At 72.5% G+C, this 55,426-nt stretch carries 53 protein-coding genes and 1 pseudogene (1 of these 54 cut by a window edge); 25 read left to right on the forward strand and 29 right to left on the reverse strand.

The features are described 5' to 3' along the window. Positions 1-163: 163 nt before the first annotated feature. The 7 genes from ACFVWY_RS20820 to ACFVWY_RS20850 all read right to left on the reverse strand — a co-directional run bounded on the left by ACFVWY_RS20820 (position 164) and on the right by ACFVWY_RS20850 (position 7,693). Positions 164-286, reverse strand: a complete 123-nt coding sequence (locus ACFVWY_RS20820) for a hypothetical protein (RefSeq protein WP_389874401.1) — start codon at positions 284-286, stop codon at positions 164-166. A gap of 272 nt (positions 287-558) precedes the next feature. Beyond that, positions 559-702, reverse strand: a complete 144-nt coding sequence (locus tag ACFVWY_RS20825) for a hypothetical protein (RefSeq protein ID WP_389874403.1) — start codon at positions 700-702, stop codon at positions 559-561. 23 nt (positions 703-725) lie between these two features. After that, positions 726-857, reverse strand: coding sequence for a hypothetical protein (locus ACFVWY_RS20830; RefSeq protein ID WP_389874406.1), 132 nt, complete (start codon positions 855-857; stop codon positions 726-728). Then, a complete protein-coding gene (gene lanKC, locus ACFVWY_RS20835) occupies positions 854-3,589 on the reverse strand; it encodes a class III lanthionine synthetase LanKC (protein WP_389874409.1) in 2,736 nt (911 codons plus the stop codon). The genes ACFVWY_RS20830 and lanKC overlap by 4 nt, the downstream gene beginning before the upstream one ends. A gap of 429 nt (positions 3,590-4,018) precedes the next feature. Beyond that, the gene (locus ACFVWY_RS20840; protein ID WP_389874412.1) at positions 4,019-4,159 is read right to left on the reverse strand and encodes a hypothetical protein; all 141 of its coding nucleotides are present in this window, start codon (positions 4,157-4,159) and stop codon (positions 4,019-4,021) included. Positions 4,160-4,468: 309 nt separating this feature from the next. Next, a complete protein-coding gene (locus ACFVWY_RS20845) occupies positions 4,469-4,687 on the reverse strand; it encodes a hypothetical protein (RefSeq protein ID WP_389874414.1) in 219 nt (72 codons plus the stop codon). Between the two features lie 258 nt (positions 4,688-4,945). Then, the gene (locus ACFVWY_RS20850) at positions 4,946-7,693 is read right to left on the reverse strand and encodes a BTAD domain-containing putative transcriptional regulator (protein WP_389874416.1); all 2,748 of its coding nucleotides are present in this window, start codon (positions 7,691-7,693) and stop codon (positions 4,946-4,948) included. Between the two features lie 152 nt (positions 7,694-7,845). Here ACFVWY_RS20850 and ACFVWY_RS20855 point away from each other — a divergent pair, with 152 nt between their 5' ends. Both ACFVWY_RS20855 and ACFVWY_RS20860 read left to right on the forward strand, forming a co-directional pair. Further along, positions 7,846-8,631 carry an SAM-dependent methyltransferase gene (locus ACFVWY_RS20855; RefSeq protein WP_389874419.1) on the forward strand — a complete coding sequence of 262 codons (786 nt, stop codon included), beginning with the start codon at positions 7,846-7,848 and terminating at the stop codon, positions 8,629-8,631. 89 nt (positions 8,632-8,720) lie between these two features. Continuing rightward, positions 8,721-9,536 (forward strand): exodeoxyribonuclease III, encoded by an 816-nt coding sequence (locus ACFVWY_RS20860; RefSeq protein ID WP_389874422.1) that lies wholly within the window; start codon positions 8,721-8,723, stop codon positions 9,534-9,536. A gap of 311 nt (positions 9,537-9,847) precedes the next feature. Here the strand turns inward: ACFVWY_RS20860 and ACFVWY_RS20865 are convergent, their stop codons facing one another. Next, complete coding sequence (locus ACFVWY_RS20865) at positions 9,848-10,519, reverse strand: MerR family transcriptional regulator (RefSeq protein ID WP_389874680.1); 672 nt, start codon at positions 10,517-10,519, stop codon at positions 9,848-9,850. A 180-nt stretch (positions 10,520-10,699) separates the two neighbouring features. Between ACFVWY_RS20865 and ACFVWY_RS20870 the strand changes: the two genes are divergently transcribed. From ACFVWY_RS20870 to ACFVWY_RS20890, 5 genes are all read left to right on the forward strand, one after another. Beyond that, positions 10,700-12,229: a flavin-containing monooxygenase gene (locus ACFVWY_RS20870; RefSeq protein ID WP_389874424.1), complete on the forward strand. Its 1,530-nt coding sequence runs from the start codon at positions 10,700-10,702 to the stop codon at positions 12,227-12,229. Continuing rightward, positions 12,226-13,185: an alpha/beta fold hydrolase gene (locus ACFVWY_RS20875; protein ID WP_389874427.1), complete on the forward strand. Its 960-nt coding sequence runs from the start codon at positions 12,226-12,228 to the stop codon at positions 13,183-13,185. Before ACFVWY_RS20870 ends, ACFVWY_RS20875 begins: the two co-directional genes overlap by 4 nt. Further along, a complete protein-coding gene (locus ACFVWY_RS20880) occupies positions 13,182-14,075 on the forward strand; it encodes an SDR family oxidoreductase (protein ID WP_389874429.1) in 894 nt (297 codons plus the stop codon). Before ACFVWY_RS20875 ends, ACFVWY_RS20880 begins: the two co-directional genes overlap by 4 nt. Before the next feature lie 86 nt (positions 14,076-14,161). After that, the gene (locus tag ACFVWY_RS20885) at positions 14,162-14,401 is read left to right on the forward strand and encodes a hypothetical protein (protein ID WP_389874431.1); all 240 of its coding nucleotides are present in this window, start codon (positions 14,162-14,164) and stop codon (positions 14,399-14,401) included. A gap of 409 nt (positions 14,402-14,810) precedes the next feature. After that, entirely contained in the window at positions 14,811-15,257 is a 447-nt protein-coding gene (locus tag ACFVWY_RS20890) for a peptidoglycan-binding domain-containing protein (protein WP_389874433.1), read from the forward strand. A 91-nt stretch (positions 15,258-15,348) separates the two neighbouring features. On the opposite strand, the gene ACFVWY_RS20895 is transcribed toward ACFVWY_RS20890, so the two are convergent. The 9 genes from ACFVWY_RS20895 to ACFVWY_RS20935 form a co-directional block, all read right to left on the reverse strand. After that, positions 15,349-16,263: a helix-turn-helix domain-containing protein gene (locus ACFVWY_RS20895; RefSeq protein WP_389874435.1), complete on the reverse strand. Its 915-nt coding sequence runs from the start codon at positions 16,261-16,263 to the stop codon at positions 15,349-15,351. Next, positions 16,260-17,330, reverse strand: a complete 1,071-nt coding sequence (locus ACFVWY_RS20900) for a helix-turn-helix domain-containing protein (protein ID WP_389874437.1) — start codon at positions 17,328-17,330, stop codon at positions 16,260-16,262. Before ACFVWY_RS20900 ends, ACFVWY_RS20895 begins: the two co-directional genes overlap by 4 nt. Positions 17,331-17,737: 407 nt before the next feature. After that, positions 17,738-18,565, reverse strand: a complete 828-nt coding sequence (locus ACFVWY_RS20905; RefSeq protein ID WP_389874440.1) for an SDR family oxidoreductase — start codon at positions 18,563-18,565, stop codon at positions 17,738-17,740. Positions 18,566-19,007: 442 nt separating this feature from the next. After that, complete coding sequence (locus tag ACFVWY_RS20910) at positions 19,008-19,511, reverse strand: DUF4265 domain-containing protein (RefSeq protein WP_389874443.1); 504 nt, start codon at positions 19,509-19,511, stop codon at positions 19,008-19,010. Between the two features lie 202 nt (positions 19,512-19,713). Then, on the reverse strand, positions 19,714-20,424 hold the full coding sequence (locus tag ACFVWY_RS20915; RefSeq protein WP_389874446.1) for a chitinase: 711 nt from the start codon (positions 20,422-20,424) through the stop codon (positions 19,714-19,716). A gap of 461 nt (positions 20,425-20,885) precedes the next feature. Beyond that, positions 20,886-21,212, reverse strand: coding sequence for a DUF1330 domain-containing protein (locus ACFVWY_RS20920; RefSeq protein WP_389874449.1), 327 nt, complete (start codon positions 21,210-21,212; stop codon positions 20,886-20,888). 102 nt (positions 21,213-21,314) lie between these two features. Further along, the gene (locus ACFVWY_RS20925) at positions 21,315-22,220 is read right to left on the reverse strand and encodes a serine hydrolase (protein ID WP_389874452.1); all 906 of its coding nucleotides are present in this window, start codon (positions 22,218-22,220) and stop codon (positions 21,315-21,317) included. Positions 22,221-22,256: 36 nt separating this feature from the next. After that, the gene (locus ACFVWY_RS20930; protein WP_389874455.1) at positions 22,257-23,807 is read right to left on the reverse strand and encodes a serine/threonine-protein kinase; all 1,551 of its coding nucleotides are present in this window, start codon (positions 23,805-23,807) and stop codon (positions 22,257-22,259) included. A 192-nt stretch (positions 23,808-23,999) separates the two neighbouring features. Continuing rightward, on the reverse strand, positions 24,000-27,293 hold the full coding sequence (locus ACFVWY_RS20935; RefSeq protein ID WP_389874457.1) for a S41 family peptidase: 3,294 nt from the start codon (positions 27,291-27,293) through the stop codon (positions 24,000-24,002). A gap of 362 nt (positions 27,294-27,655) precedes the next feature. Between ACFVWY_RS20935 and ACFVWY_RS20940 the strand changes: the two genes are divergently transcribed. Together ACFVWY_RS20940 and ACFVWY_RS20945 are read left to right on the forward strand one after the other, a co-directional pair. Next, positions 27,656-28,228 carry a TetR/AcrR family transcriptional regulator gene (locus ACFVWY_RS20940; RefSeq protein ID WP_389874460.1) on the forward strand — a complete coding sequence of 191 codons (573 nt, stop codon included), beginning with the start codon at positions 27,656-27,658 and terminating at the stop codon, positions 28,226-28,228. Between the two features lie 201 nt (positions 28,229-28,429). After that, positions 28,430-30,646 (forward strand): MMPL family transporter, encoded by a 2,217-nt coding sequence (locus ACFVWY_RS20945; protein WP_389874463.1) that lies wholly within the window; start codon positions 28,430-28,432, stop codon positions 30,644-30,646. A gap of 140 nt (positions 30,647-30,786) precedes the next feature. Here the strand turns inward: ACFVWY_RS20945 and ACFVWY_RS20950 are convergent, their stop codons facing one another. After that, positions 30,787-31,110: an SsgA family sporulation/cell division regulator gene (locus ACFVWY_RS20950; protein WP_389874466.1), complete on the reverse strand. Its 324-nt coding sequence runs from the start codon at positions 31,108-31,110 to the stop codon at positions 30,787-30,789. Between the two features lie 221 nt (positions 31,111-31,331). Between ACFVWY_RS20950 and ACFVWY_RS20955 the strand changes: the two genes are divergently transcribed. The 5 genes from ACFVWY_RS20955 to ACFVWY_RS20975 all read left to right on the forward strand — a co-directional run bounded on the left by ACFVWY_RS20955 (position 31,332) and on the right by ACFVWY_RS20975 (position 35,982). After that, positions 31,332-32,393 (forward strand): energy-coupling factor ABC transporter permease, encoded by a 1,062-nt coding sequence (locus ACFVWY_RS20955; RefSeq protein ID WP_389874468.1) that lies wholly within the window; start codon positions 31,332-31,334, stop codon positions 32,391-32,393. 1 nt (position 32,394) lies between these two features. Further along, positions 32,395-33,156 carry a cobalt ECF transporter T component CbiQ gene (gene cbiQ / locus ACFVWY_RS20960; protein ID WP_389874471.1) on the forward strand — a complete coding sequence of 254 codons (762 nt, stop codon included), beginning with the start codon at positions 32,395-32,397 and terminating at the stop codon, positions 33,154-33,156. Then, complete coding sequence (locus ACFVWY_RS20965; protein ID WP_389874474.1) at positions 33,153-33,926, forward strand: energy-coupling factor ABC transporter ATP-binding protein; 774 nt, start codon at positions 33,153-33,155, stop codon at positions 33,924-33,926. The genes cbiQ and ACFVWY_RS20965 overlap by 4 nt, the downstream gene beginning before the upstream one ends. A gap of 83 nt (positions 33,927-34,009) precedes the next feature. Further along, on the forward strand, positions 34,010-35,179 hold the full coding sequence (locus ACFVWY_RS20970; protein ID WP_389874682.1) for a serine hydrolase domain-containing protein: 1,170 nt from the start codon (positions 34,010-34,012) through the stop codon (positions 35,177-35,179). Continuing rightward, positions 35,176-35,982, forward strand: a complete 807-nt coding sequence (locus ACFVWY_RS20975; RefSeq protein WP_389874477.1) for an SDR family NAD(P)-dependent oxidoreductase — start codon at positions 35,176-35,178, stop codon at positions 35,980-35,982. Before ACFVWY_RS20970 ends, ACFVWY_RS20975 begins: the two co-directional genes overlap by 4 nt. 30 nt (positions 35,983-36,012) lie before the next feature. On the opposite strand, the gene ACFVWY_RS20980 is transcribed toward ACFVWY_RS20975, so the two are convergent. Next, positions 36,013-37,005 (reverse strand): Lrp/AsnC family transcriptional regulator, encoded by a 993-nt coding sequence (locus ACFVWY_RS20980; RefSeq protein WP_389874480.1) that lies wholly within the window; start codon positions 37,003-37,005, stop codon positions 36,013-36,015. 283 nt (positions 37,006-37,288) lie between these two features. On the opposite strand from ACFVWY_RS20980, the gene ACFVWY_RS20985 reads away from it, so the two are divergent. From ACFVWY_RS20985 to ACFVWY_RS21000, 4 genes are all read left to right on the forward strand, one after another. Then, positions 37,289-38,866, forward strand: coding sequence for an MFS transporter (locus ACFVWY_RS20985; protein WP_389874684.1), 1,578 nt, complete (start codon positions 37,289-37,291; stop codon positions 38,864-38,866). A gap of 112 nt (positions 38,867-38,978) precedes the next feature. After that, complete coding sequence (locus ACFVWY_RS20990; protein ID WP_389874482.1) at positions 38,979-39,563, forward strand: NADPH-dependent FMN reductase; 585 nt, start codon at positions 38,979-38,981, stop codon at positions 39,561-39,563. Beyond that, the gene (locus ACFVWY_RS20995; protein WP_389874485.1) at positions 39,560-41,032 is read left to right on the forward strand and encodes a DHA2 family efflux MFS transporter permease subunit; all 1,473 of its coding nucleotides are present in this window, start codon (positions 39,560-39,562) and stop codon (positions 41,030-41,032) included. The genes ACFVWY_RS20990 and ACFVWY_RS20995 overlap by 4 nt, the downstream gene beginning before the upstream one ends. After that, entirely contained in the window at positions 41,029-41,439 is a 411-nt protein-coding gene (locus tag ACFVWY_RS21000; protein WP_389874488.1) for a MerR family transcriptional regulator, read from the forward strand. The genes ACFVWY_RS20995 and ACFVWY_RS21000 overlap by 4 nt, the downstream gene beginning before the upstream one ends. Before the next feature lie 307 nt (positions 41,440-41,746). Here ACFVWY_RS21000 and ACFVWY_RS21005 read toward each other — a convergent pair whose 3' ends face one another. The 5 genes from ACFVWY_RS21005 to ACFVWY_RS21025 all read right to left on the reverse strand — a co-directional run bounded on the left by ACFVWY_RS21005 (position 41,747) and on the right by ACFVWY_RS21025 (position 46,014). Further along, entirely contained in the window at positions 41,747-42,940 is a 1,194-nt protein-coding gene (locus ACFVWY_RS21005) for an SGNH/GDSL hydrolase family protein (protein WP_389874491.1), read from the reverse strand. Between the two features lie 330 nt (positions 42,941-43,270). Continuing rightward, a complete protein-coding gene (locus ACFVWY_RS21010; protein WP_389874493.1) occupies positions 43,271-44,350 on the reverse strand; it encodes a hypothetical protein in 1,080 nt (359 codons plus the stop codon). Positions 44,351-44,640: 290 nt separating this feature from the next. Continuing rightward, entirely contained in the window at positions 44,641-44,862 is a 222-nt protein-coding gene (locus tag ACFVWY_RS21015) for a DUF397 domain-containing protein (RefSeq protein WP_389874495.1), read from the reverse strand. Positions 44,863-44,941: 79 nt separating this feature from the next. Continuing rightward, entirely contained in the window at positions 44,942-45,157 is a 216-nt protein-coding gene (locus ACFVWY_RS21020; RefSeq protein WP_389874498.1) for a DUF397 domain-containing protein, read from the reverse strand. Beyond that, complete coding sequence (locus ACFVWY_RS21025; protein ID WP_389874500.1) at positions 45,154-46,014, reverse strand: Scr1 family TA system antitoxin-like transcriptional regulator; 861 nt, start codon at positions 46,012-46,014, stop codon at positions 45,154-45,156. The genes ACFVWY_RS21020 and ACFVWY_RS21025 overlap by 4 nt, the downstream gene beginning before the upstream one ends. Before the next feature lie 71 nt (positions 46,015-46,085). On the opposite strand from ACFVWY_RS21025, the gene ACFVWY_RS21030 reads away from it, so the two are divergent. The 4 genes from ACFVWY_RS21030 (at position 46,086) to ACFVWY_RS21045 (ending at position 49,466) form a co-directional block, all read left to right on the forward strand. After that, positions 46,086-46,346 (forward strand): hypothetical protein, encoded by a 261-nt coding sequence (locus tag ACFVWY_RS21030; RefSeq protein ID WP_389874503.1) that lies wholly within the window; start codon positions 46,086-46,088, stop codon positions 46,344-46,346. Next, positions 46,343-46,747: a hypothetical protein gene (locus ACFVWY_RS21035; protein ID WP_389874505.1), complete on the forward strand. Its 405-nt coding sequence runs from the start codon at positions 46,343-46,345 to the stop codon at positions 46,745-46,747. The genes ACFVWY_RS21030 and ACFVWY_RS21035 overlap by 4 nt, the downstream gene beginning before the upstream one ends. Before the next feature lie 98 nt (positions 46,748-46,845). Beyond that, a complete protein-coding gene (locus tag ACFVWY_RS21040; protein ID WP_389874508.1) occupies positions 46,846-47,436 on the forward strand; it encodes a GNAT family N-acetyltransferase in 591 nt (196 codons plus the stop codon). A 92-nt stretch (positions 47,437-47,528) separates the two neighbouring features. Further along, complete coding sequence (locus ACFVWY_RS21045) at positions 47,529-49,466, forward strand: AAA family ATPase (RefSeq protein ID WP_389874511.1); 1,938 nt, start codon at positions 47,529-47,531, stop codon at positions 49,464-49,466. Between the two features lie 72 nt (positions 49,467-49,538). On the opposite strand, the gene ACFVWY_RS21050 is transcribed toward ACFVWY_RS21045, so the two are convergent. Continuing rightward, positions 49,539-49,865, reverse strand: coding sequence for a thioredoxin family protein (locus ACFVWY_RS21050; RefSeq protein ID WP_389874513.1), 327 nt, complete (start codon positions 49,863-49,865; stop codon positions 49,539-49,541). 338 nt (positions 49,866-50,203) lie between these two features. Between ACFVWY_RS21050 and ACFVWY_RS21055 the strand changes: the two are divergent. After that, positions 50,204-50,329 (forward strand): annotated as a pseudogene (locus ACFVWY_RS21055) (site-specific integrase); the annotation flags it as partial. Between the two features lie 110 nt (positions 50,330-50,439). Next, complete coding sequence (locus ACFVWY_RS21060) at positions 50,440-52,008, forward strand: FAD-dependent monooxygenase (protein ID WP_389874515.1); 1,569 nt, start codon at positions 50,440-50,442, stop codon at positions 52,006-52,008. A gap of 281 nt (positions 52,009-52,289) precedes the next feature. Here the strand turns inward: ACFVWY_RS21060 and ACFVWY_RS21065 are convergent, their stop codons facing one another. Continuing rightward, positions 52,290-52,736, reverse strand: coding sequence for an anthrone oxygenase family protein (locus ACFVWY_RS21065; RefSeq protein ID WP_389874518.1), 447 nt, complete (start codon positions 52,734-52,736; stop codon positions 52,290-52,292). Positions 52,737-52,826: 90 nt separating this feature from the next. On the opposite strand from ACFVWY_RS21065, the gene ACFVWY_RS21070 reads away from it, so the two are divergent. Further along, a complete protein-coding gene (locus ACFVWY_RS21070; RefSeq protein WP_389874520.1) occupies positions 52,827-53,405 on the forward strand; it encodes a TetR/AcrR family transcriptional regulator in 579 nt (192 codons plus the stop codon). Positions 53,406-53,540: 135 nt separating this feature from the next. Here ACFVWY_RS21070 and ACFVWY_RS21075 read toward each other — a convergent pair whose 3' ends face one another. The 3 genes from ACFVWY_RS21075 to ACFVWY_RS21085 all read right to left on the reverse strand — a co-directional run. Next, positions 53,541-54,392, reverse strand: a complete 852-nt coding sequence (locus tag ACFVWY_RS21075; protein ID WP_389874522.1) for an EamA family transporter — start codon at positions 54,390-54,392, stop codon at positions 53,541-53,543. Continuing rightward, complete coding sequence (locus ACFVWY_RS21080; protein ID WP_389874524.1) at positions 54,389-54,886, reverse strand: YbaK/EbsC family protein; 498 nt, start codon at positions 54,884-54,886, stop codon at positions 54,389-54,391. Before ACFVWY_RS21080 ends, ACFVWY_RS21075 begins: the two co-directional genes overlap by 4 nt. Before the next feature lie 169 nt (positions 54,887-55,055). After that, a protein-coding gene (locus tag ACFVWY_RS21085; RefSeq protein ID WP_389874526.1) for a penicillin-binding transpeptidase domain-containing protein crosses the window boundary here: on the reverse strand, positions 55,056-55,426 show its final stretch. Its footprint extends 1,264 nt past the window's final position; the window shows 371 of its 1,635 coding nt (coding positions 1,265-1,635); its start codon lies beyond the right edge, outside the window — the gene reads right to left on this strand; it ends in the stop codon at positions 55,056-55,058.

Genomic DNA, 55,426 nt, shown 5'->3' on the forward strand with positions numbered 1-55,426 from the left:
GAGCTGAGGCCGTCGGCCGCCTGGTCGTCCTGCGGGCCCTCGGGGAGGTCGAGGTTCTGGAGGTTGAGGATCGCCTTCATGGTGTTCTCCTTCTGCTGTGAGCGTTGGTGTGTGAGGTGCTTCGGGCGGTGGCTGTGGCTGTGGCTGTGCGGGGTGCGGTGGATCAGGCCTCGGTGCCGCCGCCGTTGTTGCAGAACATGCTGATCGAGCTGAGGCCGTCGGCCGCCTGGTCGTCCTGCGGGCCCTCGGGGAGGTCGAGGTTCTGGAGGTTGAGGATCGCCTTCATGGTGTTCTCCTTCTGGAATGAACGAGGGATTCTGATGATGTTCTGGGGTGTGGAGGTGGGGCGGTGGGGAATTCGGGACGATCAGGTCTCGTCCTCGAAACCGCAGTGGAGAATGGAGCTGATGGCGCTGCTGGCGAGGGCGTTGTCCTCGTCGGGGCCGAGCTGGGGGCTGACGTTCTGCAGGGCGAGGATGGTCCTCATGACATGGCCTGCTTTCTTGGGTGTGGGTTTTATGGGTGCGGGTTTAGGGGTGCGGGCTTGGGGGGCGGTTCTCAGACCTCGGTACCGGTGCCGCCCCCGCCGCCCCCGCCGCCGTTGTTGCAGCCGATGCTGATCGAGCTGATGCCCTCGGCGATCTCGTCGTCCTGCGGGCCGCCGGTGATGTTGAGATCCTGGAGCCTGAGGATCAGGTTCATGACTTCTCTCCTTCTTTTCGGGGCTATTCGTCGGTGTTGTCGGAGGCGCAGTTGAAGCTCATGGAGCTGTGGATGACGCCGGGGTCGAACGGACCTCCGTAGCCTTCCGGGGGGTGGCCGGTGGCGAGGTTCTGCAGGGCGAGGACCGCGTTCATCTCTCCTCCTTCTCCTTCGACGGGATTCCGGCGGAGGCTCGGGCGGCCTCGGCAGGAGCTTCGGTGCCCTCGCAGGCCCACACGCTGTGCGGATCCTCGGTGGGCGCGATGCCGCGTGGTGCGCTGCTGTGCGGGGCGGTGGCGGACGCGGCGGCCCGCGGCGTACGGGCCGGGGCGCCGGGCCGGTCCAGCAGGGGCAGGGCGGGGAGCCGTCCCGCCACGGTGTGCAGGGTGTGCAGGATGCCCGCGGTACCGGTGGCCAGATCCATGGACAGACGCAGGTTCTGGTCGCCGGTGGTGGCGATGCCGCCCTCGTGGTCCAGTGCGTGCCAGGCGAGGTCGCGGACATGGCCGGTGAGGGCCGCCGTGCGCCGTGGATCGTTCTCGGCGGCACGGTTGTGGGCCAGGGCGGCGGCCAGCCCGGCCCTGCCGAGGAACAGCCCGCTCTGGATGGTGAAGCTCAACTCCGTGGCGGCGTGCAGGGATTCGAGGGTGGCGTCCAGCCGCTCGTCGGGCCGGTGGAGCAGATAGGCGTGGAGCGCGAGGGCGATTCCGGCACTGCCCTGCCCGAGGTACGGCAGCAGCCGTCGGCCGTCGTTGAGATTGAGTACGGAGTCGGCCTCCAGACAGTGGTCCAGATCGAGCTGGAGGGACTGGCGGGCCAGGTCCAGATAGCGCTCCTCGCCGGTGTCTTCGTACAGGCTGACGAAGAACAGGGCGGGGCCGCTCCAGCCGCGCAGCAGCCCGGCGCTCCGGGCGGGGGTGCGGGTGACGGTGGCGAGGCGGGCCGCGAGGCGGTCGCCGGTGTCCAGGACGTGGGCGTGCAGGCCCGGTTCGTCGAGGACGCGGGCGAAGTGCCGCAGGTTGAGGCCGATGCCGGCCAGCCCGTCGTGCAGGCCGATCGGGGCGGCGTCGTCGGTCAGGTCGATGGCCCGGTCGAGCACTTCCAGGGCCTGCGCGGTGCGGCCGACCAGATGCAGGGTGTAGGCCGCGCCGTGCAGCCCGTCGTACAGTCCGGGCCGTGGGCGGGTGGCGCGATGGGTGGCCTGCCAGAGCCATTCGTGGTGCTCGGGATCGGTGGGGTGGCCGGTGGCGGCCAGGGCGTAGAGGACCCCGGCGGCGCCGTGCGCCAGGGTGTAGCCGCCGTCGTGCAGCGCGGCGGGGTCACCGGGGAAGAGCCGGTCGGTGCGTTCGGGCGTGGCGGCGGAACGGATCGCGGCGACCAGGCGTTCCTCCAGCTCGCGGGCGTGCGCCGAGGCCGGTTCGGCGGCGGTGGCGGCGAAGAGTTCGGGCACGGAGCGATCGGTGCGGGCGGTGACGCCCGGCGGGGTGAGTCCGGCGCTCACCCGGCTCGGGAACTCCTCCGGAAGGTCGAAGAGGCGGGTCGCCGCCTCGGCGAGCTGTCCGGCGCGGGCCGGGTCCAGCTCCAGCGTCATGGTGAGCGGCAGGAACAGCGAGAGCCGCAGGCAGTCCAGGGCGTAACGGTCGCGGTCGAAGCCGGTGGCGTGTGCGGCGACGTACCCGGGGGTGCCGATGCTGGGCACGGCCTCACCCGCGTCGGGCCGGTACGAGATCTCGAAGTCCACCAGGGCGACGCGCCCGTCCGGGCGGACCATCACGTTGGTGGGGCTCAGGTCGCCGAACACGGTGCCGGTCGCGTGGACGGCCTCCAGGACGCGTTCCAGCTGATCGAGGATGTCCAGCGCCCGGTCCGCGTACTCCTGCCGCTGCTGGGCGGCGGCGTGCGGTCTGACCAGCGGGTTGGCGGTGGCCGTGAAGCGCTGGAGGGTCTCTCCCTCGATGTATTCCTGGACCAGGAAGTGGTGCTCCCAGGCGGTGAACGTGCCGAGCAGTTCGGGCACGCAGTCCAGGTGGGCGAGCCGTCGCAGGGTGGCGGCCTCGCGGTGCAGCCGGGTGACCGCGTCGTCCCCCGCGCCGTCCAGCCCGGCGAGCGGCCGGGCCTCCCGCAGCACGACCTGGCGGCCGGTCGCGTCGTCGGTGGCGAGGTAGACGCCCCCGCCGTTGGAGTAGTGCAGGGCCCGCTCCACCGTGTACGGGAAGGCGGGGTCGTCCTGGGCCGCGTCATGGGCGTCGATCTGCGCGGCGACGAAGTCGGGCACCGGCGCCCAGTCGGGGACCTGGAAGACCGGGGTGCGCTCGTCGGGCACCAGGACCCCGTCGGGGCGGGAGACGGCGGGGCTCCGGTCGCCGTTCTCGGTCAGGCACTCGCGGCGGGCGAATCCGCCGTAGCGCAGGTAGAGGGGGCCTTCCCGCCACCGCAGGTCGCTGAGGATGTACGGGCCGGGGCGCCCGGCGAGCAGCGGATCGAGGTCGTCGAGGGTGCGCCTCAGGTCGGCCTCGTCGACCGGGTAGAGGGTGATGAGTTTGCCGCTGCTGCCCCGGGGCGCGTACTTCGCGTTCATCGCCCGGTGCACTTGGGGGTGGGGCAGGAACTTGAAGGACAGCGAGCGGGAGACGCAGTAGTCCCAGACCGTGTCGATGACCTCGGCGGCGTCGGAGGCCGTGGCGGAGACGTGGATCTTCCAGCCCTGTGCGGGCAGTTGTACGTGGTCGGGGTGCACGTAGAGCCAGACGCTGCTCTCGGTGCGGCGCCAGCCGGGCGGGGCGGGGCGGTCGGTGGCGGGGAACGCCGGACCGGTGCGGGCGGTGTCGTTGCTCTCGTAGAACGGCTCGTCCGCCCGGCAGTAGGCGAGGTGGTTGATTCTCTCCACGGGATTCTCCTCGGGGTGCGCCGGGGCACGGCGGCGTGACGGATCGCCGGCCGGCCGGTGCGGGGCGGACAGGGCGGGGTACGGAAGGGTGGGAGCGCGGCGCGGCGCGGGAGCGGGCTGCCCGAAGAAGCGGGAGGCTCACCGCGAGGGGCCTGAAGCGCTGTGCAGGGCGGTGAAGCACCATGAAGCGCCGTGCGGTGCGAGGAAGAGCTGGGAAGGAACGCGACGGAACGCGACGGGCCACGAAGGGCCACGAGGAACGACGAAGGACTACGAAGGACCGGTGGAGGACCGCGAGGGACCGCGAAGGCGCGAGAGGTCGCGAGGCACGACGCGGATCAGCAGGTCAGGCACGTCACCGGTGGTGCGGAACCGGCCGGGCCGGGCCGGGGACGGGTCACGGAACCACGGGGGCGGGCGCCGTGCCGGTCACAGCACCGCGACCTGCTCCGGGCCCATGTCCGGCCAGGGAAGGGCGCCGTCGGCGGCCGGACCGCCCTCATCGTCGTGGCGGGGATCGTAGAAGCGGTCGAAGAACGGGTCGTTGACGGAGCTCGAAAACGCGTGCACGAGGATCATCTCCCTGAGGTAGGGGCTCGAACGGGGTTCTTCCGGGCGTACGGGCCGAGGGCTGCGGCGCGTACCGGGCCGGGGTGCGCAACTGAGGTGCATACGGGTCGAGGTGCGCAACTGAGATGCGTACAGTCCGAATCGCGTAGGGCCGAAGGGCGTAACTGAGGGGTGCGCGGGCCGAATTGCGTAAGGCCGAGGTGCGGACCGGGCCGAGGTGCGCGGCCGAAGCGCGGCCGGAGCGCGGACGGCCGAGGTGGGACGTTCGGGCCGAAGCGCATTGGGGCCGAAGCGCGTTCGGGCCGAGGGCTACTGGACCGGGCAGCCGGCCGGGAGGGGCCGGACGGTGCAGCTCGGCTCACCCCAGCCGGTCTCGTTGCCGTCGGGCGCGGGGAGAGGAGTGGCCGAGGTGGTCGAGAACGAGGCGGCCCGCGTCGCCGTACCGTCCGCCGCGTAGGAGGCGCTCGCGCCGCCCAGGACGAAAGCCGCCGCCGCTGCCACTGCCACCACTCGGATCACGTTGCGCATGAGCGTGTCTCCCCACATCTCGATCAGCTCCGGGCCGGGTCGGTCCGGATCGTTTCGGTTCGGTTCCCCCGGGATTCTCCGGTGGCCCCTTCCTTCTGATGAGAAGACTGCCGCCCCCGCGGCACCGGGACCATACGGTCGATGCGTCCGGAACGTGCAGCCCGGTTGAGAGGGGATGGCAATCTGGTACGAACCCGCACCGAACCACCCTCCGGGAGCCTTCCGGCGACCCGCCCACAAGCTGCAGGGTCCATCCGGTCAGGGAGACAAAACGGACCGGTCGTCGCCCTCCGGACGCACCGGCGGGGCCACCGGCCGTCCCAGGGCGGCGAGTTGGGACCTGGCCCGGTTCACGCCCTCCTGGAAATCCTGGCGAGTGGCCTCGGCGAGGGCCTGGCGTGCGCACATCTCCGCCCCCTCCCGCTCGCCCAGCGCCAGCAGCGCCTCACCCCGGCTCAGCCGCAGCGTGGCCCGGCGCATCACGCCCAGGCCGGTCGTCACCCCGTGGTCGTCGAGCGCCAGCGCGTACGCCGTGCAGCGTTCCGCCGCCGCGATGTCGCCCCGGGCCAGGAGCTGGTACGTGCGGTGCTGGAGGGCGAGGAGTTCGGTGAGTACGTCGTCGGCCTCGCGGGCCAGCCGGACCGCCCGGGTGACATGGTGCAGCGAGGTGTCGGTGACCCCGTCCGCGTCCAGCGCCACCGCCAGGTTGATCAGGGCGATCGCCTCGCTCGACGGGTCGTGCGCGCGGGCCGCGAGGGCGGGCGCCAGCTCCAGCTGGGCCAGCGCCTCGGAGAGCCGCCCCTCCCGGGTCAGCACCCAGCCCAGCAGCGCCCGTACCCGGGACTCCGCGGCCGGGTCGTCGAGCCGCCTGCTCGCCTCCAGGGCCTGTTCGAGCAGCGGTGCCCAGCCGTCCCGGACGCTCCACAGCACGTACGGCCACTGGAGTACGACCAGGCGCCAGGCCCGGTCGTCATGGCCCGCCGCGCGGGCGGCGGTGACCGCGGCGGCCAGGTTCTCGCGCTCCGCCGCGTACCACCGCAGGGCGGCGTCCCGGTCCGCGAACGTCCGCACCGGGAGGTCCGCCGCCCCCTGGGGCAGGACGCAGCACGGTTTCTCGCCGGGTTCGGCGGCCAGCGACGCGGCGAGCGCGGTGGCCGTGCAGCTGTCCAGCAGCCGCAGCAGCGCCCCGTCATCGGTGACGAGGCCGCGCGCGTACAGCCGGACCAGGTCGTGCAGGGAGTAGCGGCCGGGGGCGTGCTCGGTCACCAGATGGGCCCCCGCGAGCCGGTCCAGTGCCTCGGCCGCCACGGCGGGCGGCCTGTCGAGCAGCGCGGCGGCGGCGTACCGGTCCAGGTCCGGTCCGGGCACGACCCCGAGCAGGGCGAAGAGCCGCACCGCCTCCGGCGCCAGCCCCTGGACCGTGATCCGGAGGGCCGCCGCGACCCCCGAGTCCTCCGCGTCGTCGAGCGAGAGCAGGGCCAGCCGCCGCTGCTCGTCCGCGAGTTCGGCCGCCAGATCGGCGAGCCGCCAGTGCGGCCTGGCCGCGAGCTGGGCCGCGGTGATGCGCAGCGCGAGCGGCAGTCCGTCGCAGAGCCGGGCGAGCCGGTCCGCCGCCTCGGGCTCGGCCGCCACCCGTTCCTCGCCGACCGCCGCGGCGAGCAGCGCGGCGGCGGGGGCGGGGCCGAGGACGTCGAGCGGCAGCGGCCGGGCCAGTTCCTCGACGATCAGGCCGCCGAGCCGGGTGCGTGAGGTGACCAGGACGGCCGAGCCGGTCCCGGCGGGCAGCAGGGGGCGGAGCTGGTCGGTGCCGCGCGCGTTGTCCAGGACGATCAGGAGCGCGCGCTCGGCGGTCAGCTCGCGGTACAGGGCGGCGGCGGAGGCTGCGGATTCGGGCAGTCCGCGCGCGGGCACCCCGAGCGCGAGCAGGAACTCCCGTACGGTCTCGGCCGGTTCGGCCGGTACGCCGCCGAAGCCGCGCAGATCGGCGAAGAGCGTGCCGTCCGGGTAGCGGGACTGCGCGCGGTGCGCCCAGTGGAGCGCGAGCGCGGTCTTGCCGACCCCGGCGGGGCCGGTGACCAGCGCGAGGGTGCCTGCCCCGGTGATCTGGTCCAGCGTGTCCAGCTCCGCGTCCCGGCCGAGGAAGCCCCGGACCCCGCGTGGCAGCAGCCGGGGCCCCGCCCCGCCCGGAGCCGCGCTCTCCTTCGCGGGGCCAGGCTCCGCACCGGAACGTGTCCCTTCCCTTTCCGCCGCCTTCGGCGCTCCTGCCGCCCCGCCGCACAGGACCGCCTCGTACGCCCCGCGCAGCCCCGGCCCCGGGTCGATGCCCAGTTCGTCGGCGAGCAGGCGGCGGGTGCGGTGGTAGTGGTCGAGCGCGTCCGACCGGCGCCCCGCCCGGTCCAGCGCCACGACCAGCGCCTCGGCCAGCGATTCGCGCAGCGGGTGTGCCGCCGTCTCCGCCTGGAGCACCGCCACCGCACTCGCCCGGTCCCCGAGCCGTTCGTACGCTCCCGCCAGGCTCTCCGTGACCTCCAGCCGGGCCTCCTCCAGCGCCTGCGCGGCGGCCCGCAGCGAGGTGCTCGGGGCGGTGCCGTCGAGCGCCGGGCCCTGCCAGAGGGCGAGCGCCTCACCGAGGTCGGCCACCGCGTCGGCGGGCCGCTGCCGGGACCTGCCGCGCCGGGCCAGTCCTTCGAAGCGGTGGGTGTCGAGCAGTGTTTCCGGCACTTCGAACACGTACGACGGGCCCCGGGTCATCAGGCCCACCCCGTGCTCCCCGGCACCGGCCGAGGACAGCAGGGCCCGTAGCCGCGACACATGGCCCTGGACGACCGTGCGGGCGTGGGCGGGCGGCGTCGCGTCCCAGACCGTGTCGATCAGCTGCTCCACGGATACAGGGGAGTTGGCCTTGAGGAGCAGCGCGGCGAGCACGCTGCGCCGCTTGGCGGGACCTAGCTGGAGCTCGCCCGCCCCGGTGGCGGCGCCCACCCTGCCGAGCAACCGGAATTCCATCGCCGCTTCCCCGCCTCCCCGTCTCGCCGGGTCGTGTCCGGAGGCCATGCTCCGGACCGATGATCTTACGAGCCCTGTCTCGCGCCCCGGGAATCGTGTCACCTACGCTGGGCACGTTCGCACGAGCGAGGAAGCCCGCGAGGAGGTGCCCCGTGCCGGTCGGCACACCCGAGCCCCGGATCGACACCAGCAAGCCCCACCCCGCACGCGTCTACGACTGGCTGCTGGGCGGCAAGGACAACTACCCCGTCGACCAGGCGGTGGCGGAGAAGCTGCCCGGGGAGGCGCGCGGCAACGCGGCGCGGAACCGGGCCTTCATGCACCGGGCCTCCGCCTGGCTGGCCCGCAACGGTGTGGACCAGTTCCTCGACATCGGCACCGGCATCCCCACCGAGCCCAATCTCCACCAGATCGTCCAGCGGATCGCGCCCGCCGCCCGGATCGTCTACGCGGACAACGACCCGATCGTGCTGCGGCACGCGGAGGCGCTGCTGGTCAGCACGCCGCAGGGTGCCACCGACTACATCCACGCCGATGTGCGACAGCCCGAAACGATCATCGAGCACGCCCGTGCGCTGCTCGACTTCGACCGGCCCGTCGCCCTCTCGCTCATCGCGCTGATGCACTTCCTGCCGGACGACCAGGACCCGTACGGCCTCGCCCGCACGCTGGTCGGCCACCTGCCCAGGGGCAGTTACCTGGTGCTCTCGCACGGCACGGCCGACCAGCACCCGGAGCTCCGGGCGGCGACCGAGGCAGCGTACGAGAAGGGGGCGATCGCGCTGCGGATGCGGACCCGGAGCGAGGTCGAGCCGTTCTTCGAGGGCCTGGAGCTGGTCGAGCCCGGCCTGGTCTTCGCCACGGAGTGGTACCGCGGGGAACCCGCACCGGTCCAGGAGCGCAGCGGCTTCTACGTGGGCGTGGGCCGGGTCCGCTGAGCCCCTGGTCCGCGGGCGGTGCGGGCCGGGTCCGGCGCGACTGTGGCAACCTGGCTCAGCAGGAACACCTACCGCCGTAGGGGCATGTTTTGTACACAGTGACCAGCGTCAACGTCAACGGGCTCCGTGCCGCCGCCAAGAAGGGCTTCGCCGAGTGGCTGGCCCGGACCGAAGCCGATGTGATCTGCCTCCAGGAGGTGCGGGCCGAACCGCACCAGCTGCCCGAGGAGGTACGCGATCCGGCGGGCTGGCACACCGTGCACGCACCGGCCGCCGCCAAGGGGCGGGCAGGGGTTTCCCTCTACACCCGGCGCGCGCCGGAGCGGGTGCAGGTCGGCTTCGGCGGGTTCGGTATCGCCGGGAGTGACGAGTTCGACACCAGTGGGCGCTACGCCGAGGTCGACCTGCCGGGCGTCACGGTCGCCAGTCTGTATCTGCCCTCCGGCGAGGTGGGCACCGATAAGCAGGAGGAGAAGGAGCGGTTCATGGCCGCGTTCCTCCCGTACCTGAAGGGCCTGAAGGAGCGGGCCGCGGCCGGGGGCCGTGAGGTGCTGGTCTGCGGCGACTGGAACATCGCCCACCAGGAGGCCGACCTGAAGAACTGGCGGGGCAACAAGAAGAACTCCGGCTTCCTCCCCGAGGAGCGGGCGTGGCTGACCCGGGTCTTCGACGAGGCCGGGTACGTCGACGTCGTACGCTCCCTCCACCCCGGCCAGGAAGGCCCGTACTCCTGGTGGTCCTACCGGGGCCGGGCCTTCGACAACGACACCGGCTGGCGGATCGACTACCAGGTGGCGACGCCGGGCCTGGCCGGACGCGCCGCGAAGGCGTACGTGGAGCGCGCCGCCACCCACGCGGAACGCTGGAGCGACCACGCTCCGGTCACCGCCGTCTACGGAAACTGACCGGCAGGTCCCGGTCCTGGCCCCGCTCCCGCGGAGCTTCCCGGGCGGAACCCGCCGGGGTGGCCGGAGAACCCGGAACGCCCTGACCGGCCGCTCGTGGGGGCACGCCTGCCGGCCGGCCGTGTGCGGGGGAGCGGGCACGGGCGACGGGGAGGGAAGGCTCCCCGCCCGCCGCTTCCCGGAGCCTTGAACGGTGAGGCGCTCGAACGGGAGAGCGGTCGAACGGGAGGGCGTGCAAGGAGGTTCAGGCCGGGCAGTATTCCGGCGTGCGATCAAGGAACTTCCCGTGCCCGGCCCTGGGCCGCCGGCCGTCAGCCGGGCTCCCCGGCGCCCTCCGCGGCCCCGCCCGCGGGCGGTTCGGCAGGTGGGGGCTGGCGCAGCCGGCGGTCCAGGGCCATGGACAGTTCGGCGTCCACCACCGCGCGGGCCAGCGGGCGGAGCTGGGGCGGTTCGGGGTCGTCGCTGTGGTCCCGCAGGACGTGCACGAAGAGTTCCGCGAGCGCGTCCGCGTGGGCGCGGACCCGGCGCCCGGCCGCCAGGACCGTCGCGAGCGGCACGCCCTCCCGTACCAGCTCGGACGACACGTCCAGCAGGCGGCGGCTGATGTGGACGATCTCCTCGCCGTCGGTGGCGAGGTAGCCGAGTTCGAGGGCGGTGGCCAGGTTCTCGGTGGTCGTCTCGCCCTCGAAGTAGTCCGCGAGCTGCTCGGGCGTGAGGTGGACCGGGGTCTCCTCGGTGGGCTCGCCCAGCCCCAGCACCTCGGCGACGTCCCGCCCGCTCTCGAAGGTGCGGGCCAGGTCGGCGATCCCGGTCAGGGTGTGGCCGCGCTCCAGCAGGCCCGTGATCGTGCGCAGCCGGGCCAGGTGCCGGTCGTCGTACCAGGCGATGCGCCCCTCGCGGCGGGGCGGCGAGATCAGCCCGCGCTCCCGGTAGAAGCGCACGGTCCGCACGGGGATCCCGGCCTTCTCGGCCAGCTCCGCCATGCGGTACTCACGCTGCTCGTCACGCTTCTCGCGTCCTTCGGCCACACCCGCACCCTATGTTGTACCGCCGGTAACTTTCCCCCGTCGTACCCCTACCCATCGGTACGGAGCTGCTCTACTCTCCCAACATTGCCAGTGATTGCTGGCAGAGTCGTGTGACGTACCGCAGGAGGCGGCAGCATGGCCGAGCACGAGCACGTACGGGTGGCGGTGATCGGATCCGGATTCGGGGGCCTCGGGGCCGCGGTCCGGCTGCGCCGCGAAGGCATCACGGACTTCGTCGTCCTGGAACGCGCCGACTCGGTCGGCGGCACCTGGCGCGACAACAGCTATCCGGGCTGCGCCTGCGACGTACCGTCCCACCTCTACTCGTTCTCGTTCGCACCCAACCCCGACTGGCCGCGCACCTTCTCCGGGCAGCGGCACATCCGCGCCTACCTGGAGCACGTCGCGGACACCTTCGGGCTGCGCCCGCACATCCGGCTCGGTCACGAGGTGACCGTCATGCGCTGGGACGGTACGGAGCTGCGCTGGGTCATCGAGACGGCGAACGGGGCCACTCTCACCGCCGACCTCGTGGTCTCGGCCTGCGGTCCGCTCTCCGACCCGAAGATGCCGGACATACCCGGCCTGGCCGGCTTCCCCGGCAAGGTCTTCCACTCGGCCCGCTGGGACCACGGCGCCGACCTGAGCGGCAAGCGCGTCGCGGTCGTCGGCACCGGAGCCTCCGCCATCCAGATCGTGCCCGCGATCCAGCCGACGGCGGGCCGCCTGACGCTCTTCCAGCGCACCCCGCCCTGGGTCATGCCGCGCATGGACCGGAAGATCAGCGGCATCGAGCGCTGGCTGCACCGCACCCTGCCGGCCACCGGCGCCGCCCGTCGCGGACTGCTGTGGGGCATAAGGGAGTTGCAGGTCAGTGCCTTCACCAAGCACCCCGGCGAGCTGGGCCTGGTCGAGAGGATAGCCAAGGCCAACATGGCGCGGGCGATCAAGGACCCGGCGCTGCGGGCCAGGCTGACCCCCTCGTACCGGATCGGCTGCAAGCGCATCCTGCTCTCCAACACCTACTATCCGGCGCTCGCGCGGCCCAACACGGACGTGGTCGCCTCCGGGCTGGCCGAGGTGCGCGGCTCCACGCTCGTCGCGTCCGACGGCACGGAGACCGAGGCCGACGTCATCATCTTCGGCACCGGCTTCCACGTCACGGACATGCCGATCGCCGAGCGCGTGGTGGGCGCCGAGGGCATCACCCTGGCCGAGCACTGGAAGGACGGGGTGCAGTCGCTGCGCGGCGCGACCGTCTCGGGCTTCCCCAACTGGCTGTCGATCATCGGCCCGAACACCGGGCTCGGGAACTCCTCGATGATCCTCATGATCGAGTCCCAGCTGAACTACCTGGCCGACTACGTACGCCAGTTGGACGTGCTGGGCGGCCGGGTCGCCCTCGACGCGCGCCCCTCCGCGCTCGGCTCCTGGAACCGCCGGGTGCAGGAGCGGATGCGGCGCACCGTGTGGAACACCGGCGGCTGCGACAGCTGGTACCTGGACGCCGAGGGCCGCAACACCACGGTCTGGCCCGGCACCACCGCCGACTTCCGCCGCGCCACCCGCACGGTCGACCTGACGGAGTATCAGGTCGTGCGGCCTCCGAAGCAGGCGCCCGGCGCCGGAGCGCAGGCCCCGCTCACCGAGGAGGTCGTGGGATGAGCCGGCTGCTGCGGCGCGCCGACGCCCCGCCGGTACCGGCGCGTGAACTGACCGTGCGCTCCGCCGACGGCGCCCGTCTGCACGTCGAGGTGCACGGCCCGGACGGCGCCCCCGCCGTGGTCCTCGCGCACGGCTGGACGTGCAGCACCCGCTTCTGGGACGCGCAGATCAGGGCCCTCGCGGCGGACCACCGGGTGGTCGCCTACGACCAGCGCGGTCACGGGGGCTCCCCGGCCGTCGCCCCCGGGGAGTACAGCACCGACGCCCTCGCCGACGATCTCGAAGCGGTGCTCGCCGCCACCCTCGGACCGGGGGAGAAGGCGGTGCTCGCCGGGCACTCCATGGGCGGCATGACGATCATGGCAGCCGCCCGCCGGGCCGGGCTCCGCGAGCGCGCCGCCGCCGTACTGCTGTGCAGCACCGGCAGCTCACGGCTGCCCGGCGCGTCGACCGTGCTGCCGCTCCCGGCCGGGAAGGTCCGGACCGCGGGAACCCGCGCGATCCTCGCGACCGCGGCCCCGCTGGGCCCGGTCACTCCGCTCACGCGCCGGGTGCTCAAGTACGCCACGATGGGAGCGGGGGCGGCCCCGGAGCGCGTCGCCCTCTGCGCCCGGATCGTGCACGCCTGCCCGCGGTCGGCCAGGTCGGGCTGGGGGAAGGTCCTCGCCGATCTCGATCTCGACGCGGGCGTGAAGGAGTTGAGGGTGCCCACGGCCGTGGTCGCGGGCACCGCGGACCGGCTGACGCCGATCGGGCACGCCCGCGCCATCACGGCGGCGCTGCCCGAGGGCCTGGGGCTCACCGAACTGACGGGTCTGGGCCACATGACTCCCGTGGAGGCGCCGGAGGCCGTCACGGCGAAGATCCGGGAACTGGTCACCGCGTACCTCCCGGCAGGCACCCGGAACACGGACGAAGGCACGGACGGCACGGCCGAGAAGAAGGAGGTCGCATGAGCGGCAGGCGGAGTCTCGAAGGACAGGTCGTCGTCGTCACCGGCGCGGCACGCGGGGTGGGGGAGCTGCTGGCCCGCAAGCTCTCGGCGCGCGGCGCCAGGCTCGCGCTGGTCGGCCTGGAACCGGACGAGCTGAAGAAGGTCTCCGAGCGGCTGCACACGGAGAGCGACCACTGGTTCGCGGACGTCACCGACCACGAGGCGATGGCACGCGTCGCCCAGGAGGTCAAGGAGCGGTTCGGGAAGGTCGACGTCGTCGTCGCCAACGCCGGGGTCGCCGCGGGCGGGCCGTTCGTCGACTCGGACCCCGAGGCCTGGCGGCGGGTCATCGAGGTCAACCTGATCGGTGGCGCGGTGACCGGGCGGGCGTTCCTGCCGGTGCTCATGGAGAGCCGCGGCTACTTCCTCCAGATCGCCTCGCTGGCCGCGATCACCCCGGCCCCGATGATGACGGCGTACTGCGCGTCGAAGTCGGGTGTGGAGGCGTTCGCGCACTGCCTGCGCGCCGAGGTCGGCTACCGGGGCGTGAAGGTGGGCGTCGGCTACCTGTCCTGGACCGATACGGACATGGTGCGCGGCGCCGACCAGGACGACGTGATGCGGGAGCTGCGCCAGCGGCTGCCCTGGCCCGCGAACCGCACGTACCCGCTGGGGCCCGCCGTCGACCGGATCGTGGCGGGCATCGAGCGTCGGGCCCCGCACGTGTACGCGCAGTGGTGGCTGCGCGGCATGCAGTCGGTACGGGGCTACCTGCCCACGCTGATCGGAGTCGTCGGCCAGCGGGAGGTGCGCAAGTTCGCCCCCCGGCTGGACGGCATCAGCAAGGGGCTGGTGGGTGCCGGAGGCGCCGCCGACCAGGACGCGAGGGCGGCGAACACGCAGCGTAAGTGATCGACATGCGATGCCCGCCGGGGGCTGCGAGGCTGAACGCGGTCCTCATGGACCGTCCCCCACGCACCCACGAGGAGTGACACCGCATGGGTATCGCAGACCAGTTCAAGGACAAGGCGCAGCAGCTCGCCGAGGAGGCCAGGAAGCGGGCCGGGCAGAGCGGTCAGGGCAACGACCAGGGCCAGGACCGCCGGGAGCGGATGGGCGACGAGGCCCAGGAGCGGCTGCGGGACGCGTCCGACCGGGCTTCGGACACCGCGAAGCAGGGCCGCCGCCGGGCGGGCGAGGCGGCGGACGACCTCCGCGGCCGTCGCGACGGCCGCTGAACCGGTCTTGCCGTCGGACCTCCGGGATCGCGCGTTCTTTCGTGAACTGCCGGTGAGCTGCCCGTGAGTGGTCCGTGAGCTGCCCGTGAGCGGTCCGTGAGTTGTTTGTGAGGGGCGTGCCCGGAAGGCCGGGCACGCCCCTTTCGCGGAGGCCCGGAGCGGAATCCGGTGCGGCGGAGCGGAACCCGGTCCGGCCGCTGAACGGAAGCCGATCTGCCGGATTCGTCCCACCCTCCCCGGTGTCCCGCCGCCCCCTCACCCCATGCCCCGTCCCCGCAGGCCGGAGCGTGGAACGTCCCAGGAACGCGTCACCTTGCCAGCGGCCGTGGCGGCCCGGACGCCTCGCCCCGCAACCTGGTGGCAGAGCCGGCCGGGGGGTCGGCTCGACCCAAGGGGAGGGAAACAAGACATGCGCAGGATGACGCGGATGTTCGTCACCGCCACCACGGCGGTCGCGATCGCCGGAGGCGGCGTGGCCGCTGCGGGCACCAGCTTCGCGGCGACCGGACACCCGGCGCAGGCGGCGGCCACCACGGCCGTCACTCCGCTCGCGGTGAACAACATGGGCCTCAGCACCACGCAGGCCAAGTCGGTTCAGCGCTGGCTGAAGACCTACTGGGGCTACACGGGCGCCATCGACGGCCAGCTCGGCACCGGAAGCTGGCAGGCGATGCAGCGCTTCCTCAAGGCGCACTACGGCTACACCGGTGCGATCGACGGCGACCCCGGCCCCAACACCGTCAAGGCGATGCAGCGCTGGCTGAAGGCCCAGTGGGGCTACACGGGCGGCATCGACGGGATCGCCGGTGACGGCACCAGGAGCGCGTTCAAGCGGTTCGCCAACGCCTACGCCTGAGGTCTCGGCTCCTGAGCGCCAGGAGCCGTGAGGGGCGAGCAGAACACCGGGGCGTCCGGCCGGTCCGCAGCGCTGCGGACCGGCCGGACGCTCAGCCCGTGAAGCACTCCTGGCGGCCACCCGGCACCGTGAGGCAGATCCGGGTGCCGGACCTGCCGTCGCCTTCGGCCATCGGGGTCGACAGGTACCGCCCGGTGTCGTGCGTGCCCTCGGCGCTGACCTGCTGGGAGCGCCCGGTCGGCAGCGACAGCTCGACCCGGTCGCCGGGCCGCAGCCCGGTGGTCCGCACCCACACGGCGTGGCAGAGGGCGGCGTGACGGAGCTCCAGACGCCGGCCGCCGGACGCGGTGTGGGTGGCGAGCGTGGTGATCATCCCGGCTCCGCCGCACCCCATCGCGACCGGATTCCTTCCCTCGCAACTGTCCGCCCGGCAGCCGGGGTTACGGATCAGCCGCTCCGTGACGGCCCCGGTCCGGTCCGGGCGGTCCGGCTCCTTCGGGGCTCCGCCGACGAGGGCGCCCGCCGCCACCGTCGCCCCGACGACCGCCGCGACGGCCGCCGTAGTGACCGCCCACCTCCGCACGCCCGGCCGGGCGGCGGCGGAGGGCGCTCGGCCGGAGGCGCCCGGCACGTCGGAGGCGCCCGGCACGTCGGAGGCGCCCGGCGCGGCGGAGGCGCCCGGCGCTTCCTGCTCCTCCCCGTACGCCTGCGGCTCTGGCGGGCGCGCCGGACCCGTGCGCGGAGCGGAGAGGGCGCGGGCCCGGCCGCTCCACTCCGCGTCGGCCAGATCCCAGAGCGCCAGCATCCTGCCGGGCGGTGTCCGGGTGAGTGCGCACAGGGCCTGGACCGCCTGACGCGGCACGGGCTTCTTCCCGTTGAGGTACCGCTCCCAGGACGATTTGCTGTACGGGGTACGGGCCGCCAGCGCGGCCAGGCTCAGCCCGGACCGTTCCCTGATCGCGCGGAGTTCCTCCGCCAGGTGCCCGCCCGCCGTGGAAGCCGTCATCTGCGCAGTTCCCGCCAGGTGTCCTGGCCGATGATCCCGTCGACGACCAGGCGGCGGGCCTGCTGGAACTTCTTGGCCGCGCCCTTGGCCCGCTCGTCGTACAGCCCGTCGGTGGCCCCGGGGTCGAAGCCCTTCTCGCGCAGCAGGCACTGCGCCTCCACCACGTCGAAGCCGGTGCTGTTGATGTCGAGCAGCATCTCGCGGGTGTCGCTGTGCCCCGCCCGCAGTTCGCGGTGCTCACGTCGCACCGCACAGGGGTAGGTCCGGCCGCGCAGGTATCCCGCCCCGGCCGCCACCACGCCGCTGGGGCGGGCCTCCGGCGCGTCGGCTCCGCCCCGGGCGCCGCCGGTCAGCATCCCGGCCCCGAACGCCGCCGCGACGGCCACGACCGCCGTGCCGACCGCCCAGCCCAGCGGCACCGTACGGCCGTTCCGGCGCGGGCCCCCGTCCCGCGACGGTGCCGGCTCCGGCTCCGGGGGCCGCGCCCCCTCCCTCTGCTCCGCCACCGGGGCACCGGCGTCCACGGTCTTCGCGTCCACGGATTCCGCGTCCGGGGTCGGCGCGTCCGGGGTCTGCGCGTCCACGGTCTTCGCGTCCGGGGTCTGCGCGTCCACGGTCTTCGCGTCCGGGGTCTGCGCGTCCACGGTCTTCGCGTCCGGGGTCTGCGCGCCCACGGGTTCCGCGTCCACCGGCTTCCCCGCCCCGGCTTCCGCGTCCGGAGCCTTCGCCGACCCGGTCCCCTCCGCGGTCTCCCGCTCGGAGGACCGCCCCTGCGGAGCCCCGTCCGTCCGCCCCGCCTCCTTGGCGCGGGCCCGCTCGGCGACGTCGAACAGCACGACGAGCCGCGTCGGTTCCGTACCGCAGACCTCGGCCAGCTCTTCGACGGCCTTGCGCGGGACGGGCTTCTTTCCGTTCAGGTACCGCTCCCACGAGGAGCGGCTGTAGCTGGTCCGGCCCGCGAGGGCGGCCAGGCTCAGGCCACTGTGGTCCTTCAACCTGCGGAGCTGGACGAGGAGCTGCTGCTCACTGGTGGTGAGTTCGTCCGGAAGCTCTTTCCAACGCGGCATACGGATTCCCCCGATACATTCCGTCCGGTGCCCATAAATAGTGCGGCATCGCGACCGGCTGGACGAAGCATGGCGTGTCGGCCACCAGTCGCCGTCCCATGATCGCACCTTGGGACGGGGCATCCCAGCAGGTCAGGACGGGTAGCGTCCCACATCGGACCTGATCGGCAGGCAGGTCTGGTCATCCTGGATTCGGTCAGCCAGAGTCGTCGTCGGACCCGGGTGGAACCGGGTGGAACCGGGCGTGGACCCGGGCTGTGGGCCGCGTCCGGCGGCCCGTGCGAAGAAGGACGGGGGTCTACTTCGTACGGGCCGCCGGAGCCGCTCCGGCCGGCACGGCGCCCGCCCCGTCCGGTCATTCCCGAACGGCGGCCGTCGCACCGCCGGGGCGGCTCCGAGGCCGTGTGCTACGTCTGTGCCAGGAACGCGTCGAACGTGCGCGGCGCACGCCCGGTCAGCTCCTGGACCACCGGCGTCACCACCGACATCGCGCCGGCCGCCATCTCCGCGTAGAGCTCCAGAAGGTCATCCACGAACCAGCGGGGCAGGCCCTGTGCCTGGAGGCCCTCCGCCGCCTCCTGAGGTGACAGATCACGGAAGGGGACGCCGAGTTTGGCGGCGATCACCTCGTGCGTCAGTGCCTCCGGGCCGGTGAGCGCATACGTCGCGCTGTCCCGGACCGGGCCCGTCAGCAGCACCGCGGCACAGGAGGCGATGTCATAGGCGTCGATGTAGGCCACGCGCCCCGCACCGTAGGGACCTTCCAGGGCGGCGCCGTGAGCGAAGCCGCCGTCACCGGTGAGGAAGTTCTGCATGTAGCTGGTGGGCTGGAGTGAGGCCCACCGCAGGCCGGAGTCCTTGAGGTGCTGCTCGATCTCCCCATGCGCGCGTACGGACAGTTTCGAGTCGGGGCTGGGCTGCCATGCCGATATCTTCACCACCCACGAGACCCCGGCGGTCCGTGCCAGGTCGATGACTCCGGTCTGCTGCCGGACCATCGGCTGCCGTCCTTCCACGGGAAGCGCGCCACCGCTGTTGAGCAGAAGCCGGTCAACACCCTCCAGGGCGACCTCCATCGACGCCGGATCGTCGAAGTCCCCGACCGTATACGCGCAGCCCAGCTCCTCGCCCTTGCGCGCGTCCCGTACCAGCGCCCGGAAGGGTGCGCCCGCCTCCGCGAGTGCCCGCACCAGGTACCGGCCGATGGTGCCGGTCGCACCCGTCACAAGAATCATGCTGTCCCCCAACTGCCCGACGTCCGAAGAAGACTCAAGGGTCTTCTCCCGCCACGGTAACGGAGGGATGCTCCGTTTATTGGGTGTCAGGCACATGGGCAGGTGTCGTGGGCCAGGGCCGGGGGGGGCGGGGGGCCGGGAGGGCCGGGAGGGCCTCAGGCTGAGGAGCGTCTCCCGGCGCCGGGAGAAGGCGAAGTGGCCGATCCCGGGGGCCGGGGCGAAGTCCAGCACGGCCGCGTCGGTGCCCTCAGGGAACCGACGGGCCGCACACCGGGCCGCCGTGACCACCCTGTGCGCCCGAAGTGCCTGAGGCATCCGAAGTGCCCGATGTGCCTGAGGCATCCGAAGTGCCCGATGTGCCTGAGGCATCCGAAGTGCTCGAAGTGCCTGCTGGTCCTGCTCGTCCTGCTGGCCTTGCCCCGGGCGTAGGCCGCCGGGCGGCCTACGCGTCGCGCCAGGCATCGGTGGCACAGCCGACCTCGAAGTGCCACCACCCGTCGTCCTGGCCGCGGACGAGGAACGCCTTGACGCCACTCAGGTCCGCGTCCGCCGGCACGGTGAAGGCGACCAGCGGGAACGCTTCGCTGTAGACCTCACCGCCCAGGCCGAAGGGCGACAGCCGCTCGTGCACGGCCCGAGCGCTGCGCCCCAGAGGGCCGGAGGGAAGGGGCAGGACCCGGATGGTGCAGTTGCCCGATGCCTCCACCCGCTCCTTCGCCCAGTGGCACCCGTCGGCGTCCGTCACGAACCGGACGATCTCGCCCTCGGCCACCCCGTTCTGCAGGAAGGGGATGTTCTCCACCCTGGCGGTGTCCCTGCTCAGCCGGGTGGCCCACAGCCCTTCGGTGTCCTGGGGAAGCCAGCCTTCACGTGGCACGAACCGGTACCACACCTTGATCCGGTCGCCTGTGGCGGCGCCGGGCCCGGACGGAGAGAGAGGAGTCACGGTCCAGATGATCGCGCACTCGCCTCCGTGTATCGAACCCGTGCCGCAACTGGTCCGTGCCGAGGCGTCGGCCAGCGGGTCTCGTCGCGCGGACCGGCTGAGGGGAGGCCGGTCGCGGGTTCCCGTGCGTGCCGCGGCCGGTCACACCCTGAGGTGTGACCGGCCTGACGTCCGGCGGCGGCGGGACGCCCGTCGGCTGGGGTCAGCAGGAGAGGTTGCCGCCCGGGTCGGCGCCCAGGGTGGCGGTGAACTGCTTGTACAGGTTGATCCGGGCGTCGCGCTGGTCCGGGTTGTTGCCGTTGCATTCCAGGGCGCCGTTGATGCTGCGGATGGTCTCGCCGAAGCCCTTGTCGTTGACCATGGCGTCGTGCGGGGGCATGCTTCCGGCGCCGGACTGGGTGTTCCAGAACCAGAGCCCGGTCTTCCAGGCGACGGCCGGGTCCTTCTCCACCTTGAACGGGTCGTTCAGCAGGTCGATGCCGAGGGCGTCCCCGGCGGCCTTGTAGTTGTAGTTCCAGCTCAGCTGGATGGGGCCGCGCCCGTAGTACGCGGCCTGGCCGGCCGGGCAGCCGAAGGGCTGGGACGGGTCGCAGTAGTGCGGGTAGTTGGCGGTGTTCTGCTCGACGACGTACTTCAGCCCGCCCGTCTCGTGGCTGACGTTGGCGAGGAAGGCCGCCGCCTCGCGCTTGCGGATGGTGTCGCTGCCCGTGTTGGCGAACTGCGGGTACGCGCCGAGCGCGTCGATGAGGCCCGCGTACGTGTAGAAGGCGTTGCGTTCCGGGAACATCTGGTTGAACTGGGCCTCGCTGACCACGAAGGAGGCGGCGGAGGCGGGGGCCGCCTGTCCTGCCATGGAGAGGGTGCCCAGAACAGCGGCTGAGGCCAGCATCGACAGGGCGCGGGAGATCTTCATCTTCGTCCTCGGTTCGGCAGTGGGCGTGAGGGTGCTCCCCTGTGCGGGGGCACCGACGCCATCGTGATCTCCGATTCCGGTACGGAGTGTGCGGAAGACCCGAAACCACCCTCCCGTGCCACATGCGGGCGTGCGGCTGACGCGATTTCGAGCCTTCGGACGCCCGTGGGTGCGCGCCCGTCGTGCGTACGTCAACGTCCGGACCGCGGCCAGGCGTTGGCACCGGAAACAGTGTGCCGAGGTTGTCGCCCATCAGCAACGATCCGAACAGGCACGGGAGTTGAGGGCACATGGCCCGCCCGACCGGGGAGGACGGCGCCCGGCCCAGGGCTCGATGGCGAGGGACTGGCTCTCCCCGGTCTTCGCGCTGGGCGGGAGCGGCGGGATTCCCGCGTGCGCCTCCTCGCCGGGCGGGGGACGGGCGTTCGTGGTTACGGCGGCGGCGCGGTGGGGCGGGAGCGCTACAGCGTGTTCAGCCGCGCGGTCGGGTGGTAGCCGGGGCCGACGCCCTCGACCAGGACCACGTCACCCGTGATGTGATCGGTGCGCAGCCGCAGAATCGCCTGGTAGGCGGGCGAGTTGTACCAGGCGCGCGCCTCGGCCAGGCCGGGGAACTCGATCAGCACCATGCCGCCCGGCCACGCCCCCTCCAGCACCTCGGCCGGGGGGCCGTGGATGACGAAGCGGCCCGCGAAGGGGTCGAGGGTGGCCTGAATGCGCTCCAGGTACGTACGGATGTCGGCGTGGGTGCTGGTGCTGTGGAGGTGGGCGAATCCGTAAGCGGTCATGGGGCGGGCTCCTTCGCGCGGGGTAGGGGTGCGGGCGCGTCATCAGGATGCGGGGCGCGCCCGCGGTGGGCCATTACCTCAGGGGTAAGGGCCGGGCGGCCCTCAGGAACCCTCTCCCCGCAGCGCGGCGACGGCCCGTGCGGTGGCGGCGCCGATGGCGGCACTGATCGCGGAGTCGTCCGAGCCCGGCCGGGAGCGGGTGAAGACGGCTGCCGCGTACCGACGGCCGTCGGGGTACGAGATCACCCCGATCTCGTTGCGGACCACGCCGACCAGACTGCCGCTCTTGGCCGCGACGCGCGCCGGGAGACGGAAGCCGCTCGCGATCCGGTGCTTGGTCAGCTGCCGGGCCATCACCGCGCGCACCCGCGCGCAGGCAGCCGCCGGACCCGCCTGGTCGGACCAGATCAGCCGCAGCAGACCGGCCATGTCGCGCGGGGTGGTGCGGCTTCCCCGCAGCGGGTCCAGGGCGCGGGAGGCGAGGAGCCGGTCATCGGCCCGTGCCAGCTCCTCCGTGGACGCGCCGGAGGCCCAGGTGACCGAGTCCTCCCAGTCGGCGCGGCCGATGTCCCGGCCGAGCGAGTCGAGCAGGGTCCGCAGGCCGGACCGGATCACCGTGCCGGACAGCCCGAGCCGTGCGGCCGTCGCGTTGACCGACTCGACGCCGATGCGCCGAAGGAGCGCGTCGGTGGTGTGGTTGTCGCTGATCGTCAGCATCAGGACGACCATGTCCCGCCAGGAGAGCACCGCGTCGTCATCGAGCAGCGAGATCCCGGCCGGGCCGGGAGTCCGGTCGGCGGCGGACAGCGTCACGCGCTCGCGCGGGTCGAGCCGTCCCTCGGCGAACCAGGTCTCCGCCTCCAGGGCGACCTGCACCTTGACCACTGAGGCCGGGACCACCGGTTCGTCGGCCCGCAGGCCGAACTCCGCCGCGTCGTGCAGCGATTGGACACAGAGCGCGCCCTCGCAGCCGGCCTGTTCGAAAACCGCTCCGATGCCGTCCGTCATGTCATCGATTCTGGCAGCCCGCCCGTGCTCCGGGTACTACGCGATGTCCGGCTGGCGGACGGGGCGGCGGGTCGCGGTCTCGCGCACGCGGAACAGGGCGATCGCCAGGACCGTCACGCCCAGGCTGACCGTCAGCGGCGGGACGAGGGCGAGGTACGGGAACCGTACGTCCATGAGCACCAGGATCTCCGTGTTGAACACGGCGGCGGCGTTGAGCCCCAGGAACACATAGCCCACCCCGCGCGTCCCGCGCCCCGAGCGGGGGGTGAGCGCGGCGGCCAGGACCAGCAGGCCCGCCAGGGCGAGCGAGGAACCGGCGCTCGTGAGATACGGGTGGAACTCGGCGTTCGGTGCGGCCGCGGTGACGTAGGCGCCGAAGAGAAGCGTCGGCGGGAGGAAGCGGAAGAGCGCCGCCGCCTTCGCGCGCCAGTCGAGGAGGTGGACCCCGGCCCCGCCGGGCACCGCGAGCACCACGTAGCTGATGAACACGGCGGTGGCGAGGGTGATCATGCCGACGGCCGAGGAGATGTCCCGGGCGTCCCCGACGCCGTCCGCGTTGCCCACGGCCAGCGGGGTGCTCACCATCACCACCAGGAGCCAGATCCCGGCCGCGCGCCAGGTCCCGGACGGGATCGGGTGCCTCGGGCGGGCGGGTGGCGGCGCGGCCCGGGGCGCCGGGAACCTGAGCGTGGGCAGGGCGGGGGAGGACGGGGACGAGGTCGCGGAGACGGGCGCGGGGCCGGGGAAGCGGTCCAGGCGCCGCAGCGCGAGGGCGACGTCGCCGGCGGACGCGTACCGGTCGGCCGGGTCCTTGTGGAGGAGGGTGAGGACGAGGTCGTCCCAGGGGGCCGGGATGCCGGGGGCCACCGAGCTGGGGGCGGGGGCGTCCTGGCTGAGGTGGGCGGTCAGGAATCCCATCGCGTCGGGCGCCTCGAACGGCAGCCTGCCCGTGATGAGTTCGAAGAGCAGGCAGCCCAGCGCGTACAGGTCGCTGCCCGGCACCGGCCTGCCGCGGGCCTGCTCGGGCGCCATGTACGGAGGCGTGCCCACAATGACACCCGTCCGGGTGAGCCGGTCGGAGGTCGCGTACGGGTCGGCGGCGCGCGCGACCCCGAAATCGAGGACCTTCACCGTCCCGGATTCGGTGATGACGATGTTGGACGGCTTGATGTCCCGGTGCATGACGCCCGCCGCGTGCGCCTCGGCGAGCGCGTCGCAGACCTGGGCGGCCCAGCGGGCCGCCGCGGCCAGCGGGACGGGGCCCCGGCGCAGTTTGGCGTCCAGGGTCTCGCCCTGGAGGAGCTCCATCACGAGGAACGGGGCGTCGCCGTTCTCCGTGCCGCTCTCGCCGAGGTCGTGGACGGTCACCACGTTGGGGTGCTGGAGGCCCGCGGTGATCCGGGCCTCGCGCAGGAAGCGGGCCCGTGCCTCGCTGCCGCGGCTGCCGCCACCGGCGAGCAGGGAGATCACCTTGACCGCGACCCGGCGGTCCAGGGTCTCGTCCTGTGCCTCCCAGACCTCCCCCATGCCGCCCTCGCCGAGCTGACGCACCAAGCGGTAGCGGCTTCCCAGGAGTTGATCGCGCATCACGGCCCTCCCCGGTCCTGGACGTGTGGCGGTCGCGCGCGGCGAATCGCCCAACCCGATCATGTCACCCGTTCCGGGGCGATGTGGACAGGATGCGTAAGGCCCCGGCCTCAGGCGGAGTGAAAGATTCCGCGGGCCGGGGCCTTCTGTTCACAACGGACCGGATAAGACCGGATCGAGGCCGGATCGCGGCTATCTCGGGGGCAGGGGCGGGCGGCGCCGGTCCGGGACGTCCTCGTACGTGGGCGGGGCCGCCGCCGGCTGGGCGGCGAGCAGGTCCAGGGCGATGCGGACCGCGTCGTCGAGCACCGCGTAACGGCCCTCCGCCCAGTCGAGCGGGGTGCGCAGGGCCTCCAGATCCGGTTCGACGCCGTGGTTCTCCACCGACCAGCCGTAGGTGTCGAACCATGCCGCGTTCATCGGCACGGTGATCACCGTGCCGTCGCCCAGCCGGGTCCGGCCGGTCATGCCGACCACCCCGCCCCAGGTCCGCTGGCCGACCACCGGGCCGAGCTTCAGCAGGCGGAACGCGGCGGTGATCATGTCGCCGTCCGAGGAGGTCGCCTCGTCGGCCAGGGCGACCACCGGGCCCCGGGGCGCGTTGGAGGCGTAGCTGACGGGCTGGGCGTTGCGGGTCAGGTCCCAGCCGAGGATGGTGCGGGTCAGCTTCTCCACGACCAGCTCGCTGATGTGCCCTCCCGCGTTGCCACGTACGTCGACGATCAGGGCGGGGCGCGAGACCTCCATGCGCAGATCCCGGTTGAACTGCGCCCAGCCCGATCCGCCCATGTCCGGGATGTGCAGGTAGCCGCACTTGCCTCCGCTCAGCTCCCGCACGACCTCGCGGCGTTTGGCCACCCAGTCCTGGTAGCGCAGGGGGCGTTCGTCGACCAGCGGGACGACCGCGACCCGGCGGGGCAGGCTGCCGCCCCCCGCCGGGAGGAAGGTCAGCTCGACCGTGGTGCCGCCCGCCGCCGTGAGCAGCGGGTACGGGCCGGTGACCGGGTCGATGGGGCGGCCGTCCACATGGGTGAGGACGGCGCCCTCCCGGACTCCCGTACCGGCCAGCGGGGAACGGGCCTTGGAGTCGGAGGAGTCGCCGGGCAGGATGCGCCGGACGGTCCACGCGCCGTCCCGGCAGACCAGGTTGGCACCGAGCAGGCCGATCGCCCGCTGGTAGTGCGGAGGTCCCTCGTTGCGGCGGGCGGGTGTCACGTACGCGTGCGAGGTGCCCAGCTCGCCCAGGACCTCGCGCAGCAGGTCGGCGAAGTCGTCGGGGGAGGCGACCCGTTCGACGAGCGGGCGGTACTGGTCGAGCACGGCGTCCCAGTCGATGCCGCACATGTCCGGTTCCCAGAAGTACGCGCGGATGATGCGCCCGGCCTCCGCGTACGCCTGCCGCCACTCCGCCGCCGGTTCGACCTCGTGCAGGATGCGCCGCAGGTCGAGGTAGACGGTCGAGTCGTTGTCGCCGGGCTCGGTGGCGGGCACCGCGCGCAGTTCGCCCTCGTCCATGACGACCAGCCGGCTCGCGTCGCCGCTGACCGCGAACCAGTCGAGGTGGCCGACCAGCTCGGTCTTCTTGGCCTTGGAGATGGTGAAGTGTTCGAGGGTGGGGCGGCCCGACATGTCGGCCGGGTTGGCGAAGGTCTCACCGAGCGCCCCGGAGATCGGCCAGCGCAGCCAGACCAGGCCGCCACCGCTCACCGGGTACAGGGCCGAGTACTTCGACGCGGAGACCGGGAAGGGCGTCACCCGGTTCTCCAGCCCCTCGAACTCGACGGTGACCGGCGCGGGGCCGTCGCCCGCCCCGGTGTCGGGGAGGTCGTCGGCCGGGTCGAGGCCGCCCGCCGCCGGGCGCCCCTCGGGGGACAGCGCGAAGGGCGAGGGGGTGGCGGAGGAGAGCGGCACCAGGTAGGGGCGGCAGCCCAGGGGGAAGGAGAGGTCGCCGGTGTGGACGTCGTACACCGGGTCGAAGCCGCGCCAGGAGAGGAAGGCGAGATAGCGGCCGTCGCCGGTGAAGACCGGGTTCTCGTCCTCGAAGCGGCCGTTGGTGACGTCGACGATCGCCGGGGCCCCGGTGCCCAGGATGCGGGCCAGTTTGATCTGGCGCAGTGAGCGGCCGATGCCGGGGTGCGACCAGGTGAGCCAGGCGCCGTCCGGGGAGAACGCCAGGTCGCGGACGGGGCCGTTGATGGAGCGGATCAGCTCGGCGGGCTCGCCGCCGTCCTCGGCGTCCTCGCCGGTCTCCAGGAGCAGCAGGCGGCCGTCGTTCGTGGCGATGGCCAGCCGTTCGCCCTCCGGGTCGGCGATCATCTCGTGCACCCGGCCGATCAGGCCGGAGGCCAGCCTGCGCGGCGCGCGGTCGCCGCTGGCGCGGGGCAGGTACGCGATCTCGACGGCGTCCTCGCCCTCCGCGTCCGTGACGTAGGCGACCTGGCCGACGCTGCCCAGCATCTCGGGCAGCCGGACCCGGACGCCCGGGGTGTCGGCGATGGTGCGGGCGGGGCCGTCGCGGTGGGTGAGCCAGTAGAGGCTGCCGCGTACGGTGACGGCGCTGGCGCGGCCCGTCTCGTCCACGGACAGCGAGTCGACGTGGCTGGAGGCGGGCACCTGGTAGGGGCGCCGTCCGGTGCGCGGGCCGCCGAGCCGGACCTCCAGCTTCCGGGGTACCGCGTCCGGCGAGGCCAGGTCGTCCACCAGCCACAGCTCGCCCGCGCACTGGTAGACGACCCGGTGGCCGTCGCTGGAGGCGTGGCGGGCGTAGAAGGCGTCGTGGTCGGTGTGGCGGCGCAGGCCGGTGCCGTCGGGGCGGCAGGAGTACAGGTTGCCGACGCCCTCGTGGTCGGAGAGGAAGGCGATCCGGCCGCCGACGAACATCGGGGAGGCGAGGTGGCCGCCGATGTCCGGGAGCAGCCGCTTGCCGTGCAGCCAGAGGCGGCCGGTCGCACCGCCCCGGTAGCGCTTCCAGGCGGCCGGTTCGTGCGGCGGGGTGCCGGTGAGGAGCAGGGTGCGCCGTTCGCCGTCGATGTCGCTGACCGCGATGTCGGAGACCGGGCCCCAGGGCAGTTTTCCGCCGGGGCTGCCGTCGGTGGGGACGCTGTAGGCCCAGGAGACGTACGAGAACGGCTGGTTGTGCGAGGACACGGCGAGGATCTGGGCGGCGTCCCCGGCGTCGGGGGTCCAGCCGCAGACCCGGGTGTCGGTCGAGCCCCAGTAGCTGAGCCGGCGGGCCGGTCCGCCGTCGACCGGTACGAGGTGGATCTCGGGGTCGAGGCTGCGCCAGGTCGTGTACGCGATCCGGCTGCCGTCGGGGGAGAAACGCGGGTGGCCGACCCTGGTCCGGTCGACGGTCAGCCGCCAGGCGCGGCCGGGCCGCTGTCCCCCGGAGGCGAGGGGGGCGACCCAGAGGTCGTCCTCGGCCGCGAAGCACAGCAGATCGTCGTGGAGGTGCGGGAAACGGAGATACGCGACGTCGTCACTCACCCTCCCATGCTTTCCGCGCGGCACGGCCCCGGCAACTCCTGGTGCCGGGCGGGCCGGGGCGCGGCGGTGAGAACGCGTCACGGCACACGGCGAGTCACGCGTCGCGGCGCGCGGCGCGCGGCCGGGGCCACGGCTAGGGCGCGGCTGCGGGCTGTGGCGCGGCTGTGGGCTTGTGGGCTGTGGGGCGGCTGGGGGCTTGTGCACTGTGGGGCGGCTGTGGGGCGGCTGTGGTGCGGAACACAAGCGAAACGGTTTCGTTTCGTTCGGTGGAGGGGTTACCGTCGATGTGTACGAAACAGTTTCGTTCGACTGACTGGTGTGCGAAACCCGCTGACGTACGAGTACGAGAACAGGAGGCCGACATGGCGCGTACCCGGCTCACGCCCGAGCGTGAGGGTGAGCTCTACGCCGCCGTGCTCGATCTGCTCCGCGAGGTCGGTTACGACGCGCTGACCATGGACGCCGTCGCCGCCCGCACCCGTTCCAGCAAGGCCACCCTCTACCGCCAGTGGGGGAGCAAGCCCGAGCTGGTCGTCAAGGCTCTGCGGCACAACAAGCCGGTGTCCCTCGTGGAGATCGACACCGGCTCGCTGCGCGGCGACTTCCACGCCGTGCTGAGCCTCACCGACGACTGCCAGATGGAGAAGGACTCCGCGCTGATGCGGGGTCTGAGCCATGCCGTTCACGAGAATCCCGATCTGCACCAGGCCCTGCGGGAGCTGCTGATCGAGCCGGAGATCACCGGTCTCGACCTGCTGCTGCGCCGAGCCGTGGACCGGGGCGAGGTGCGTCCGGACAATCCGGCGCTGGCGTACGTGCCGCACATGCTGATCGGCGCTTTCGCCGCCCGGCAGCTGGTCGAGGACCGCTCCGTCGACCAGGCGTTCCTGACTGACTACGTCGACTCCGTGGTTCTCCCCGCCCTCGGAGCCTGACCCCCGGGCCCGCCCTCGCGCGGCCCGGCCTCCCGGACTGTCCCGAGCGGTCCGGTTCCCCCCGGGCCCGCTCTCGCGCGGCCCGGCCCCGTACGACCCCTCACGACCCTCTCCCCAGGTCCGCCTGACACGCCGCTCTCGTCGTCGGGTCGGCACCGCACGCCCTCTTCCGCCCACGACCCGACCTGGGAGTACCCCTCCGTGGCCACATTCCTCTACCGACTCGGACGGCTCGCCTTCCGGCGCCGCTGGTACGCCGCCCTGATCTGGGTGGTGCTGCTGGCGGGCGCCGTAGGCGGCGCCGCCTACGCGTCGACGCCCACCTCCAGCTCCTTCTCGATACCGGGCACGGAGGCGCAGCGCGCCTTCGACCTGCTGGAACAGCGGTTCCCCGGGGCCAGCGCCGACGGCGCGACCGCCCGGGTCGTCTTCAAGGCCCCCGGCCACGAGAAGATGACCGACGCGGCCAACAAGGCCGAGGTCGGCAAGGCGGTCGCCGACCTGAAGGCGGGCTCCGCGCAGATCGCCTCGGTCAGCGACCCGTACACCGCCGGGGCCGTCAGCAAGAACGGCACCACGGCGTACGTCTCGGTCTCGTACAAGGTCAGCTCGATGGAGCTGACCGACGCGACCCGGGACGCCCTGGAGGACGCGGGCCACGCGGCGCAGAAGAGCGGGATGACCGTGGAGATCGGCGGTGACGCGCTCCAGGTGATGCCGGAGACCGGCGCCACCGAGATCATCGGCGTCGCGATCGCGGCGGTGGTGCTGGTCATCACCTTCGGCTCACTGGTCGCCGCCGGGCTGCCGCTGCTCACCGCGCTGATCGGGGTCGGCGTCGGCGTCTCGACGATCACCGCGCTGGCGAACGTGCTGGACCTGGGGTCCACCACGTCCATCCTGGCGATGATGATCGGTCTCGCGGTCGGCATCGACTACGCGCTGTTCATCGTCTCCCGCTACCGCGCCGAGCTGGCCGAGGGCCGGGAGCGCGAGGAGGCGGCCGGACGGGCCGTCGGCACGGCCGGGTCCGCGGTGGTCTTCGCCGGACTCACCGTCGTCATCGCGCTGGCCGGACTCGCCGTCGTCAACATCCCGATGCTGTCGAAGATGGGCTTCGCCGCGGCCGGTACGGTCGTGATCGCGGTCCTCATCGCGCTCACCCTGGTCCCGGCGATGATGGGCTTCGCCGGAAAGCTGGTCATGGGCCGCAAGGCGCGCAGGGCCGCCGAGGCCGAGCAGCGCCCCGACGCCAAGCCGAACATGGGCACCCGCTGGGCCCGCTTCGTGCTGCGCCGTCCGGTGTGGGTGCTGCTGGTCGGCGTCCTGGGCCTCGGCGCCGTCGCCGTGCCGGCCGCGTCCCTGGAGATGGGCCTGCCCGACGAGGGTTCGCAGCCCACCAGCACCACCCAGCGCCGCGCGTACGACCTGCTCTCCGAGGGCTTCGGCCCCGGCTTCAACGGGCCGCTGATGGTCGTCGTGGACACCGCGGACAGCTCGGACGGCAAGGCCGCCGCGAAGCGGGTCACGGACGAGATCGCGGGCATGAAGGGGGTCGTCGCCGTCACCCCGGCCCAGTTCAACAAGGCCGGTGACGCCGCGATGGTCACCGTGATCCCCAAGGACCGGCCGAGCTCCGTGGAGACGGAGAACGTCGTCCACGCGATCCGGGACGCGGGCCAGGACATCAGGTCCGACACCGGCGCCGAGCTGCTGGTCACCGGGTCCACGGCGATGAACATCGACTTCTCGCAGAAGATGAACGACGCCCTGCTGCCCTACCTGGCACTCGTCGTCGGCCTCGCCTTCCTGCTGCTGATGGTGGTCTTCCGCTCGGTGCTGGTGCCGCTGAAGGCGGCCCTGGGCTTCCTGCTCTCGGTGGTCGCCGCCCTGGGCGCGGTCGTCGCGGTCTACCAGTGGGGCTGGCTCGGCTCGCTCTTCGGGGTGGAGCAGACCGGTCCGATCATGTCGATGATGCCGATCTTCATGGTGGGTGTGGTCTTCGGCCTCGCGATGGACTACGAGGTCTTCCTCGTCACCCGGATGCGCGAGGCGTACGTCCACGGCGAGAAGCCCGGCCAGGCCGTCGTCACCGGCTTCCGGCACGGCGCCCGGGTCGTCACGGCCGCGGCCGTGATCATGATGGCGGTCTTCGCGGGCTTCATCGGCTCCAGCGAGCAGATGGTCAAGATGATCGGCTTCTCGCTCGCCATCGCCGTCTTCTTCGACGCCTTCGTGGTCCGGATGGCGATCGTGCCCGCCGTCCTCGCCCTGCTCGGCCACCGTGCCTGGTGGCTGCCGCGCTGGCTGGACCGGTTGCTGCCGAACGTGGACGTGGAGGGCGAGGGGCTGCGCAAGCAGCTCGGCGAGACCTCCGGTGAAGGCGCCGGGAACGAGCGCGAGCTGACCCGCGTCTGACCCGTCCGCCACCGGGGGCGAGCGCGCGCCGCCCCGCGTGCGACCCGTCCGCCACCGGCCCGTACGGCCCGTGTCCCACCAGCCCGGTGGGACACGGGCCGTAAGCGTGCCGGTGCGGACACGTGCCGGGCGCGGACGGATCAGGCGTGGGTGCGGTCCAGGAAGCGGATCAGCGGCGCGCTGTCGAACTGCACCACCTCCACGCCCTCCGCCGAACGCACCTCCACCACCAGCTGCGTACGCCCGCAGGGCCAGACCCGGACGCCGCCGCGTTCGGTGGGGGCCGTCAGCCCGCCCTCCAGCAGATCGCGGGCGAAGGCCCAGTCGGCGCCGCCGGGGAACGAGACGTGAATGGTGCGCGGGTCCTTCTCGGAGTCGTACAGCAGGTCGACCGGGACCGCCGGAAGGTCGGGGGTGTCGTTGACGAGCCAGGCGTCGGCCTGCTCGTGGATCACGGGGGGCATGGCACGACTCCTCCTATACGTACAGCTTTGCCATCCAATGTCCCATATTTTTCCCAAGGGGCCCCCTCGGGATGGCGTTGAGCAGGTGTGAGGCATGCGCTCTTGCGAAGAGTTCGCAATAAGGCCCTATCATTGAGCGGTTCACGACATTCTCAGCCTTGCCGTCCGTGTCGCGCCCACGGCGCCCGCGGCGGCACCGGACCGCAGGGAGCGGAGCCCTCATGCATGTACCCGACGGATTCATCGACGCGCCCGTCTCCGCCGTCACCGGCGTCGTCGCCGCGGGCGCGGTCGCGGTCAGCCTGCGGGGCGCCCGGCGCGAGCTGGACGAGCGCACCGCGCCGCTCGCCGGTCTGGTCGCCGCGTTCATCTTCGCCGTGCAGATGCTGAACTTCCCGGTCGCGGCCGGGACCAGCGGGCACCTACTGGGCGGGGCGCTGGCGGCGATCCTGGTGGGGCCGTACACCGGGGTGCTCTGCGTCACCGTCGTCCTGCTGATGCAGGGCATCCTCTTCGCCGACGGCGGCCTCACCGCGCTCGGCGTCAACGTGCTCGACATGGGCGTCGTCACCGTCGTCGTCGCCTACGCCCTCTTCCGCGGGCTGCTCAAGGTGCTGCCGGGGACGCGGCGCTCGGTGACCGTCGCCTCGTTCGTGTCCGCCCTGGTCTCCGTGCCCGCCGCGGCCGCCGCCTTCACGCTGCTCTACTGGATCGGCGGCACCACCGACATCCCGATCGGCAAGGTGTTCACCGCCATGGTCGGTGTCCACGTCCTGATCGGCATCGGCGAGGCCCTGATCACCGCCCTGACCGTCGGCGCGGTCATCGCCGTACGCCCTGACCTCGTCCACGGCGCCCGCGGCCTCACCACCGCGCTCAAGCTCCGGGTCGACGGCGAACTCGTCGACGCCCCCGCCGCTCCCGCACCGGTCCCCGCTCCCGCCGCCCGCTCCCACCGCGGCCTCTGGGCCACCGGCCTGGTGACCGCGCTCGTCCTGGCGGGCTTCGTCTCGTACTACGCCTCCTCCCACCCGGACGGCCTGGAGAAGGTCGCCGCCGACCAGGGCATCGACAAGAAGACCGAGGAACACGCGGCCAAGGACTCCCCGCTCGCCGACTACGGCGTCAAGAACGTCTCCGACGCCCGCGTCTCCGGCGGCCTCGCCGGAGTGATCGGGGTCGGTGCCACCGTCGCCGTCGGCAGCGGAGTCTTCTACGTGATCCGCCGCCGCCGCGCCCAGGACACCCCCGAGGCCCCCGCTCACGACAGGGAAACGGTCTGACATGGGCGCCGGGCACGCGCACAAGCTCTACCGGCACGGCCACTCGCCCGTCCACGGGCTGCCGCCGCACTGCAAGATCGCCGCGGCCTTCTGCTTCGTCGTGGCCGTCGTCCTGACCCCCCGCGAGGCGGTCTGGGCCTTCGGGCTGTACGCGGTGCTGCTCGGCGCGGTCGCCGCCCTGGCCCGCATCCCGGCGGGCCTCCTGCTCAAGCGGCTGCTCATCGAGGTGCCGTTCGTCGCGTTCGCGCTGCTCATGCCGTTCGTGGTGCCCGGCGAGCAGACCCACGTACTCGGCCTGTCCGTCAGCGTTCCCGGCCTCTGGGGTGCCTGGAACGTCCTGGCCAAGGGCACCCTCGGCGTCGCCGCCTCCGTGCTCCTGGCCTCCACCACCGAACTGCGCGCCCTGCTCCTGGGCCTCCAGCGGCTCAAGCTCCCGCCGCTGCTCGTCCAGATCGCCTCCTTCATGATCCGCTACGGCGACGTCATCACCGACGAGATGCGCCGGATGTCGGTCGCCCGCCGCTCCCGGGGCTTCGAGGCGAGCGGGGTACGCCACTGGGGCGTGCTCGCCAAGACCGCGGGCGCCCTGTTCATCCGGTCGTACGAGCGCGGCGAACGCGTCCACCTCGCGATGGTCAGCCGCGGCTACACCGGCACCATGCCGGTCATCGACGAGGTCACCGCCTCCCGCGCCCAGTGGGCGCACGCCGCGGTGCTCCCCCTGCTCGCCCTCGCCGTCTGTCTGCTGGGATGGACCCTATGAGCCAGCTCACCGCCCCCGCCGCGCCGTCCCTCGAAGTCAGCGGCCTCGCCTACGCCTACCCCGACGGCCACCAGGCCCTCTTCGGGGTGAACCTCACCGTCGGCCGGGGCGAACGCGTCGCCCTGCTCGGCCCCAACGGCGCCGGGAAGACCACCCTCGTCCTCCACCTCAACGGCATCCTCGACGCGGGCGCGGGCACCGTCCGGGTCGCCGGGCTCCCCGTCGAGAAGCGGAACCTGGCCGAGATCCGCCGCCGCGTCGGCATCGTCTTCCAGGACCCCGACGACCAGCTGTTCATGCCCACCGTCCGCGAGGACGTCGCCTTCGGCCCGGCCGCCTCCGGGCTGCGCGGCGCCGAGCTGGAGGAGCGGGTCACCGAGGCGCTGAAGCAGGTCGGCATGGCGGAGTACGCCGACCGGCCGCCGCACCACCTCTCCTTCGGCCAGCGCCGCCGCGTCGCCGTCGCCACCGTCCTCGCCATGCGGCCGGAGATCCTGGTCCTGGACGAGCCGTCCTCCAACCTGGACCCGGCCTCGCGGCGCGAACTGGCCGACATCCTGCGGGACCTGGACGTCACCGTGCTCATGGTCACCCACGACCTGCCGTACGCCCTGGAGCTCTGCCCGCGCTCGGTGATCCTCAGCGAGGGCGTCATCACCGCCGACGACCGCACCCAGGACCTGCTCTGCGACGACGCGCTGATGCGTGCCCACCGGCTGGAACTGCCCTTCGGCTTCGACCCGCGCTCGGTGACCGTGCCCCGGCGGTGAACCGACCCGCCCCCGATACGCGCCCCGCCCCTGGAGGCGTGCACCATGGAGGGATGAGCGGGAGCGCGGGAGCAGGCGTGGGCGTGGACGTACGCGGCACGGTGGAGGCCGGATTCGAGCCGGTACGGGATGCCTTCATCCGTAACTTCGAGCAGCGCGGTGAACGCGGCGCGGCCGTCGCCGTCTACCGCGACGGCCACAAGGTCGCCGACCTCTGGGCCGGTACGAGGGACGTCGACGGCACCGAACCCTGGGCCGTGGACACCGTCCAGGTCGTCCGCTCGGCGGGCAAGGGCATCGCCGCCGCCGTACCGCTGCTGCTCCACCAGCGCGGCCAGCTCGACCTGGACGCCCCGGTCAGCACGTACTGGCCCGAGTTCAAGGCCGCGGGCAAGGAACGCGTCCTGGTCCGCCACCTCCTCGCCCACCGGGCCGGAATCCCCGCCCTCGACTGCCCGCTGACCCCCTCCGAGGCCGCCGACGGGATCACCGGGCCGCAGGCCGTCGCCGCCCAGCGCCCCCAGTGGGAACCCGGCACCGACCACGGCTACCACGCCCAGACCTACAGCTGGATCATCGGCGAACTGGTGCGCAGGGTCACCGGCCGCACCGTCGGCCGCTGGATCGCCGAGGAGATCGCCCGCCCGCTCGGCCTGGACTTCTGGTTCGGCCTCCCGGCGGAGGAGACGCACCGGGTCGGCCGGATCGGACCCGTCGAACCGCCCACCGGCACCGGCACGTCGGACGGCGGCGTGCTCCGGATGCGCCCCAAGCGCTCCGTCACCGACGCGTACCGCGACCCGCGGTCCCTCACCCGCCGCGCCTTCGGCGCCATCGACCCGCTGCCCGACGAGAACGACCCCGGCTACCGGGCGGCTGAACTCCCCGCCTCCAACGGCATCTCCACCGCCCGCGCGCTGGCCCGCGCCTACGCCGCGATGATCGGCCCGGTCGACGGCCACCGCCTCTTCGCCCCCGCCACCCTCACCCTGGCCCGCACCGAGGAATCGGCGGGCCCCGACCGGGTCCTGGTCGTCAGCACCCGCTTCGGCCTCGGCTACATGCTGCACGGACCGGCGGCCCCGCTCCTGGCCCCCGGCTCACTCGGCCACCCCGGCCGGGGCGGTTCGCTCGGCTTCGCCGACCCCGAATCGGGCATCGCCCTGGGCTACGTCACCAACGGCCTGCAGAAGGGAGTCACCGCCGATCCCCGTGCCCAGGCACTGATCAGGGCAGTACGGTCGGCGCTATGACACCCACTCAACCCACCGGAACAGGACCGAGGTTCGCCGGACACGGCGTACTCATCACCGGAGCGGGCCAGGGCATCGGCGCGGCCACCGCCCGTCGCCTCGCCGCGGAGGGCGCCCGCGTCCTGGTCACCGACCTGGACGGCGAACGGGCCGCCCGCACCGCCGGGGCGATACGTGAAACGGGCGGCGCCGCCGAGGCGTTCGCCTGCGACGTCGCCGACCGGGAAGCCGTCGAAGCGGCGGTCGCCCACGCCGTCACCGCCTTCGGCACCCTCGACGTGCTGGTCAACAACGCGTACGCCTGCTCCGGAGACGCCCCGCTCTTCGAGGACGAGCCCGACGAGTCCTGGCAGCGCGACCTGGACGTCAGCCTCACCGGCCCCTACCGCTGCGCCCGTGCCGCCCTCCCGCACCTGGTGGCCTCGGGCCGGGGCGCGATCGTCAACATCGGTTCGGTCAACGGCGAGCAGTACTTCGGCAACCACGGCTACAGCGCCGCCAAGGCGGGCCTCGCCAGTCTCACCCGCACCCTCGCGGGCCACGCCGGACCGCGCGGCGTCCGCGTGAACCTGGTCGCCCCCGGCACCGTCCGCACCGACGCCTGGGCGGGCCGGGACGCCGACCTCGCACGGGCCGCCACCCTCTACCCGCTCGGCCGGGTCGGCGAACCGGAGGACATCGCGTCCGCCGTCGCCTTCCTCGCCTCGCGCGACGCGGCCTGGATCACCGGCACCACCCTGCATGTCGACGGCGGCCTGACGACCTCCAACTACGGGTTCCACCACGCGGTTTCGGACGACTGACCGGCCTTCCCGCGCTCGCCCGTCCGCAGCTCAGGCGAGCGCGGGGTGGATCAGCCGCCCGTGGTGGACAAGTGAGGCGGCCTGCTTGAGACGGCGCACCCGCACACTGATCTCGTACCCCCTGATGCCCTCGATGCGGGCGAAACGGCCGCTGAGGTACCGGTAGAAGTCCGGGGTGTCCTTGCAGATGATGACGGCCATGATGTTGTGCCGTCCGCTGACGGCCGCGGCGAAGGCGCATTCGTCGTGCTGCCGCAGCTCCTCGCCGATCCGCTGGAGCCGGGGCAGCTCGACCTGGAGCCAGAGGGTGGCGTTCAGCTCGTAGCCGAAGCGCTCGGGCAGGATGTCGACGTCGTAGACGAGCGAGCCGCTGCCCTCCAGGGCCGCCAGCCGCCGGGCCACCCGCGGCTTGGACCAGCCGGTGGCCTCCGCGAGGCGGGTGTGGGAGGCGCGGCCGTCCTCCGCCAGCGCTTCGAGGAGCGGGAGGTCCTCGTCGGTGGCGGGGATCGCGGGGCCGGTGGGGGTGGGGAGCCCCGCGGTCAGCTGCCGCACCTGCGCGTCGGTGAGGGCGCCGTCCCGCCCCGTCCAGGTGGCCGTGCCCGGGGTGCCGAAGGCGTGGATGAGGAGGTCGACGCTCAGGTCGAGGACCGAGGCGGCCCGGGGGAGCTGCCGCAGCAGGACGTCGTCGCGGGCGGTGTCGGTGGGGGAGCGGACGATACAGATGATCTCCGAGCCACCGGAGGCGATGCTGGTGTACGCGACCTCCGTCCGGCGGGCCAGGGAATCCGCGAGCGGCCCCACCGCGTCCGGGCGGCAGCGCAGCCGCGCCACCCACTCGGCCTGGCCGTGGGCGGCGGGACTGCTCAGCGCGATGACCCGCAGGACGCCGCCGCGGCGCAGGGCCTCGTAGCGGCGCGCCACGGTCTGCTCGGACACGCCGACGACCTCGCTGAGGCGGCGGAAGGAGACCCGCGGGGAACAGCGGAGTCCATGGATGATTCTGCGGTCCAGCTCGTCGGGCATGGAGGAATCGTCACACGTAGGGCGCCCCTGACGGAGGTTGTGTGACATTCGCCGCGATCGCTTGGGGAAGTGCCGGGGGTCGGGGCGAAGCTGGTCGACGGCTCCGCGGGTGACCGGTGGACCGCGCGGACCGCGGCGGTACGCCGGTCCGCCCGGCCTGGGAGCGGGCGTACGCCGGACGGCGGCGCTCACACAGCAGCCGAAGGAACCACCAGTGAATCCCCCAGCGACACAGGCCGGCCATGCCGGGCCGGACCTTTCCGGGCGCGGTGCCACGCTCCTCATGGCCTGCCTGGGCGTCTTCGTCGCCTACCTTCCCGTGACCACCGTGTCGGTGAGCCTGCCGGCCATCCAGCGGGCCCTGGGCGCCTCCACGTCCGAGCTCTCCTGGGTGTCGGACGCGTTCGTGCTGCCGATGGCCGCGCTGATCCTGACCACCGGGGTGTGGGGTGACGTCCACGGCCGCAAGCGGGTGTTCCAGACGGGCATGGCCCTCTGCGCCCTGGGTGCGGCGGTCTCGCTGACCGCGGACTCGGTGCAGTGGGTGTGGGCCGGGCAGGCGGCCTCCGGCCTGGGCGCGGCGGCGCTGCTGCCCACGACCCTGGCGCTGATCAGTCACGCGGTCCCCGACCCCCGGGAGCGGGGCAAGTACATCGGCCTGTGGGCGATGTCCCTGATGGGTTCGCTCGCCGTGGGCTCGCTGATCGCCGGGCTGCTGCTGGAGCACGTCGCGTGGCGCTGGATCTTCCTGCTGCCCGTACCGGTCTCGCTGATCGTGCTGGCCGTCGCCGCGTTCCGGCTGCCCGACTCGCGCGCCCCGCACGGCCGCCGCCTCGACTGGCCCGGCCAGATCAGCGCGGCCGTCGCCGTGACCGCCGTCGTCTACGGCGTCATCGAGGGCGGCGCGGACGGCTTCGGCGAGCCCGCCGTGGTGGCGGCCCTGGCGCTCGGCGCCGTCTGCGCCGTCGTCTTCGTCGTCGTGGAGCGGCGCAGCGCGAGCCCGATGCTCGACCTGGCCCTGTTCCGCAGCCCCGCCTTCACCGCCACCGCCCTGGTCGCCATGATCAGCTTCCTCGGGCTGATCGGCTTCTTCTTCGTCCTCAGCCTGTACTTCGGCATGGTGCAGCACCTGAGCACGATCGACGCGGCGCTGCGGATGGCCCTGATGTCCGCCACGTCCCTGGCGGCCGCCGTGCCCATCGGGCACCTGATGCACCGGGTCTCCGCCCGGGTCCTGATCACCACGGGCCTGGTCCTCGCGGCGGGCGCGATGTTCTCGCTGACCGGCATCGACGCCGACACCTCCTACGGCGCGGTCGCCTGGCGGCTGGTCCTGCTGGGCCTCGGCATGGGCGCCGTCCTCACCCCGATGACGGCCTCCGCGGTGTCCTCCGTGCCGTTCCGCCTGGCCGGGATGGCCGCCGCCGGGAACAACGCCTTCCGCCAGGTCGGTGCCGCCCTCGGCCCCGCCGTACTCGGCGCCCTGCTGACCACCCGGGCCGTGGACGCGCTGCCCGCCCGCCTCGCCGAAGCGGGCGTACCGGCCCCGGTGGCCGACCGCGTCCTCGGCACGGCCCGCGACCAGGGGCTCGGCGCGGTCGCCGGTCTCGACCTGGACGCCGCCACCGGGCAGGCGCTGTCGGCCCTGAGCGACGCGTTCCTCGACGGCATGCGGCTGTGCATGATCGTGGCGGCCACGCTCGCCCTGCTGGCCGCCCTCGCCTGCGCCCTGCTGCTGCGCCCGGCCGCCGATCCGGTGATCCCGGCGCCCCGGGCCGCGGACGCGCCCGGCGAGGCGTCCGAGGCGCCCGGCGCCCACCCCGCCTCGACGCCCGCGCCGGTGGCGGGAACCTCTCCCTGAGCCGCCTCCAGCTCCCCGGTCACCGTCGCGTCGAAGTCCGCGAGCGTGCCTCCGGTCGCTGACGGCCCCACGGCTTGAGTTCGCCTATAGGCGAATATCTAGCGTCGATGGCATGACGGAAGACAACCTCAATGGACGGCTCCGGATCGCTGTGGTGATCGGGAGTGTGCGCAGGCCCAGACTCGCTGACCCTCTCGCCGCCTGGCTGGAGCGCGAACTCTCCGCGGTCGACTGGGTCGACCTCGACATGATCGACCTCGCCGCGGTTTCTCTGCCGATGCACGAGATGCAGCCGGGCGGGGCGGCCGTGTCCCCGATCGCCGGCCGGCTCGCGGGTGCCGACGGATTCGTGCTGCTCACGCCGGAGTACAACCACAGCTTCCCGGCACCGTTGAAGAACGCGATCGACTGGCACGTCACGGAATGGGCGTACAAGCCGGTCGCGTTCGTCGGATACGGCGGTTCCGGCGGTATCAGGGCCATTGAGCAGTTGCGGACGGTCTTCCCGGAACTGCGCGCCACCACCGTCCGGGAGACAGTTCTGCTGCCGATGGCGTGGGAACACCTTGACGCCGACGGCCGATTCGTCCCCCCGCCGGGCACGGTGCGGGCGCTGCGGGCAACGATGAACGAGTTGCGTACATGGGCACGGGCGTTGCGTTCCCTTCGGCTCGCGGACCAGGCCGGGCGGGCATGAACAAGCTGACGGGATCGGAACTGCGTGCCGCGGTCGTGCTGGCGTCGGGCGGACTGATGGCGGTGCTGGACGCCACGATCGTCGCGGTGGCGCTCCCTCGGCTGATGGTGACGTTCGGTACGTCGTTGGCGTCCGTCCAGTGGGTCATCACCGCGTACACGCTCGCGATGGTCGCGACGATGCCGCTGGCTGCGGGCCTTGCCGCACGATGGGGAGTCCGTCGCGTGTATCTGGGGGCGCTGGCCGGTTTCGCGGTCGCCTCGGCTGCCGCCGGGGTGACCGGCAGCTTGGCCGGGCTGATCGCCGCGCGGGCGGCACAGGGCCTCAGCGGCGGCCTGATGGCGCCCCTCGGGATGGCGATCGGGTTCGCTGTGGTCGCGCCCGAGCGCCGCGGCCGGATGATCGCGGTCACCGGCCTTCCGATGCTGATCGGGCCGGTCCTGGGCCCGGTACTCGGCGCGTTGCTCCTGGGTACCGGTTCGTGGCGGCCGTTGTTCTTCATCACCGTGCCGCTGGCGCTGCTGGGCATGGCCGGTGCGCTGGCCTGGCTGCCGGCCGATGGCGCACACGGACCGAGGGTCCGGCTCGACCTGCTCGGAGCGATGCTCCTGGTTCCGGGCATTGTCGCGGTGGCCTACGGCATCAGCGCCCAAGAGGGCCCGGTCTGGGGTCGCGTCGGCACGGCCGCCATCGGTGCGGTTCTGGTCGCGGTGTTCTCCGTCCGTGCGCTGACCCGTCCCGAACCTCTGCTGCGGATCGGCCTCCTGCGGAATCCGACGTTCGGCCGGGGCGCCGCGATCCTCGCCCTGTATGCGGCTCCCTACTTCGGCACGGTCGTGCTGACACCCGCCTACGTGCAGATCCTGCGCTCGGACAGCGCATCGGTCACCGCCGCGCTGATGGTTCCCGGGGCGGTCGGGATGGGGATCAGTCTGCAGATCGCTGCCCGATGCCTGGAGCGGCTTGGTCCTCGGCTGGTCGTCGGCACCGGGCTCGGCCTCGCGATCGGCTCCGGGCTTGTCCAGGCGGTCATTCTCCGGCCGGACACTCCCTACCTGGTGCTCGGACTGCTCGGGCTCCTCCAGGGAGCGGGGACCGGCGCGATCATGATGCCGACGATGGCCAGCTCCAGCCGCGATCTCCACGGCCCTGACCTGGCCTCGGCCTCCGCGATCCTGTCCATGGTGACCACGATCGCGAACGGCATCGGCACCGCAGCGGTCAGCGCGCTGTTCACGGTGCTGACCGGCGCGATGACCGGTGGCGGGTCGCTCGCGGCTCTGGCCGACGCGGGAGCGGCGGCCAGAGCCGCCGACGCGGCCACCCTCGTGGATGCTCAGCGGCTGACCCACGTGGCGGCCCTCGTCGTGATGTCGCTCGCCTTCGTCGTGAGGCTGCGCTCCCCCAGCCGCACCGCCGTGATACTGGACCGGCAGGACTCATCTGTGAACGGGGGACATGCGCCATGACCGCCAGCGGACATGCCGGCCACGAGTCGGGCCACGCCTCACTCACGGTCGGGCAGGTGGCGAGGGCCGCGGGGGTAACGGCCAACGCCATCCGCTTCTACGAGCGCTACGGCGTGATCAGCGGCTACCGGAACAGCGGCAACGCCCGCCGCTTCACCGCCGACGCGATCTGCCGGGTCAAACTCGCCCTCGCCGCGCAGCGCGTGGGAATCACACTCAAGGAGAGCGCCGACATCCTCGCCGGTGTGCCGTCCCTCTCGCACGATCTCGCCCAGTGGGTCGCTGCGGGGGACGAACTCGTCCGCATCGGCCGCGTCCGCATCAGCGAGCTCCAAGCGACGGTGAACGCACTGGAATCCCTCGCATTCCTGCGGCCGGGCCCGTCGGAGAGTCGGCCACAGCCCTGACAGGCCCGACGCCCGGTGAGTCCTGCCGTCCGTCGGCCCCGTCGAGCCCCGCAGGGCGAACCGGCCGCGGCCCCGTGCGGGGAACGTGCGGAACCGTCGGAGCGCCCGCCGCCCGGACGGCACGTCGCTGCCGGCTTCCGTACCTTCCGGGCACGCCAAATCCCCCCGAACGGCGGCCGATCCCCCACCCTGCGGTGGGCTTCCGCGCTACGGAGGGACGGGGCGACGGCGCATTCCGGCGCACCCCGGAACCGCCTTCGGGTCTACCCCGATCGGCGTTCACGGGTCGTCCGCCGGGCGGCCGGAGTTACTTCAGGGCGTCGCGGACGGCGGCCTCGACCAGGGCGGCGGTCTCGGCGTGACCGGCGGAGTTGGGGTGTACGAGCGTGGCCCGCTTGTCGTCGGAGCACGCCAGGGTGACCAGGCCGAGGGCGAGGTCCTGCGGCCAGTACGGACCTGCCTCGCCGCAGATCCCCTCCACCCACTTCGTGCCCGGGGGCTGGCAGGCGTCGTGGCCGACGCTGGGAGTGGCGATGTCGACGTACGTGTCGCCGCTCAGCTTCGTGAGGGCCCGGATGATCGCGTTGAGGTGGTTGTTCACCCCGTTCAGCCAGGCGATGTCCCCGTGGGTGACCGAGATGCGGCCGACCCCCTGGAGATTGGCGGTCAGTTCGCTGGAGTCCGCACGGTCGCAGACCTCTGGGTCGGCCGGGACGATCGTCGGGTAGCCGACCGTGATGACCTTCGCCTCGGGCGCCTTCTTGTGCACGTCACGGAGCATGGTGACGTACTCCTGCGAGACCCGGTCGTACTTGTCGTGGATCGACTCGGGGTCGAAGACCGGGCCGTTCGCCTCGTAGGCGTCCCGGCAGGGGGCGGCCTCGTCCGACCGGCCGATCCCGCTGGTCAGGCAGGACACCAGCATCTTGCTGAACGGCAGGCTGTTGCCACCCGCGCCGATCGTCACCACGTCGGTGCGCGAACTCAGCGGCGCGCGGTGGACCTGGGGGGCCACGCTGGGCCAGCCCTCCTTGGGCGTCTGCACCGGGCTGACAGGGTTCTGCCGCTCGGTGGTGACCTCGTCGATGGTGGCGCCACCGCAGCTGACGTCGGTCAGTTTCACGGGCCGGTCCCCCGGCGGGTGGGCGGCGAGCCTGCGCGCGACGAGGCTCGGATACGCGCCCGTCGTACGGTCGCACCCGTCCCGGTTCGGGCTGTCCAGTGCCGGGCTCGGGTCACCGACGAACTCTCCGGTCGTGTAGGAGTCGCCGAGCATCACCCACTGCGCGGGGTCGTCCGCCGGTGCCGTAGCCGGGGCCGAGGCTGGCGCCGGGGGACGGACCGGGGTCGCCGAAGCCCCGGATTGCGCGGCCGTAGCGAGGGCCAGCGTGGCCGCCGCCCCCAGCGCGACCTTGCGGGTGAAGCCCCCGCCCCGCGCGGAACCGGCGGGGCGGGGGCTTCGCCCGGAACCGGCGGCTGGGGACTTCTTGAGGTGGAACACGTAGCCTCCTGGGCAGACCAGACAGTCGATTACGCATCGCACCCAAACAGCTACGTTTCGCGCCCGTCCAGTTGGGCCCCGATCATTCACCCCACCGGGTTCACTGGGCTCCACGCCCTTCACTTCCCTGCGCGTTCCGGCCGATCGGCCGGGCGGCCACGGTGCGGATGCGGACGCCGCGCGGCTGTTCGACGGCCCATCTGATCGTCTCTCCCGGTCGGTTCGCGGAGAGTCGCTCTGTTCATGAGAACGAGAACAGAACAGACAGCAGAGGTGAGCCACTTCGCCGGGTGCGCCGGTCGGAGCTGCATGACCGGCGCTGACGCACGGTCAGTACATCTGGGTCAGGTTCTCGGTGATCTCGCGCAGCCACGGGGCGCGGACGGGTGACAGCCGGGCCAGGGTTCGTTCGAAGACCTGCCAGTCGATCCGGAACACGTCATGGACAGCCGGCGTGGGCGGGTCGTCGCGAAGGAAGCCGTCGGGTAGTGGACCCGATGTGGGGACGGGCAGCCGCGGCTCGGGGAAGACCAGCCGGAACCACACCTCGAACGGCAACGGGACCAAGTCCGCCGGAGTGTCCGGGGTCCATGCCTTCCCGGTCTGGGGGTGGGACGGCACGAGGAGGATGTCCGCGTCTGCGGTGCGGGTCGGCTGTCCTGGTCCGGCCAGGACGGCACGCCGCGTCGGCCGACCGGTCGGCAGCGTGTCGAGGGCGCGTTGGAACATCGTCGCGGTCATGCCGTCCGGAACGGCAACCGCCTGGCCTCGCGAGGCCATCAGGAGGTGGGCGAGCGCCTGCCCGGCCGCCGCGACCCACTGGGGGCTCCAGTGCCACCGGTCGCCCGCCCGGAACGGCTCTCCCCACGAGGCGATCGGCTCGGACGGGGACACGCCCGCCCCCTCCGCGAGCAGGTCAGCCCAGGACGACAGTCCGGCGTCGGCCCCTTCGACGGGACGGCGGCGCACGGCGCTCGGGGCGAGCCACACGGCCTGCCAGAGAGAGCAGTCGTCGATCCTGCTCGCCACGGGAAGACCGCATGCGGAGCAGGCCATGTTGGGGCCGTCGCCCCCGTCGAAGCCGCAGCAGGCACCGCCGCGCCTCTCCGGGATCAGAACAGTGCCACGGGTGTCTCCCGGTGCGATGACGACCGCTCCGGCCGCGCCGTCAGGCAGAGCGCGGTCCGGTGCGCAGATCCCGCGAGCAGCCGCCCTGCCCGGACCGGTCTCCTCCCGCCTTCGCCACGGCGGCCCCAAGGGCTCCGGTTCCACGGCGAACGTCCCCGGTTCCATCAGCACCGGGAGCTGAAGCCCGTTCCCGTACTTCTGACGCGCGTGGACCGGCAGGGCCACCTGGGACAACGGTGCGGTCAACTCGGTCTCGCACCGCACACACACGAAAACGAACAAACGTCCTCCGCTCGGGAAACAGAGGCATCGTCGCAGCTCCGAGGCAGACCGGCCAACGCGTATTCCGTTCGCTGCGGAGCTGAAGCGCGGCCATGACGCAGGGCATCACCGTTCGCCTCACCTTTCGCATCTTCGGCGGACTCCGATACCTCCCGAAGCGGTGGACAGCCGCCGCCCGCACGCGTGGACCAGGCCGGTCATGTGCGGCGCCCGCCCGTGCGGTGACGACGGCATGGGGGGAAGGGCAGCACGTGAAACGCTCTCCACGTCACCTGCGGTACCGCAGGGGGTCAGACGGTGCCGAAGTCTCCGGCCTTGACGCCCGCCACGAAGGTGGTGAAGGCGGTGGGGGAGGTGTGCAGTACGGGGCCGTGCGGGTTTTTGGAGTCGCGTACGGGGATGACGCCTGTGGTGGGCGCCTGCGCCGGGGCCCACTCGACGCAGGAACCGCCGTTGTCGCTGTAGGAGGACTTGATCCAGTAGGACGGCGGGGTGTCGGTCGTGTTCGTCATGGGGCTCCCTTTCTCGAACGCCCCGCCATGCAGGGCACGGCGGGGCGGCATCGGGTCACATGAGCTGCGCGTCCGTCGGTCAGACGGTGCCGAACTCTCCGGCCTTGACGCCCGCCACGAAGGTGGTGAAGGCGGTGGGGGAGGTGTGCAGTACGGGGCCGTGCGGGTTCTTGGAGTCGCGTACGGGGACGACGCCGGTGGTGGTCGCGGTGCGCGGGGCCCACTCGACGCAGGTCCCGCCGTTGTTGCTGTAGGAGGATTTGACCCAGTGGTGGGTCGCGGCTTCGGTCGTCACGGGGTGCCCTTTCGTAGCTGGTGGACCATGTCCAGGGAAGCTGTCTGCGACAGAGATACGGCCTGCAACTGATGGTAGGCCCTCACCAGGGGCAGCACGGAGGCCAGTTCACGGTCCAGTTGGCCTTGGGTCTGGGACTCCACGTAGGCGAAGACGGACCGGTCCTGGAGGGTCAGCAGATTCACCGACCGGTCGAGCGAACGACGTTCGCCGATGCTGTACGGGGCGATCTGAAGCATGGTGTTCGGTTGCGAGGCGAAGTCGATCAGGTGCTGCAACTGGGCGTCCATGACGGCGGGGCCACCGATGGGCCTTCGAACGCAGCTCTCGTCCAACACCGCGACCAGCAGAGGGGGCAGGGGGCGCACCAGTGCAGCCTGTCGCTCCACCAGGAAGGAAACCCGTTCGTCGGCCTGCTCCTGCGTGATGACTCCCCGGTCGACTGCGCTGGATGCCAGGGCCTGTGCGTACTCGCGAGTCTGAAGCGGCCCGGGGATCATGCCGCATTCGAAGAGCTTGATCTCTGCTGCTCGGCCCTCGTAGGCCACGTACTCCGGGAAACCCTCCAGGAGATTGCCGTGCTTGATCTCGCGCCATTCCCGCTCGAACGAATCAGCGGTGTTGGTCGTATCTAATGACACATCGACACGACGAGAGAACGGCAGAGTAGGCGATTTCCGACCAGTTTCAATCGCCGAGATGTGCCTGCCCGTGCACCCGACCAAGGTGCCGAGGTGGTCCTGGGTCCAGCCGTGCTCTTCGCGCAGCCTGCGTAAACGTGCTCCGAAGGCTGCTGCGGGGCTCGCCTCCGGGTTCAGCTCCTTGCGGTTTACCAATGTGTCCTGCCTCTCGGCCATGTTGATGACACTTCGACTCTAGGTCACGCTGAAGCCTCTTGGTAGTGGGACAACTACGGAGCGGAGTTGACGTGTGTGAGGATGACAGTGCTCTGAATGGCCAGGAACCCCCAGAAATTCCGCTTCCTGGAGCGCTGTTCAGGGATACGGGTCGGGGGGACCGGGTGGGGGAGTTCCGTGGGGTGGTGGGGCCGTACTGGTCGTTGCGGCCGGTGGGCGGCGGGGTGGAGTGGGAGGCGGAGCCGGAGTGGGTGCGGGCGTTGACTCCGGCGGAGCGGCTGAGTGTGGAGAACGCGTTGCGGAATCTTCGGAGCAGCAGGGGCGGCGTATGAACAGGGCGAAGAAATCGGTGGGTTACCGATGTGAGGTGCTGGCGGTGGAGTTCTTCGGGGACACCGGGCAGATGGCCCGGTATGTGCTGGGTACGTTCGAGACGATCTCGCCGGTGCTGGCGGTGCGGTGGCTGGGCGGCCAGGCGTTGTGGATCGCGGACCGGCTCAACGATGACCCCGAGTCCGGGCCGCGCCTCGATCTGGAGGGCGCGGCGTGGGTGCAGTCCCTGCGGCGGCTGCCGATCGGCTCCACGCCGAACCGCCCCGTCGAACTCCGTGCCTGGTACGCGGACCGCAAGGGCCAGCGCGAGGCTCAGGCTCACCTCAAGGGCGGCAACCCGCTCCTGGTCGTCGTCCCGGACACCGACTGCACCTACACCCTCTCTGCGCACCCCGCCTGAAACGTGGCGTTCCGGCCCCGGTGCCCGGCCGGGCCGTACGCGTACGGGGTGGCGCGGTGGCGGGGAGGCGGGGCGGTGGCGGTGCGTACGATCGGGCCATGCACACCACCGTCACACTGCGCGCGGGTGCGGCACCGTCGGCCCCCGCCCTCGTACTCCGTCCGTGGCGTGGGGATGACGTGCCCGCCCTGGTCGACGCGTTCCGGGATCCCGTACTGCACCGCTGGGCCGGACCGGCTCTGACGAGCCCGGCCGACGCGGAACGATGGGTCCGGGACCAGGAGCGGAACTGGGCGGCGGGGAGCCGGTTCGGGTTCGCGGTTCTTGAGGTCCAACCCCATGTGCCGGAGGGGGAGTTGGCGGGCCAGGTGATCCTCAAGAAGGATGCCGGTTTCGCGAGCCGTTCGGCTCAGGTGGGCTACTGGACGGCGGCGCACGCCCGTGGACGCGCCGTGGCGCCGCGTGCTCTGGAAGCCGTCACCGAGTGGGCCTTCGGTGCCTGGGCACCGGACGTCCTGGAACGCCTTGAACTCCTGCACCAGGTGGACAACCCGGCCTCCTGCCGTGTGGCGGACAAGAGCCGGTACGTCCTCGACGGCGTCCTGCCCCCGGCGCTGCCCGCCTTCCCCCGCGAGGGCCACCTGCACATCCGGCGAAGGAGCCCCCGGACCCTGCCCGGACCGGCCTGATCCCCCTCCTGCGCGACCCCGCCAACTGACGCCCGGACACGGCCGATTCTGGGAGGATCATCACAAGTATCCACCGGACGGGCGGGCGCAGGGTGAGAATCAGCAGGATCACGGCACACAACTTCCTGTCCTTCGCCGAGTTCGGCATGGACGTGGGGGAGGGGCTGACCGTGGTCACGGGCCCCAACGCCGCGGGGAAGTCGAATCTGGGCCAGGTGCTCAACGCCGTATCCGCGTTCCTGAGCCGTCACCGTGACGGGGACCAGCGCGATCTGCTCTCCCTGTATGAACAGGCCGGTCACCACGGGTCCTCCGCCTTCACGCTGACGGTCTCCTTCGAGCTGGATCAGCCGTGGGAGCAGGAGCTGGTCACCGACTTCGTGAGGGCCTCGTACATCAGCGTCGGGAGCCAGAAGTACCAGGGGATGGGCCCCGGCACCGAGGATTTCGAGCAGGCCGCCGAATCCCTCATCACCGCCGACTCCGTGGCCGCGCTGTTCCGCGGAACGCTGCGGCTGGACTTCGACTCCCACCGGGACTCCGGCTGGTCCTGTGCCTGGCAGTTCGACCACGGCGAGACCCGCTCCCACATCCAGATGGAGGGCCCCTGCCAGCAACAGCTCCGCCCCGGAGCCGCCCAGGGCTGGAAGACCGTGCCCATGGAACAGGTCACCGAGGACCCTCCGCCCGAACTGGTCGACTTCCCGGCGATCCTGAACGGGCTTGAGCAGCCGGTCTGGTTCGGCGTGCTGACGTTCCGCGACCCGTACAGCTCCCGGCCCGCCTCCATGGTCGGGCTGTACCGGGCGCTGAAGCTGGCGGAGCGCAATTCCGTGCCCTTCGTCGCTGTGCTCGGGAAGATCTGGGCCGCAGGTGTCTCGGTGACCACCAACCGGCGCCTTCCCGCGCGTCGGCGGTTCGCCCTCAGGGAGCTGGAGGGCCCCCTCGACCTGAGCGACGGCAGCCGCACCCCGGCCGAGCTGTACCGGCTGAAGAACGGCGTGCGGGAGCAGCGCGAGCGGTTCCACCGCGCCCAGGAGGTGTTCCACACCATCACCGGGGCGTTCCTGGACGTCCAGGCATCTCCCGAGGCCGACGAGATGGTCATCGATGTCGTGATCGACACCGGCCACGGTGAACGCCGTGCCGAGTTCACCGGTGCGGGCCTCCAGGAAGTCGTCCTGCTGGCGACCCTGACCGCGGGGGAGCCCGGCCGGGTCGTCGTCCTGGACGAACCGGGGGTCCAGCTGCATCCGACCATGCAGCGACGGATCGCCCGGAGCGCCCTGCGTGAGGTGCAGGCCGTCCTGATCACCCACAGCGCGGACCTGGTCCCGGCGGCCACACCGCAGGACCTCACGCGCATCGTCCGCCTGGCCCCCGGGGCGGACGGGGCGACGACGGTCCGGCGTACCTCGGCGACGACCGCTTCCACCCTGGCCGGCTGGATCCAGAACCTGGCCGCCTCCGACACCAGGGCCCTGCTCTTCGCGCGGGCGGTGATCCTCTGCGAGGGGGCGACCGAGGTGGGTGCCCTGGGCCACTGGTGGAACAACTCGGCCACCCGGCCGGGGCCGGAGGCGGCCAACGTCCCGCTGCTGGACGTCGGAGGCGACAACAACTTCGGCGGCTACATCAACTACCTGAGGGCCTTCGGCATCCCCTGGGCCGTCATCGCCGACGGACCGGCTCTGCGCGGGGACAGCGGGCTCGCCAGACAGCTCGCCAAGCAGCGGCTCCGACCGGCCGGGCCTCCGGACGACGCGGACGACTTCCCTGCCTGGAGCGCCTACTGGAAACCCGCGGGTGTGTTCACCCTCGCCGACCGGTTCGGCGACGACCGCAGCAAGTCCGGTGAACTGGAGGCGTACCTGAGACGCCTGGACCCCCAGCTCTTCGACCAGGCCCGGAAGGAGACCACCAGCAAGCCGCGGGCGGGCGCCCTTTTTGCGGCCCGCTACCCCCACGCGGCGCCGCCGGAGGTGGCGGCCCTGTACGAGGACGTGGCCGCGTACCTGGCGCTCGGCTAGGACGTGTCCGCTCCGGCAGCCGGGGACAGGCGGCGGGCGGGACCGCTCAGATGTCCGGACGGGTGCCGACGGTCACAGGTGCGGAGTGATCAGGGAGACCACCCGTGCCTTGTTCGCGGGACCGATCCAGGTGCCGACGATCTTGCCCCCCTTGAACACGTGGAGCGTGGGGATCTGGGTGACCCCCTGCTTCTGCGTCGTCTGCGGGCTCTCGTCGATGTCAATCCGGGCGATGGTCAGACGGCCGGAGTACTCCGACGCCACCTCGGCCAGCACCGGGTCGAGCGCCCGGCACACGTCGGACCACTCCGCGCGGAAGACCGCCAGCACCGGCCCGGCCCCCTTGACCACCTTTGTCTCGAAGTCCGCGTCGGTCACATCGATGACGGTGCCAGCCATGAGTTCCTTCCTTTCGTGGAGCCGGAGAAGGAGCGCGGGCCGGTGAGACGCCGTGAGCCCGAACCGGCGACCAGGCGCCGCCGGTCCGTAGACGGCGCCGGAGATCCTGACCGGGAGGAGGCGGCCACCGCCACCGCGCGTTCCTTCTCTGGAATCGGCCGCGGCACGTTGCCGCGGTAGGGGAAAGACTCCATCGCGGCACACAGAGGCCGCGCGGTTTCGCCACCAACGGGCTTGATCATGCTGGCGCATGTCCGAACAGTCGCTCTTGCGCTCCTTGTGCCCTTCCTGCCCTGCCGCGCAGGCGCCCGGTCCCTGCCGGGGGCCGGGCGAGGTCCGTCAGCCCCCGCGACGTCTGCCCGGACATCGGGCTGGCCAGGCTGTCGTACGGGCAGGCCCGAGCGCTGCTGGACGAGCACACGGCCCTCCGCGGCCCCGGTACGGGCGGGGACCTGTACGCATGGCCTGACCGACCTCAGCGCTGACCGTGACGACCCCAATCTCCTTGCCGGGCTGGTCCCTTGACAGCGTCACGCCTTTTTGGCTTCCCCGGCCCTCGGTCATAGTCGGCGCCATGGACTATGACGTAGACGTAGTGGTGGCCGGAGGCGGCCCGGTTGGACTGATGCTGGCCTGCGAACTCCGGCTCGGAGGCGCGCGCGTGGCCGTCCTGGAACGCCTCACCGAACTGAACCCGACGATCAAGGGCGGGGCGATCACCACGCCCAGCGCCGAGGCGCTCTACCGCAGGGGCATGCTGCCCGCGCTGGCCGAGGTGCAGCGGCAGACGATGGACCGCTTCCAGGCGTTCATGCGCGAGCGGAACAGCGGCGACGGAGGCGTGGCCGCGGGCCAAGGGCTCGGGATCGTCGGGCACTTCGCCGGAATCATGCTGCGCGCCGACCTGGTCGACCATACGGAACCGGGCCTCGGTGACGCCGGACCCGCCGCCGAGATCGCTTTCGTGGCGCAGCAGGACATCGAGCGGCTGCTCGGAGAGAGGGCGGACGAGCTCGGCGTCGACGTGCGCCGGGGGGTGGAGCTGACCGGCTTCGACGCGGACGACGGGGCCGTCACCGTGCGGACCAGTCGCGGGGCCATACGCGCTGGCTGGCTCGTGGGTTGCGACGGCGGACGCAGCGTGGTCCGCAAGCTCGCGGGGTTCGAGTTTCCCGGTACGGACCCGGAGACCACCTGTCACCAGGCGGTCGTGGAGATGACCGGCGCCGAGGACCTGAAGGTCGGCTGGACCGCCACGGACACCGGGGTGTACGCCTACGGGCCGATGCCGGGCCGCGTCGTCACCGTGGAGTTCGACGGCCCTCCGGCCGACCGGGACGCGCCGGTCACCGCCGAGGACCTCCAGGCGCGGCTGCGCCGCGTATCCGGCGTGGACGTCACGGTCACCCGGGTGCGGACCGCGACCCGCTTCACCGACCACGCCCGCCAGGTCACCGAGTACCGCAAGGGCCGGGTTCTGCTGGCGGGTGACGCGGCGCACGTGCACTCCGCGTTCGGGAGCCAGGGCCTGAGCCTGGGGGTCGGGGACGCGATGAACCTCGGCTGGAAGCTCGCCGCGGTGATCGGCGGCCGGGCGCCGGAAGGGCTGCTGGACACGTACACCTCCGAGCGGCACCCGGTCGGTGCGTGGGTACTGGACTGGACCCGGTCGCAGGTAGCGGCCATGCGCCCGGACCCGCAGTCCCGGGCCCTGCGCGCGATCGTCAGCGACCTGGCGGGGACGGTCGTGGGCACCACGTACCTCACCGCGCGGCTCAACGGCGGCGGGGTGCGGTACGAGCTGCCGGGCGAGCACCCGCTGACCGGCCGCAGCACCCCGGACCTCGAACTCACCGGCGGCAGCCGCCTCGCGGACCACCTCCACGGCGGCCGGGCGCTCCTGCTCGACCTCACCGACGACCCGGAGCTCCGGGCCCTCGCCGCGGGGTACGCCGGCCGCGTCGACACCCTGACGGCCCGCTGCCCGTCCCGCCCGGAACTGGCGGCGGTCCTCGTCCGCCCGGACGGCTTCACGGCCTGGGCGGCCGACGCGGGGGCACAGGCGCCGACGCCGACGGCCGGGCTGGCGGAAGCGCTGGAGGAGTGGTTCGGAGTGCCGGAGGGTGCGGTGACGCCCGGCTGATCCGCCGCTCTGACGACTGAATCGAACCACGAGCCGGTCCCGCCCACGGCCGCCGCAGCCACCCGGTGCGGCGGCCGTGGGCACCCCAGTCCCGGCCCCGCGGCAGCCCGGACCTCTCCCCCCGGCATCCCGCCGGCTCTTCCCCGGCCGCCGAAGCGGCCAGAAGCACCCCCGTACCCGTGCCGGAAGCGCGCTCGTCCGCACCGGAGCCGGAGCCGGAGCCGGAGCCGGGGCCGGGGCCGCGCGGGTCGTCGCCACCGGCGGGGTGCGGGCCCCGGGGCTCAGACGAGGGCCGCGGCCAGCAGGGCGAAGGCGGCGATGATGACGGCGACCCGGACGTAGTGGAAGCGGTCCCAGCGGTTCATCTGCTCCTTCCAGTCGGCGGGCCGGTTCTCGGGGGTCCAGGTCTTGCCCTGGTTGTTGATCGGGACGAGCAGCAGGACCGACATGGCCACGCTGATGAGCAGCAGCACGCCCGCCGTGACGACGAGACCGGTGCCGTGGTGGTGCCGTCCCGCGACGGCCCAGACCGCGACGAGGGCGAGCGAGGTGAGGTACCAGACCGGCATCACGGCGCCGAGCATCCGGCCCCCGTGGGCGCGGCCGAGCTGGCCGCTGTCCTCGGGGAGTGCGTTGAAGATCGGGTTGATGACGAAGGCGACGGAGAACTCCACCCCCACCATCACGCCGACGACCACGGTGGTGAACACCTCAAGTGCGTTGAGCATGACGACCTCTCCGTTTTCTAGCGTTGCTAGGTGACGGGTCAACGCTAGTGCTGCTCCTGCTCGATTGTCTAGCGGTGCTAGGGTCGGGTCATGTCGGTACAGGAACGCAAACAGCGCGAACGGGCGGAGCGCGAACGCCTCATCGTGGCGACGGCCCGGGAACTCGCCGAGCAGCAGGGCTGGGACGCGGTCACCACCCGTCGGCTCGCCGAGCGCATCGAGTACAGCCAGCCCGTCCTCTACAGCCACTTCCGCGGCAAGCGCGAGATCATCGGCGCCGTCGCCCTCGAAGGTGCCGCCGAGATGGCCGTGGCGCTGCGGGCCGCGACCTCCGCCGCGGAGGGACCTCGCGCCCGGGTCGCCGCCCTCGCCCGCACCTACCTCGACTTCGCCGCGCGCAACCCGGCGGTCTACGACGCCCTGTTCCAGCTCGACGGCGGTCTGGCCTTCGCGGACGAGGACACCCCCGAGCCGCTGAAGGACGCCTTCGCCGCCCTGCTGGAGAGTCTCGGGGAGGTCGCCGGGGACGGGGTCCACCCGGCGCTGTTCACCGAGACGTTCTGGGCGGCCCTGCACGGACTGGCCACCCTGACCCGGGCGCGGCGGCTCCCGCCGGAGGACACCGGGCGCAGGGTGGACCTGCTGGTGGACCGGCTCGCCACGTTCTGACACCGCGTTGCGGCGGGCACGCGGCCGGGGCCCCGGCCGCGTGCCCGCCTGCGGCAGCGCTTCGGGTCAGCCGTGCCCGGACGGCGCGGCCGCAGGCAGTGCATGGCCGTCGGCCCGGGAGCACGCGCGTCGCGGTCAGCCCGAGTGCAGCATCAGGCCGATGCCGATGACCATCAGGCCCGCGGCGGCGAGGCGCGGGGCGCCGAAGCGCTCCTTGAAGAGGACCGTTCCGATGGCCGCGCCGACGATGATGGACGATTCGCGCAGGGCCGCGATCGGCGCCAGGGCGGCACGGGTCTGGGCCCACAGGACCAGGCCGTACGCGATCACCGACAGGGCCGCGCCCACCAGGCCGCGCAGTGCGAACGGGCGGAGGGCGGGGACGAGTTCGCGGCGGCGGCGGTACAGGGCGTAGACGGGGATGGCCACACCCTCCAGGACCATCAGCCAGGCGACGTAGCCGAGCGAGGTGCCGGAGGCGCGTACGCCGACGCCGTCCACCGTGGTGTATCCGGCGATGGCCAGGCCGGTCGCCCCGGCGGCCAGCAGGGCGGGCCAGTCCGGGCGGCGGCCCGCACCCCGGATGCCCCAGAGGGCCAGTCCGACGAGCCCCGCCGAAGCCACCGCCACTCCCGCTGCGGCCCAGCCGCCGGGGCGCTCACCGACGAACACGGCGGCCAGCACCGTCACCACCAGCGGGGCCGTGCCCCGGGCGATCGGGTACATCTGGCCGAAGTCGCCCAGGGTGAACGAGCGCATCAGCAGCAGCATGTACGTCACATGGAGCGCCGCCGAGACCAGCAGGTACGGCCACGCCCCGGCGGCCGGGAACGGGGCGAGGCAGGCGACGGCCGCACCGATCAGCAGCCCGCCCCCGGAGATCAGCGTGAAGGAGAGGAGCTGATCCTTGATCGCGTGCGCGATCGCGTTCCAACTCGCGTGCGTGACCGCCGCGGTCAGGACCGCGAGGGCGACCAGCGGGGTCACGTCAGCTGCTCGCGCACATCCACCACGGCGCCACCGGCATGCCCGATCAGGGACTTGGGATCGAGCGGGAAGACCGTGTGCGGGGTGCCCGCCGCCGCCCACACCACGTCGTGGTCGAGCAGCCCGCGGTCGGCCAGCACCCGGGTCCGGGTCCGGTGCCCGAAGGGGGGTACGCCGCCGATGGCGTACCCGGTGGTCTCCCGGACCAGGTCGGCCCCGGCCCGCTTGACCTTCGCGGCGCCCAGCTCCGCCCGTACCCGCTCCACGTCGACCCGCGAGGAGCCGTCCATCAGGACCAGCACCGGCTCCCCGTCGGCCTCGAAGATCAGCGACTTGACGATCTCGCTGAGCTCGCAGCCGATCGCGGCGGCGGCCTCAGCCGCGGTACGGGTGGCCTCGGGGAAACGGCGGACCTCTACGTCCAGGCCCAGCCCCCGCAGGGCCTCGGTGAATCGGGGGTGGGCTCCGGCGGCGGTGGCGTCAGGTGTGGTCATGTGCGCACTCTACGGGCCCGGCAAGTCCCTTTCGGGAACGTGCGGTTCCGCGTCCCCGGGCCGTGTCCGAGGCCGGTTCCTCCGGTCTGCGCCCTCCGGCCGGCGGCACCGGCCCGCGTCCTTTGGCCCGTGCCGTCGGCCCTTGGCCTTTGGCCCGTGCCTTCGGCCGCTACCGGCCCGCGCGCAGGACCGCTGCCACCACCGGGCCCGCCGCGTCGCCGCCGTGTCCGCCGGACTGGACGACCGCGGCGGCGGCCAGGTCGTCGCTGAAGCCGGTGAACCAACTGTTCGACGTGGACTGGCCGTCCACCTCCGCCGAACCCGTCTTGGCGCCCTTGTTGCCGCCGACCGAGGCCATCGCCGCCCTGCCGGTGCCCCAGCTCGCCGTCTGCCTCATCATCTCGGTGAGCTGCGCGGCGACGTACGGGGGCAGCGATCGGGCGGCCTGCGCGATCGGGCGGCCGTCCAGTTCCGGGGAGACGAGCACCGGCTGGCGGAAGGTGCCGTTGCGGGCGGTGGCGGTGATGGACGCCATGTTGA

Source organism: Streptomyces sp. NPDC058195 (genome assembly GCF_042883525.1).
Lineage (GTDB): Bacteria > Actinomycetota > Actinomycetes > Streptomycetales > Streptomycetaceae > Streptomyces.

Bases quoted from the DNA above. Each gene is read 5' to 3' on its own strand.
- ACFVWY_RS20820 (WP_389874401.1), bottom strand. From the start codon at position 286: ATGAAGGCGATCCTCAACCTCCAGAACCTCGACCTCCCCGAGGGCCCG.
- ACFVWY_RS20825 (WP_389874403.1), bottom strand. From the start codon at position 702: ATGAACCTGATCCTCAGGCTCCAGGATCTCAACATCACCGGCGGCCCG.
- ACFVWY_RS20830 (WP_389874406.1), bottom strand. From the start codon at position 857: ATGAACGCGGTCCTCGCCCTGCAGAACCTCGCCACCGGCCACCCCCCG.
- ACFVWY_RS20845 (WP_389874414.1), bottom strand. From the start codon at position 4,687: ATGCGCAACGTGATCCGAGTGGTGGCAGTGGCAGCGGCGGCGGCTTTC.
- ACFVWY_RS20850 (WP_389874416.1), bottom strand. From the start codon at position 7,693: ATGGAATTCCGGTTGCTCGGCAGGGTGGGCGCCGCCACCGGGGCGGGC.
- ACFVWY_RS20865 (WP_389874680.1), bottom strand. From the start codon at position 10,519: ATGGCGGAGCTGGCCGAGAAGGCCGGGATCCCCGTGCGGACCGTGCGC.
- ACFVWY_RS20870 (WP_389874424.1), top strand. From the start codon at position 10,700: ATGGCCGAGCACGAGCACGTACGGGTGGCGGTGATCGGATCCGGATTC.
- ACFVWY_RS20875 (WP_389874427.1), top strand. From the start codon at position 12,226: ATGAGCCGGCTGCTGCGGCGCGCCGACGCCCCGCCGGTACCGGCGCGT.
- ACFVWY_RS20880 (WP_389874429.1), top strand. From the start codon at position 13,182: ATGAGCGGCAGGCGGAGTCTCGAAGGACAGGTCGTCGTCGTCACCGGC.
- ACFVWY_RS20885 (WP_389874431.1), top strand. From the start codon at position 14,162: ATGGGTATCGCAGACCAGTTCAAGGACAAGGCGCAGCAGCTCGCCGAG.
- ACFVWY_RS20890 (WP_389874433.1), top strand. From the start codon at position 14,811: ATGCGCAGGATGACGCGGATGTTCGTCACCGCCACCACGGCGGTCGCG.
- ACFVWY_RS20895 (WP_389874435.1), bottom strand. From the start codon at position 16,263: ATGACGGCTTCCACGGCGGGCGGGCACCTGGCGGAGGAACTCCGCGCG.
- ACFVWY_RS20900 (WP_389874437.1), bottom strand. From the start codon at position 17,330: ATGCCGCGTTGGAAAGAGCTTCCGGACGAACTCACCACCAGTGAGCAG.
- ACFVWY_RS20905 (WP_389874440.1), bottom strand. From the start codon at position 18,565: ATGATTCTTGTGACGGGTGCGACCGGCACCATCGGCCGGTACCTGGTG.
- ACFVWY_RS20915 (WP_389874446.1), bottom strand. From the start codon at position 20,424: ATGAAGATCTCCCGCGCCCTGTCGATGCTGGCCTCAGCCGCTGTTCTG.
- ACFVWY_RS20920 (WP_389874449.1), bottom strand. From the start codon at position 21,212: ATGACCGCTTACGGATTCGCCCACCTCCACAGCACCAGCACCCACGCC.
- ACFVWY_RS20925 (WP_389874452.1), bottom strand. From the start codon at position 22,220: ATGACGGACGGCATCGGAGCGGTTTTCGAACAGGCCGGCTGCGAGGGC.
- ACFVWY_RS20930 (WP_389874455.1), bottom strand. From the start codon at position 23,807: ATGCGCGATCAACTCCTGGGAAGCCGCTACCGCTTGGTGCGTCAGCTC.
- ACFVWY_RS20940 (WP_389874460.1), top strand. From the start codon at position 27,656: ATGGCGCGTACCCGGCTCACGCCCGAGCGTGAGGGTGAGCTCTACGCC.
- ACFVWY_RS20950 (WP_389874466.1), bottom strand. From the start codon at position 31,110: ATGCCCCCCGTGATCCACGAGCAGGCCGACGCCTGGCTCGTCAACGAC.
- ACFVWY_RS20955 (WP_389874468.1), top strand. From the start codon at position 31,332: ATGCATGTACCCGACGGATTCATCGACGCGCCCGTCTCCGCCGTCACC.
- cbiQ (WP_389874471.1), top strand. From the start codon at position 32,395: ATGGGCGCCGGGCACGCGCACAAGCTCTACCGGCACGGCCACTCGCCC.
- ACFVWY_RS20965 (WP_389874474.1), top strand. From the start codon at position 33,153: ATGAGCCAGCTCACCGCCCCCGCCGCGCCGTCCCTCGAAGTCAGCGGC.
- ACFVWY_RS20975 (WP_389874477.1), top strand. From the start codon at position 35,176: ATGACACCCACTCAACCCACCGGAACAGGACCGAGGTTCGCCGGACAC.
- ACFVWY_RS20980 (WP_389874480.1), bottom strand. From the start codon at position 37,005: ATGCCCGACGAGCTGGACCGCAGAATCATCCATGGACTCCGCTGTTCC.
- ACFVWY_RS20985 (WP_389874684.1), top strand. From the start codon at position 37,289: ATGGCCTGCCTGGGCGTCTTCGTCGCCTACCTTCCCGTGACCACCGTG.
- ACFVWY_RS20990 (WP_389874482.1), top strand. From the start codon at position 38,979: ATGACGGAAGACAACCTCAATGGACGGCTCCGGATCGCTGTGGTGATC.
- ACFVWY_RS20995 (WP_389874485.1), top strand. From the start codon at position 39,560: ATGAACAAGCTGACGGGATCGGAACTGCGTGCCGCGGTCGTGCTGGCG.
- ACFVWY_RS21000 (WP_389874488.1), top strand. From the start codon at position 41,029: ATGACCGCCAGCGGACATGCCGGCCACGAGTCGGGCCACGCCTCACTC.
- ACFVWY_RS21015 (WP_389874495.1), bottom strand. From the start codon at position 44,862: ATGACGAACACGACCGACACCCCGCCGTCCTACTGGATCAAGTCCTCC.
- ACFVWY_RS21025 (WP_389874500.1), bottom strand. From the start codon at position 46,014: ATGGCCGAGAGGCAGGACACATTGGTAAACCGCAAGGAGCTGAACCCG.
- ACFVWY_RS21035 (WP_389874505.1), top strand. From the start codon at position 46,343: ATGAACAGGGCGAAGAAATCGGTGGGTTACCGATGTGAGGTGCTGGCG.
- ACFVWY_RS21040 (WP_389874508.1), top strand. From the start codon at position 46,846: ATGCACACCACCGTCACACTGCGCGCGGGTGCGGCACCGTCGGCCCCC.
- ACFVWY_RS21050 (WP_389874513.1), bottom strand. From the start codon at position 49,865: ATGGCTGGCACCGTCATCGATGTGACCGACGCGGACTTCGAGACAAAG.
- ACFVWY_RS21060 (WP_389874515.1), top strand. From the start codon at position 50,440: ATGGACTATGACGTAGACGTAGTGGTGGCCGGAGGCGGCCCGGTTGGA.
- ACFVWY_RS21065 (WP_389874518.1), bottom strand. From the start codon at position 52,736: ATGCTCAACGCACTTGAGGTGTTCACCACCGTGGTCGTCGGCGTGATG.
- ACFVWY_RS21070 (WP_389874520.1), top strand. From the start codon at position 52,827: ATGTCGGTACAGGAACGCAAACAGCGCGAACGGGCGGAGCGCGAACGC.
- ACFVWY_RS21080 (WP_389874524.1), bottom strand. From the start codon at position 54,886: ATGACCACACCTGACGCCACCGCCGCCGGAGCCCACCCCCGATTCACC.